This is a genomic window from Streptomyces sp. NPDC002776, assembly GCF_053592195.1.
In genome coordinates, this window is the sequence record NZ_JBSFVG010000006.1 from 333,244 (window position 1) to 389,868 (window position 56,625).

51 protein-coding genes and 1 tRNA gene (2 of these 52 cut by a window edge) are annotated in these 56,625 nt (G+C 71.7%); 34 read left to right on the forward strand and 18 right to left on the reverse strand.

Annotation, left to right across the window (positions count from 1 at the left end; translation table 11 throughout):
* Positions 1-2,511, forward strand: the 3' portion of a protein-coding gene (locus ACWD11_RS15725; protein WP_389418268.1) for a penicillin acylase family protein. It extends 261 nt beyond the left edge of the window; only the last 2,511 of its 2,772 coding nucleotides appear in the window; its start codon lies beyond the left edge, outside the window; the stop codon is at positions 2,509-2,511.
* A gap of 30 nt (positions 2,512-2,541) precedes the next feature.
* On the opposite strand, the gene ACWD11_RS15730 is transcribed toward ACWD11_RS15725, so the two are convergent.
* Complete coding sequence (locus ACWD11_RS15730; protein WP_389418269.1) at positions 2,542-3,162, reverse strand: 5-formyltetrahydrofolate cyclo-ligase; 621 nt, start codon at positions 3,160-3,162, stop codon at positions 2,542-2,544.
* Between the two features lie 93 nt (positions 3,163-3,255).
* On the opposite strand from ACWD11_RS15730, the gene galU reads away from it, so the two are divergent.
* The 7 genes from galU (at position 3,256) to ACWD11_RS15765 (ending at position 8,811) form a co-directional block, all read left to right on the forward strand.
* Positions 3,256-4,158 carry a UTP--glucose-1-phosphate uridylyltransferase GalU gene (gene galU, locus ACWD11_RS15735; protein WP_389418270.1) on the forward strand — a complete coding sequence of 301 codons (903 nt, stop codon included), beginning with the start codon at positions 3,256-3,258 and terminating at the stop codon, positions 4,156-4,158.
* Positions 4,159-4,163: 5 nt separating this feature from the next.
* Complete coding sequence (glp, locus tag ACWD11_RS15740; protein WP_451283473.1) at positions 4,164-5,486, forward strand: molybdotransferase-like divisome protein Glp; 1,323 nt, start codon at positions 4,164-4,166, stop codon at positions 5,484-5,486.
* Between the two features lie 117 nt (positions 5,487-5,603).
* Positions 5,604-6,083, forward strand: a complete 480-nt coding sequence (gene moaC, locus ACWD11_RS15745; RefSeq protein ID WP_389418272.1) for a cyclic pyranopterin monophosphate synthase MoaC — start codon at positions 5,604-5,606, stop codon at positions 6,081-6,083.
* Entirely contained in the window at positions 6,080-6,595 is a 516-nt protein-coding gene (locus ACWD11_RS15750; protein WP_389418273.1) for a MogA/MoaB family molybdenum cofactor biosynthesis protein, read from the forward strand. The genes moaC and ACWD11_RS15750 overlap by 4 nt, the downstream gene beginning before the upstream one ends.
* 20 nt (positions 6,596-6,615) lie before the next feature.
* On the forward strand, positions 6,616-7,236 hold the full coding sequence (locus tag ACWD11_RS15755; RefSeq protein WP_451283475.1) for a GNAT family N-acetyltransferase: 621 nt from the start codon (positions 6,616-6,618) through the stop codon (positions 7,234-7,236).
* A 173-nt stretch (positions 7,237-7,409) separates the two neighbouring features.
* Positions 7,410-8,678 (forward strand): divisome protein SepX/GlpR, encoded by a 1,269-nt coding sequence (sepX, locus tag ACWD11_RS15760; protein WP_451283477.1) that lies wholly within the window; start codon positions 7,410-7,412, stop codon positions 8,676-8,678.
* Between the two features lie 59 nt (positions 8,679-8,737).
* Positions 8,738-8,811 (forward strand) — tRNA-Ala (locus ACWD11_RS15765).
* Between the two features lie 139 nt (positions 8,812-8,950).
* Here ACWD11_RS15765 and ACWD11_RS15770 read toward each other — a convergent pair.
* Complete coding sequence (locus ACWD11_RS15770) at positions 8,951-9,433, reverse strand: GNAT family N-acetyltransferase (RefSeq protein ID WP_389418276.1); 483 nt, start codon at positions 9,431-9,433, stop codon at positions 8,951-8,953.
* Between the two features lie 47 nt (positions 9,434-9,480).
* Between ACWD11_RS15770 and ACWD11_RS15775 the strand changes: the two genes are divergently transcribed.
* The gene (locus ACWD11_RS15775; protein ID WP_451283480.1) at positions 9,481-10,314 is read left to right on the forward strand and encodes an exodeoxyribonuclease III; all 834 of its coding nucleotides are present in this window, start codon (positions 9,481-9,483) and stop codon (positions 10,312-10,314) included.
* A 6-nt stretch (positions 10,315-10,320) separates the two neighbouring features.
* On the opposite strand, the gene ACWD11_RS15780 is transcribed toward ACWD11_RS15775, so the two are convergent.
* The gene (locus ACWD11_RS15780) at positions 10,321-10,941 is read right to left on the reverse strand and encodes a MerR family transcriptional regulator (RefSeq protein WP_389418433.1); all 621 of its coding nucleotides are present in this window, start codon (positions 10,939-10,941) and stop codon (positions 10,321-10,323) included.
* 175 nt (positions 10,942-11,116) lie between these two features.
* On the opposite strand from ACWD11_RS15780, the gene ACWD11_RS15785 reads away from it, so the two are divergent.
* The 4 genes from ACWD11_RS15785 (at position 11,117) to ACWD11_RS15800 (ending at position 14,718) form a co-directional block, all read left to right on the forward strand.
* On the forward strand, positions 11,117-12,667 hold the full coding sequence (locus tag ACWD11_RS15785) for a flavin-containing monooxygenase (RefSeq protein ID WP_451283482.1): 1,551 nt from the start codon (positions 11,117-11,119) through the stop codon (positions 12,665-12,667).
* Entirely contained in the window at positions 12,664-13,581 is a 918-nt protein-coding gene (locus ACWD11_RS15790) for an alpha/beta fold hydrolase (RefSeq protein ID WP_451283484.1), read from the forward strand. Before ACWD11_RS15785 ends, ACWD11_RS15790 begins: the two co-directional genes overlap by 4 nt.
* On the forward strand, positions 13,578-14,462 hold the full coding sequence (locus tag ACWD11_RS15795; protein WP_451283486.1) for an SDR family oxidoreductase: 885 nt from the start codon (positions 13,578-13,580) through the stop codon (positions 14,460-14,462). Before ACWD11_RS15790 ends, ACWD11_RS15795 begins: the two co-directional genes overlap by 4 nt.
* A 76-nt stretch (positions 14,463-14,538) precedes the next feature.
* Positions 14,539-14,718 carry a hypothetical protein gene (locus ACWD11_RS15800; RefSeq protein WP_250077555.1) on the forward strand — a complete coding sequence of 60 codons (180 nt, stop codon included), beginning with the start codon at positions 14,539-14,541 and terminating at the stop codon, positions 14,716-14,718.
* Between the two features lie 63 nt (positions 14,719-14,781).
* Here ACWD11_RS15800 and ACWD11_RS15805 read toward each other — a convergent pair whose 3' ends face one another.
* Positions 14,782-18,024, reverse strand: a complete 3,243-nt coding sequence (locus ACWD11_RS15805; protein WP_451283488.1) for a S41 family peptidase — start codon at positions 18,022-18,024, stop codon at positions 14,782-14,784.
* A gap of 164 nt (positions 18,025-18,188) precedes the next feature.
* Between ACWD11_RS15805 and ACWD11_RS15810 the strand changes: the two genes are divergently transcribed.
* The 4 genes from ACWD11_RS15810 (at position 18,189) to ACWD11_RS15825 (ending at position 22,581) form a co-directional block, all read left to right on the forward strand.
* A complete protein-coding gene (locus tag ACWD11_RS15810; protein ID WP_451283490.1) occupies positions 18,189-18,791 on the forward strand; it encodes a TetR/AcrR family transcriptional regulator in 603 nt (200 codons plus the stop codon).
* Positions 18,792-18,893: 102 nt separating this feature from the next.
* Positions 18,894-21,110, forward strand: a complete 2,217-nt coding sequence (locus tag ACWD11_RS15815) for an MMPL family transporter (RefSeq protein ID WP_451283492.1) — start codon at positions 18,894-18,896, stop codon at positions 21,108-21,110.
* A 98-nt stretch (positions 21,111-21,208) separates the two neighbouring features.
* Positions 21,209-21,739, forward strand: a complete 531-nt coding sequence (locus ACWD11_RS15820; protein WP_389418285.1) for a YbaK/EbsC family protein — start codon at positions 21,209-21,211, stop codon at positions 21,737-21,739.
* On the forward strand, positions 21,736-22,581 hold the full coding sequence (locus tag ACWD11_RS15825) for an EamA family transporter (RefSeq protein WP_451283494.1): 846 nt from the start codon (positions 21,736-21,738) through the stop codon (positions 22,579-22,581). Before ACWD11_RS15820 ends, ACWD11_RS15825 begins: the two co-directional genes overlap by 4 nt.
* On the opposite strand, the gene ACWD11_RS15830 is transcribed toward ACWD11_RS15825, so the two are convergent.
* Positions 22,578-22,994, reverse strand: a complete 417-nt coding sequence (locus ACWD11_RS15830) for a RidA family protein (protein ID WP_451283496.1) — start codon at positions 22,992-22,994, stop codon at positions 22,578-22,580. The genes ACWD11_RS15825 and ACWD11_RS15830 overlap by 4 nt on opposite strands.
* Positions 22,995-23,100: 106 nt before the next feature.
* Between ACWD11_RS15830 and ACWD11_RS15835 the strand changes: the two genes are divergently transcribed.
* Positions 23,101-23,376 carry a DUF1876 domain-containing protein gene (locus ACWD11_RS15835; RefSeq protein ID WP_389418288.1) on the forward strand — a complete coding sequence of 92 codons (276 nt, stop codon included), beginning with the start codon at positions 23,101-23,103 and terminating at the stop codon, positions 23,374-23,376.
* A 17-nt stretch (positions 23,377-23,393) separates the two neighbouring features.
* Here ACWD11_RS15835 and ACWD11_RS15840 read toward each other — a convergent pair whose 3' ends face one another.
* Genes ACWD11_RS15840 through ACWD11_RS15855 form a run of 4 tightly spaced genes read right to left on the reverse strand, consistent with a single transcriptional unit; the run spans position 23,394 to position 27,233 of the window.
* Positions 23,394-24,572 carry a serine hydrolase domain-containing protein gene (locus ACWD11_RS15840; RefSeq protein WP_451283498.1) on the reverse strand — a complete coding sequence of 393 codons (1,179 nt, stop codon included), beginning with the start codon at positions 24,570-24,572 and terminating at the stop codon, positions 23,394-23,396.
* 60 nt (positions 24,573-24,632) lie between these two features.
* On the reverse strand, positions 24,633-25,421 hold the full coding sequence (locus ACWD11_RS15845) for an energy-coupling factor ABC transporter ATP-binding protein (RefSeq protein WP_389418290.1): 789 nt from the start codon (positions 25,419-25,421) through the stop codon (positions 24,633-24,635).
* Positions 25,409-26,170 (reverse strand): cobalt ECF transporter T component CbiQ, encoded by a 762-nt coding sequence (cbiQ, locus tag ACWD11_RS15850; RefSeq protein WP_389418291.1) that lies wholly within the window; start codon positions 26,168-26,170, stop codon positions 25,409-25,411. The genes ACWD11_RS15845 and cbiQ overlap by 13 nt, the downstream gene beginning before the upstream one ends.
* Before the next feature lies 1 nt (position 26,171).
* Positions 26,172-27,233: an energy-coupling factor ABC transporter permease gene (locus tag ACWD11_RS15855; RefSeq protein ID WP_389418292.1), complete on the reverse strand. Its 1,062-nt coding sequence runs from the start codon at positions 27,231-27,233 to the stop codon at positions 26,172-26,174.
* Between the two features lie 182 nt (positions 27,234-27,415).
* On the opposite strand from ACWD11_RS15855, the gene ACWD11_RS15860 reads away from it, so the two are divergent.
* Complete coding sequence (locus ACWD11_RS15860) at positions 27,416-27,775, forward strand: SsgA family sporulation/cell division regulator (protein WP_389418293.1); 360 nt, start codon at positions 27,416-27,418, stop codon at positions 27,773-27,775.
* A 1-nt stretch (position 27,776) separates the two neighbouring features.
* On the opposite strand, the gene ACWD11_RS15865 is transcribed toward ACWD11_RS15860, so the two are convergent.
* The 3 genes from ACWD11_RS15865 to ACWD11_RS15875 all read right to left on the reverse strand — a co-directional run bounded on the left by ACWD11_RS15865 (position 27,777) and on the right by ACWD11_RS15875 (position 32,984).
* Positions 27,777-29,441, reverse strand: coding sequence for a penicillin-binding transpeptidase domain-containing protein (locus ACWD11_RS15865; protein ID WP_389418294.1), 1,665 nt, complete (start codon positions 29,439-29,441; stop codon positions 27,777-27,779).
* Positions 29,442-29,527: 86 nt separating this feature from the next.
* A complete protein-coding gene (locus tag ACWD11_RS15870) occupies positions 29,528-31,147 on the reverse strand; it encodes a penicillin-binding transpeptidase domain-containing protein (protein ID WP_389418295.1) in 1,620 nt (539 codons plus the stop codon).
* Positions 31,148-31,232: 85 nt separating this feature from the next.
* Positions 31,233-32,984, reverse strand: a complete 1,752-nt coding sequence (locus ACWD11_RS15875) for a dolichyl-phosphate-mannose--protein mannosyltransferase (RefSeq protein WP_451283501.1) — start codon at positions 32,982-32,984, stop codon at positions 31,233-31,235.
* A 62-nt stretch (positions 32,985-33,046) separates the two neighbouring features.
* Between ACWD11_RS15875 and rsmI the strand changes: the two genes are divergently transcribed.
* The 9 genes from rsmI (at position 33,047) to ACWD11_RS15920 (ending at position 45,128) form a co-directional block, all read left to right on the forward strand.
* Positions 33,047-33,889 (forward strand): 16S rRNA (cytidine(1402)-2'-O)-methyltransferase, encoded by an 843-nt coding sequence (rsmI, locus tag ACWD11_RS15880; protein WP_451283503.1) that lies wholly within the window; start codon positions 33,047-33,049, stop codon positions 33,887-33,889.
* 443 nt (positions 33,890-34,332) lie between these two features.
* Positions 34,333-35,211, forward strand: coding sequence for a TatD family hydrolase (locus ACWD11_RS15885; protein WP_451283505.1), 879 nt, complete (start codon positions 34,333-34,335; stop codon positions 35,209-35,211).
* A gap of 114 nt (positions 35,212-35,325) precedes the next feature.
* The gene (locus tag ACWD11_RS15890; RefSeq protein ID WP_389418300.1) at positions 35,326-36,636 is read left to right on the forward strand and encodes a ubiquitin-like domain-containing protein; all 1,311 of its coding nucleotides are present in this window, start codon (positions 35,326-35,328) and stop codon (positions 36,634-36,636) included.
* 33 nt (positions 36,637-36,669) lie between these two features.
* The gene (rsmA, locus tag ACWD11_RS15895; RefSeq protein ID WP_389418301.1) at positions 36,670-37,545 is read left to right on the forward strand and encodes a 16S rRNA (adenine(1518)-N(6)/adenine(1519)-N(6))-dimethyltransferase RsmA; all 876 of its coding nucleotides are present in this window, start codon (positions 36,670-36,672) and stop codon (positions 37,543-37,545) included.
* The gene (locus ACWD11_RS15900) at positions 37,542-38,444 is read left to right on the forward strand and encodes a 4-(cytidine 5'-diphospho)-2-C-methyl-D-erythritol kinase (protein ID WP_389418302.1); all 903 of its coding nucleotides are present in this window, start codon (positions 37,542-37,544) and stop codon (positions 38,442-38,444) included. Before rsmA ends, ACWD11_RS15900 begins: the two co-directional genes overlap by 4 nt.
* A gap of 82 nt (positions 38,445-38,526) precedes the next feature.
* Positions 38,527-40,329: an ABC-F family ATP-binding cassette domain-containing protein gene (locus tag ACWD11_RS15905; RefSeq protein WP_389418303.1), complete on the forward strand. Its 1,803-nt coding sequence runs from the start codon at positions 38,527-38,529 to the stop codon at positions 40,327-40,329.
* Positions 40,330-40,533: 204 nt separating this feature from the next.
* A complete protein-coding gene (locus ACWD11_RS15910) occupies positions 40,534-42,324 on the forward strand; it encodes an outer membrane protein assembly factor BamB family protein (protein WP_389418304.1) in 1,791 nt (596 codons plus the stop codon).
* 52 nt (positions 42,325-42,376) lie between these two features.
* Positions 42,377-44,212: an outer membrane protein assembly factor BamB family protein gene (locus tag ACWD11_RS15915; RefSeq protein ID WP_451283509.1), complete on the forward strand. Its 1,836-nt coding sequence runs from the start codon at positions 42,377-42,379 to the stop codon at positions 44,210-44,212.
* 220 nt (positions 44,213-44,432) lie between these two features.
* Positions 44,433-45,128 (forward strand): helix-turn-helix transcriptional regulator, encoded by a 696-nt coding sequence (locus ACWD11_RS15920; RefSeq protein WP_250077532.1) that lies wholly within the window; start codon positions 44,433-44,435, stop codon positions 45,126-45,128.
* 34 nt (positions 45,129-45,162) lie between these two features.
* On the opposite strand, the gene ACWD11_RS15925 is transcribed toward ACWD11_RS15920, so the two are convergent.
* On the reverse strand, positions 45,163-45,480 hold the full coding sequence (locus ACWD11_RS15925; RefSeq protein WP_451283511.1) for a hypothetical protein: 318 nt from the start codon (positions 45,478-45,480) through the stop codon (positions 45,163-45,165).
* Positions 45,481-45,500: 20 nt separating this feature from the next.
* Complete coding sequence (locus ACWD11_RS15930) at positions 45,501-47,180, reverse strand: sodium:solute symporter family protein (RefSeq protein ID WP_389418307.1); 1,680 nt, start codon at positions 47,178-47,180, stop codon at positions 45,501-45,503.
* Positions 47,181-47,357: 177 nt separating this feature from the next.
* Here ACWD11_RS15930 and galT point away from each other — a divergent pair, with 177 nt between their 5' ends.
* The 3 genes from galT to galK are packed head-to-tail and all read left to right on the forward strand — an operon-like array spanning position 47,358 to position 50,538.
* Positions 47,358-48,419 carry a galactose-1-phosphate uridylyltransferase gene (galT, locus tag ACWD11_RS15935; RefSeq protein ID WP_389418308.1) on the forward strand — a complete coding sequence of 354 codons (1,062 nt, stop codon included), beginning with the start codon at positions 47,358-47,360 and terminating at the stop codon, positions 48,417-48,419.
* Positions 48,416-49,378, forward strand: a complete 963-nt coding sequence (galE, locus tag ACWD11_RS15940; protein ID WP_389418309.1) for a UDP-glucose 4-epimerase GalE — start codon at positions 48,416-48,418, stop codon at positions 49,376-49,378. Before galT ends, galE begins: the two co-directional genes overlap by 4 nt.
* Positions 49,378-50,538 (forward strand): galactokinase, encoded by a 1,161-nt coding sequence (galK, locus tag ACWD11_RS15945; protein ID WP_451283513.1) that lies wholly within the window; start codon positions 49,378-49,380, stop codon positions 50,536-50,538. Before galE ends, galK begins: the two co-directional genes overlap by 1 nt.
* Here the strand turns inward: galK and ACWD11_RS15950 are convergent.
* On the reverse strand, positions 50,522-50,977 hold the full coding sequence (locus ACWD11_RS15950; RefSeq protein ID WP_389418311.1) for a GNAT family N-acetyltransferase: 456 nt from the start codon (positions 50,975-50,977) through the stop codon (positions 50,522-50,524). The genes galK and ACWD11_RS15950 overlap by 17 nt on opposite strands.
* Positions 50,978-51,207: 230 nt before the next feature.
* Between ACWD11_RS15950 and ACWD11_RS15955 the strand changes: the two genes are divergently transcribed.
* Complete coding sequence (locus ACWD11_RS15955; protein ID WP_389418312.1) at positions 51,208-51,975, forward strand: LuxR C-terminal-related transcriptional regulator; 768 nt, start codon at positions 51,208-51,210, stop codon at positions 51,973-51,975.
* 298 nt (positions 51,976-52,273) lie between these two features.
* Here the strand turns inward: ACWD11_RS15955 and tamR are convergent, their stop codons facing one another.
* The gene (gene tamR, locus ACWD11_RS15960) at positions 52,274-52,771 is read right to left on the reverse strand and encodes a MarR family transcriptional regulator TamR (RefSeq protein WP_030941878.1); all 498 of its coding nucleotides are present in this window, start codon (positions 52,769-52,771) and stop codon (positions 52,274-52,276) included.
* A gap of 93 nt (positions 52,772-52,864) precedes the next feature.
* Here tamR and ACWD11_RS15965 point away from each other — a divergent pair, with 93 nt between their 5' ends.
* Positions 52,865-53,659, forward strand: coding sequence for a trans-aconitate 2-methyltransferase (locus ACWD11_RS15965; protein ID WP_451283515.1), 795 nt, complete (start codon positions 52,865-52,867; stop codon positions 53,657-53,659).
* A gap of 63 nt (positions 53,660-53,722) precedes the next feature.
* Here ACWD11_RS15965 and ACWD11_RS15970 read toward each other — a convergent pair whose 3' ends face one another.
* Complete coding sequence (locus ACWD11_RS15970) at positions 53,723-54,400, reverse strand: TetR family transcriptional regulator (RefSeq protein ID WP_389418314.1); 678 nt, start codon at positions 54,398-54,400, stop codon at positions 53,723-53,725.
* Entirely contained in the window at positions 54,397-55,407 is a 1,011-nt protein-coding gene (locus ACWD11_RS15975) for an acyl-CoA desaturase (protein ID WP_451283518.1), read from the reverse strand. The genes ACWD11_RS15970 and ACWD11_RS15975 overlap by 4 nt, the downstream gene beginning before the upstream one ends.
* A 310-nt stretch (positions 55,408-55,717) precedes the next feature.
* On the opposite strand from ACWD11_RS15975, the gene ppc reads away from it, so the two are divergent.
* Positions 55,718-56,625: the 5' end (the start) of a phosphoenolpyruvate carboxylase gene (ppc, locus tag ACWD11_RS15980; protein WP_451283520.1), read on the forward strand. Its footprint extends 1,834 nt past the window's final position; only the first 908 of its 2,742 coding nucleotides appear in the window; the start codon lies at positions 55,718-55,720; its stop codon lies beyond the right edge, outside the window.

Here is a 56,625-nt window from a genome sequence, read left to right on the forward strand (position 1 = left end):
GAGGACCTGTTCATGGCGCAGGGCTACGTCCAGGCGCAGGACCGGTTCTACGAGATGGACGTGCGCCGTCACATGACGTCCGGGCGCCTGTCGGAGATGTTCGGCAAGAGCCAGGTCGACAACGACGAGTTCCTGCGCACCCTGGGCTGGGACCGGATCGCCAAGGAGGAGTACGACAGCAAGCTGTCGGACGCCACCAAGAAGTACCTCCAGGCCTACGCCAAGGGAGTCAACGCCTACCTGGCGGGCAAGGAGGGCAAGGAACTCTCCCTGGAGTACGCCGCCCTCGGTTTCGCCAACGACTACAAGCCCGCGCAGTGGACCCCGGTCGACTCGATCTCGTGGCTGAAGGCGATGGCCTGGGACCTGCGCGGGAACATGGAGGACGAGATCGACCGCGCCCTGATGACCAGTCGTCTGGGCCCGCAGCAGATCAAGGACCTCTACCCGCAGTACCCGTACGACCGGAACAAGGCGATCGTCCAGGAAGGCCAGTACGACGAGCTGACCGGGACGTACGGGCAGGGGAGCGGCACGTCCGACGGCACCGCAGGGGCTGGAACGCCCGCCGGGGACGCGTCCGCGGCCGGAACCTCGACGGACGGCACCGCGGGCCTGCAGAGCCAGCTCTCGGGCCTCTACGGCGTCCTGGAGGACCTCCCCACGGCCGTCGGCGTGAACGGCAACGGCATCGGCTCCAACTCCTGGGTCGTCTCCGGCAAGCACACCATCACCGGCAAGCCGCTGCTGGCCAACGACCCGCACCTGTCGGCGTCGTTGCCGTCCGTCTGGTACCAGATGGGCCTGCACTGCCGCAGCGTCTCCAGCAAGTGCCAGTACGACGTCACCGGGTACACCTTCGCGGGCCTGCCCGGTGTGATCATCGGCCACAACCAGAACATCTCCTGGGGCATGACCAACTCCGGTGTCGACGTCACCGACCTGTACCTGGAGAAGCTGACCGGCGAGGGCTACCAGTACGACGGCAAGGTCAAGCCGTTCACCACCCGCGAGGAGACCATCAAGGTCGCCGGCGGCAGCGCCAAGACGATCGTCGTCCGCGAGACCAACAACGGTCCGCTGCTCTCCGACCGCAGCGACGAACTGGTCAAGGTCGGCAAGAAGGCCGCCGTCGACACCTCGGCGCCCGACCGCGGCGACGGCTACGGCATCTCCCTGCGCTGGACCGCCCTGGACGCGGGCACCTCCATGGACGCCGTCTTCGCGATGAACCGGGCGGCGAACTGGAGCGACTTCCGCGCCGCGGCCGCCCTGTTCGAGGTGCCCTCGCAGAACCTGGTCTACGCCGACACCGAGGGCAACATCGGCTACACCCTGCCCGGAAAGATCCCCACGCGCGCGGAGAACGTCGACGGCTCGATCCCGCAGCCCGGCTGGGACTCCAAGTACCGCTGGACCGGCTACATCCCGCAGGGCGAGCTGCCCTTCGAGTTCAATCCCGCGCGCGGGTACATCGTCACCGCCAACCAGGCCGTGATCGACCAGGACAAGTACCCCCACACGCTCACCACCGACTGGGGATACGGCACGCGCAGCCAGCGCATCATCGACCTGATCAAGTCGAAGACCGACGACGGCGGCAAGATCTCCACCGACGACATGCGGCAGATGCAGCTGGACAACAGCAGCGAGATCGCCAAGCTGCTGGTGCCCAAGCTGCTGAAGATCGACATCGACGACAAGGACGTCCGCGAGGCCCAGAAGCTCCTGGAGGGCTGGGACTACACCCAGGACGCCGACTCGGCCGCCGCCGCCTACTTCAACTCGGTCTGGCGCAACATCCTCAAGCTCGCCTTCAGCCACAAGCTGCCCAAGGAAGTACGGGTCAAGGGCCAGTGCCTGTGGGTCGACCCGGTGAACACCACCGGTCCGGCGGACGAGACGGAGAAGGTCCGCGAGTGCGGCCAGCGCGACGCCGAGCAGGCCCAGCCGGACGGCGGCGACCGCTGGTTCGAGGTCGTCCGCACCCTGATGGACGACGAGAAGAGCGACTGGTGGACGACGCCGAAGTCGGGCACCCGCCCCAAGGCCGACAACCGTGACGAGCTGTTCGAGCGCGCCATGATCGACGCCCGCTGGGAGCTGACCGCCAAGCTCGGCAAGGACATCGACACCTGGAGCTGGGGCCGGCTGCACCGCCTGTTCCTGAAGAACCAGACCCTCGGCACCGACGGCCCCGGCTTCCTCCAGTACGTCCTCAACCGCGGCCCCTGGAAGCTCAGCGGCGGCGAGGCGGCGGTCAACGCCACCGGCTGGAACGCCGCGGGCGGCTACGACGTGGTCTGGGTGCCGTCGATGCGGATGGTGGTCAACCTCGGCGACCTCGACAAGTCGAAGTGGATCAACCTCACCGGCGCCTCCGGACACGCCTACAGCGCCCACTACACCGACCAGACGGACAAGTGGGTCGACGGCGAGCTGCTGGACTGGTCCTTCTCCGACGGCGCGGTCGACAAGAGCACGAGCGACACCCTGGTCCTGAAGCCATGAGCGGCGGCCGGTGAACGGACGGAAGGGCGCTCAGGGCGCCGGGAAGCGGCGTACGCGCGTCGGCGTCACGACCGCGTGCACCGGCCGGTCGTGCGGCTCCGCCGGGACGTGCTCGACGACCTCCGTGTCGTACAGCAGCACCACCAGCGCCGGGTGCGCGTCCGCGCGCTCCAGGCGGGCGAGCACCCGGTCGTAGGAGCCGCCGCCGCGGCCCAGGCGCATGCCGCGCGCGTCGACCGCGAGCCCGGGCAGCAGCACCACGTCCGCGGTGGAAACGGCGTCGGGTCCGAGACGTTCCCCGGACGGCTCGAACAGGGCCATCCGGCCGCCGTGCCGGACCCGCGCGAGGGAGCCGTCGCCGCTGTACGCGCCCCAGTCGAGGTCGTTGTCGGGCAGGAGCGCGGGGAGCAGGACGCGCACGCCCCGCGCGCGCAGCGCGTCCAGCAGCGCCGGCGTGCCCGGCTCGCTCCCGACGGAGACGTACGCCGCCACCGTGCGCGCCTGCGCCAACTCGGGCAGCTCCAGCGCGCGGCCCGCCAGCGCGACCGCCGACTCCCGCAGGTCATCGGCCGTCAACCTGTTTCTCACCGCGAGGAACTCTCGCCGCAACGTTCGCTTGTCAGGCTCAGCCGGACGTCCGATCTGACGCAATGGTCGTACCCGTACCCTTTCAATACGCTCATATGAGAGCTAATTAACCGGAGCCACAGATTCACTACAAAGGCACCGGATAAGGTTGCGCGCATGACTCAGTCGCACCCTCGGATCAGCAAGGCTGTCATCCCCGCAGCAGGTCTCGGCACCCGGTTCCTGCCGGCCACCAAGGCCACTCCCAAGGAGATGCTGCCGGTCGTCGACAAGCCGGCGATCCAGTATGTGGTCGAAGAGGCCGCCTCGGCGGGCCTCGACGACGTCCTCATGATCACGGGCCGCAACAAGCGTGCCCTGGAGGACCACTTCGACCGCAACTACGAGCTGGAGTCCGCCCTTCAGAAGAAGGGCGACGCCGGCCGGCTCGCCAAGGTGCAGGAGTCCAGCGACCTCGCGACCATGCACTACGTGCGCCAGGGCGACCCCCGGGGTCTCGGCCACGCCGTGCTGTGCGCGGCCCCGCACGTGGGCGACGAGCCCTTCGCCGTCCTCCTCGGCGACGACCTCATCGACCCGCGCGACCCGCTGCTCAAGCGGATGGTCGACGTCCAGGAGCAGCACGGCGGCAGCGTCATCGCGCTCATGGAGGTCGCTCCCGAGCAGATCCATCTCTACGGCTGTGCGGCCGTCGAGCCCACCGAGGACGGCGACGTCGTCAAGGTGACCGGCATGGTGGAGAAGCCCGATGCCGCGGACGCCCCGTCGAACTACGCGATCATCGGCCGGTACGTCCTCGACCCGCACATCTTCGGCATACTGCGCAAGACCGAGCCCGGTCGCGGCGGCGAGATCCAGCTCACCGACGCCCTCCAGCAGCTCGCCGAGGACGAGAAGGTCGGCGGCCCGGTGCACGGCGTCGTCTTCAAGGGGCGCCGCTATGACACCGGTGACCGTGGCGATTACCTGCGTGCCATTGTCAGACTCGCATGCGAACGTGAAGACCTGGGCCCGGACTTCCGGACCTGGCTTCGCCGTTACGTAGCCGAGGAGATGTAGCCACTTTGAGCAGCGCCGCGCCCCGCACCACCGGCCGGGACCACCTGTGGTCGGTGGACGAACACCTGGAGGACATCCTCGCGACCGTCCGCCCCCTCGAACCCATCGAGCTGCAACTCCTCGACGCCCAGGGCTGTGTCCTGGTCGAGGACGTCACGGTGCCGGTCTCCCTGCCGCCGTTCGACAACAGCTCCATGGACGGGTACGCGGTGCGCGTCGCCGATGTCGCGGGCACGAGCGAGGAGTTCCCGGCGGTCCTGGAGGTCGTCGGGGACGTCGCCGCGGGGCAGGCGGAGCTGCTTCAGGTGGGCCCCGGCCAGGCCGCCCGCATCATGACCGGCGCCCCGCTGCCGCCCGGCGCGGAGACGGTCGTCCCCGTCGAGTGGACCGACGGCGGCCTCGGCGAGGGCCCGGTGGCCGGGATGCGCGCGCGCAGTCTCGCCCCCGAGGGCGCCTCCGGACACGTGCACGTGTACCGGCCCGCCGCGGCACGCGCGCATGTGCGCGCCAAGGGCAGCGACGTGAAGGCCGGTGACCGCGCCCTGGAGGCCGGCACCGTCCTCGGCCCGCCGCAGATCGCGCTGCTCGCCGCGATCGGCCGCGGCACGGTCCGGGTACGCCCGCGCCCGCGCGTGGTGGTGATGTCGACCGGCAGCGAACTCGTCCAGCCCGACGAGCAGTTGCGCGACGGCCAGATCTACGACTCCAACAGCTTCGCCCTCACCGCGGCCGCCCGGGACGCCGGTGCCATCGCCTACCGCGTGGGCGCCGTCGCCGACGACGCCGAGACGCTCCGCGACACCATCGAGGACCAGCTGGTGCGCGCCGACCTCATGGTCACCACCGGCGGGGTGAGCGTCGGGGCGTACGACGTCGTCAAGGAGGCGCTGCAGTCCGTCGCCGACGAGGACGAGGCGGGCAGCGGCATCGACTTCCGCAAGCTCGCCATGCAGCCCGGCAAGCCCCAGGGCTTCGGCTCCATCGGCCCCGACCACACCCCGCTGCTGGCCCTCCCCGGCAACCCCGTCTCGTCGTACGTCTCCTTCGAGCTGTTCGTCCGTCCCGCGATCCGCACCCTCATGGGCCTGGAGGACGTCCACCGGCCGCGCGCGACGGCGACCCTGACGGCGGACAAGGCGCTGACCTCGCCGAAGGGGCGCCGGCAGTTCCTGCGCGGCAGCTACGCCGACGGTGCCGTGACCCCGGTCGGCGGCGCCGGATCGCACCTGGTCGCCGCCCTCGCGCACGCCGACGCGCTGATCGTCGTCCCCGAGGACACCGAGTCCGTGGAGCCCGGCGCCGAGGTCGAGGTCGTGCTGCTCGGCTGAGCGCACGCGCGCGTGCCGGTCCTGCTCCGGTGCGCGCGCCGACTTGGCGGTACCGTGTCGCGCACAGCAGGCCCAGCGCCGCACCGCCACGGGCCCGGACCGGGAGCGCCACACAGCATGAGTACGCAGGACCGACTGACCCACATCGACGAGGCGGGCGCGGCCCGCATGGTCGACGTATCGGAGAAGGACGTGACGGCGCGCACCGCCCGCGCGAGCGGGCGCGTCCTGGTCTCGCCCCGCGTGGTCGAGCTGCTGCGCGGCGAGGGCGTGCCCAAGGGCGACGCGCTGGCCACCGCGCGGATCGCGGGCATCATGGGCGCCAAGCGCACCCCGGACCTGATCCCGCTGTGCCACCCGTTGTCGGTGTCAGGTGTGACACTGGACCTGTCGGTCGCGGACGACGCCGTGGAGATCCGGGCCACCGTGAAGACCACCGACCGCACGGGCGTCGAGATGGAGGCCCTCACCGCGGTCTCCGTCGCCGCGCTCACCGTGATCGACATGGTCAAGGCGGTCGACAAGGGAGCGGTCATCACCGACGTACGGGTGGAGGAGAAGACGGGCGGCAAGTCGGGCGACTGGAGCCGGGCATGACCGCCGGGACCCGCCGCGCCCTCGTCGTGACCGCCTCCAACCGCGCCTCCGCGGGCGTCTACGCGGACAAGGGCGGCCCCCTGATCGCCGAAGGGCTGAAGCGCTTCGGGTTCGCCGTCGACGGCCCGCAGGTCGTGCCCGACGGGGATCCCGTGGAGGCCGCGCTGCGTGCCGCCGTGGACGCCGGGTACGACGTCGTCGTCACCACCGGCGGCACCGGCATCTCACCGACCGACCGCACGCCCGAGGCGACCCGCGCGGTGATCGACCACGAGGTGCCGGGCATCGCGGAGGCGATCCGGGCGTTCGGACGCGAGAAGGTGCCGACCGCGGCGCTCTCCCGGGGACTGGCCGGGGTCGCCGGTCGCACGCTGATCGTCAACCTGCCGGGCTCCACCGGCGGGGTGAAGGACGGACTCGCCGTCCTGGAGCCCTTGCTGGTGCACGCCGTCGACCAGCTCCGCGGCGGCGATCACCCCAGACCCGGCGCCGGCAGCGGGGGTGCGAGCTGAACAGCCCTTCCTGGCCCGTCGTGCTGGCGGACGGCGATGTCGTCCTCCGGCCGATAAAGCTGCGCGACCAGCGGGCCTGGCGCGAGGTCAACCGGCGCAACCGGGACTGGCTGCGCCCCTGGGAGGCGACCATTCCGCCGCCCGCCCCCAGCGGGCCGATCACGCACCGGCCGACCTACCGCCAGATGGTCCGGCACTTGCGCTCCGAGGCGAACGCGGGCCGCATGCTGCCCTTCGTCATCGAGTACCAGGGCCGTCTGGTGGGGCAGTTGACGGTCGCCGGGATCACCTGGGGCTCCATGTGCTCGGGGCACGTCGGCTACTGGGTGGACGAGAGCGTCGCCGGCCGCGGGGTGATGCCCACGGCCGTGGCGCTCGTGGTGGACCACTGTTTCCGGACCGTCGGACTGCACCGCGTCGAGGTCTGCATTCGCCCGGAGAACGGACCGAGCCGCCGGGTGGTGGAGAAACTCGGATTCCGTGCGGAGGGGCTCCGGCCCCGTTATCTCCACATCGACGGCGCCTGGCGCGACCATCTCGTGTTCGCCCTCACGGCGGAAGAGGTGCCGGACGGGCTGCTGAGCCGCTGGCGCCGGACACACCGCACACGCAGGGGAATCCCGCACAACCCCGGTAATTGAATAAGTGTTCGAAATTGATCGCAGTGTGACCGTCTCGGCACCCTGAATTACCCGTCCTGTGCGATCTGCTGATCGCATCGGTCACAAAAAAATTTCGAAATATCAGCCAGATCGTGCGACACACCGGCTCAATTGGCAGATGGCCTCACACAAACCCCTCTACCGTGTGAGGCGTGAGCAGCAGCGGCCTCATCTACGCAGTCATTGTCGGGGCCTGGGCCGCCTACTTGGTGCCGATGTGGCTCCGTAGGCAGGACGAGCTGAACGAGGCCCGTCCGACGGAACGCTTCAGCACAGCCATCCGGTTGCTGTCCGGACGGGCCGGGATGGAGCGCCGGTACGCCAAGGACCTGCGTGCGCGCTCCGCCGACGAGGGGGAGCCCAGCGCCGTCGACCCGGACGGTGTCACCGCATCGGTGGACGTCCGGGCCTTCGCCATGCCTCCGACGCGCCCCCAGGCGCAGGCGGTGGTGCCCACGCGCGCGGAGGAGCGGGCGCAGGAGCGCGCGGAGCAGCGGGCCCAGGAGCGGGCGGAGGAGAGGGAACGGCCCGAACCGGCGCGCGCGCAGCCCGCCGCCCCGGCGCCCGAACCCGCCCCGGCCCAGCAGCCCCAGCAGCCTCAGAAGGCGGTCCCCGCCGCACGGCGCACACCGCCCACGGCCGCCGCCGAGGCAGCCGCGGCGCGCGCCCGGCGCACCAAGGTGCTCGCCCGCCGACGGCGTACCACCGTGATGCTCTTCCTCGCCTTCACCTGCGGCACGATCGTCGCCGCCGTCGGAGGGCTCGCCTTCCTGTGGGCGCCCGGCGTGCCGGCCGTGCTGCTCAGCGGATACATCGCGTATCTGCGCAGCCAGGAGCGCCGCCGCTTCGCCTACCAGATGGACCGCCGTCGTGCCGAGGTCGCCGCGCAGCGGCTGAAGGAGCGCGCGCGCCAGCCGCGCCGGCGCACCCCCGCCGACCCCGGCGCGCACCCGGAGGAGCCCGGCGAGGGACCCGCCGCGGGGACCGACCCGGGGCTGTCGGCGCTGGCCGCGGACCGGCGGGCGCTGGTCGAGCAGACCGATCACGCCGAGTGGGTCGACCAGCAGCGCGAGCGTCAGCGGCGGCCGGGGCAGGGCGACAGCTGGGACCCGGTGCCGGTGCCGCTGCCGACGTATGTGACCGCGCCGGTCGCGCCGCGGGCCACCGCCGATGTGGATCTCGGGGCGCCGGACGCGTGGAGCTCGGCGCGTTCCAGCGCGGTCGCGCCGGAGCACGAGACGGAGTCCCGCGCGGACGCGGCCGGGCAGCCGGAGGCGGCGGCCGACGAGGAGCCGGCGGACGGCGGCGGGCGCAGTGACGCCCGCCGGGCCGCGTCCGCGCGGCGGGCCCGTGAGCGGGGACGCACCCCCCTGTTCGACCAGTACGACGACGGCGGGCGGCCGCGCGCGGCCAACGAGTAGGCGCCGGGAACGGATTTCCAGGCGGGCGGATCGGGATGCTAGAGTTTCACTCGTTGCAAGGGCCTGTGGCGCAGTCCGGTAGCGCACCTCGTTCGCATCGAGGGGGCCAGGGGTTCAAATCCCCTCAGGTCCACCGCAACAACTGCACTTGAGAAATCAGGGCAGTTGATGAGATCCCGTCCGATCGGTTGATCGGGCGGGATCTTTTTGTGCCCCGAACTTGCTCCGAACTTGCCCCGAACTCCCCGCCGCCCGGGGGCGGCGGGCCCGCATCAGGGCGTGAGCGGCTTGGCGAAGCACAGGCTCAGATCGTGGAAGCGGTAGTAGCCGAACTTCGCGCACGGCTCATAGCCGCTGGAGCGGTACAGGGCGACGGCCTCCGGCTGCTTCGTGCCCGTCTCCAGCACCATGCGCAGCCGGCCGGCCGCGCGGGCGTCCTCCTCCAGAGCGGCGAGGATGCGCCGGGCGAGGCCACGGCCGCGCATGGCGTCGATCACATACATCCGCTTCAGCTCGGCGTCCCCGTCGAGGTTGCCCTCGCCGTTGGCGTCCTGGACGCGCCAGCCGCCCGAGGCGACCGGGGAGTCGTACGCGTCGTAGGCGATCAGGTACACGCCGTTCGGCCGTTCGAAGTCGGCCGGGTCCATGGGAGTGGCGTCCCCGCCGTCTCCGTAGCGGACGTCGTACTCGGCCTGGACCGCGTCGTTGAGCTTCCTGGCGTCGGGGTGGTCGAAGGGGACGCGACGTATGTGCATGCGGGCAACCGTACATTCATGGGCAGTCGGAATCTGGACTCCGTCCAGTGTGCCGGTATCGTGCCCGGGTGCTCACTGTGACCTCCGTAAATGTGAACGGGCTGCGTGCCGCCGCGAAGAAGGGCTTCGTGGAGTGGCTGGCCGGTACCGCCGCCGATGTGCTGTGCCTCCAGGAGGTGCGCGCGGAGCCCCAGCAGCTGCCCGAGGCCGTGCGCGCGCCCGAGGGCTGGCACGTCGTGCACGCGCCCGCCGCCGCCAAGGGACGCGCGGGGGTCTCCCTCTACGCGCGGCGCGCGCCCGACCGGGTCCAGGTCGGCTTCGGGTCGAGCGAGTTCGACGCGAGCGGACGGTACGTCGAGGCCGATCTGCCCGGTGTGACCGTCGCCTCCCTGTACCTGCCCTCCGGGGAGGTCGGCACCGAGCGCCAGGACGAGAAGGTCCGCTTCATGGGCGAGTTCCTGGCCTACCTCAAGGAGCTGCGCGAGCGTGCCGCCGCCGACGGGCGCGAGGTCTTGGTCTGCGGCGACTGGAACATCGCCCACCAGCAGGCGGACCTGCGGAACTGGCGCGGCAACACCAAGAACTCCGGGTTCCTGCCCGAGGAGCGCGACTGGCTCGGGCGGGTGCTCGACCCGGCCGAGGGCGGGTACGTCGACGTCGTGCGCGCCCTGCACCCGGACACCGAGGGGCCGTACTCCTGGTGGTCGTACCGGGGACGGGCCTTCGACAACGACACGGGCTGGCGCATCGACTACCAGATGGCCACCCCGGGGCTCGCGGACCGGGCGGTCAAGGTGTTCGTGGAACGTGCCGCCAGTCATGCGGAGCGCTGGTCCGACCATGCGCCGGTGACGGTGGTCTACGACCGCCGGCAGCCCTAGGACTGCCTACGACCGCTTGCGCAGCCTCCTGTCCAGGGCGAGGGACAGCTCCGCCTCCACCACGCTCTTGGCGAGGGGGCGCAGGCGGGGCAGGTCCTCCTCGGTGCCGTGGCGCAGGATCAGGTCGGCGAACAGGTCGGCCAGGACGTCGGCGTGCACGCGCAGTTCCTTGCCCGCGGCCAGGACCTCGGCCAGCGGGATGCCCTCGCGGACCAGGGCCGCCGACACCTCCAGCAGCCGGCCGCTGATGTGGACGATGTCCTGGCCGTCGGTGGCGAGATAGCCCAGCTCCAGGGCGGCGGCGAAGTTCTCCGGGGTGACCTCGCCGGCGAAGCGGTCGGCGAGTTCCTCAGGGGTGAGGCGGACCGGGATCTCCTCGGTGGGGGTGTCCATGCCGAGCAGGTCGGCGACGTCCCGGCCGTGGTCGAAGGCCTCGGCGAGGTCCGCGATGCCGCTGAGGGTGTGGCCGCGTTCCAGCAGGGCCGAGATCGTGCGCAGCCGGGCCAGGTGGCGGTCGTCGTACCAGGCGATACGGCCCTCGCGGCGGGGTGGCGGGATGAGCCCTCGTTCGCGGTAGAAACGCAGGGTGCGCACGGTGATGCCGGCCAGCCGGGCCAGCTCCTCCATGCGGTACTCGTGTCGGCCCTCGGGTCGTCCAGCGTCTTCTGCCACGCGGGAAGCCTATGGCGTACCGGGGGTAACTTTCCTTCGTCCACCCCCTACCCATGAGTACGGAGCTGCTCTACCCTCCCATTGCGCCAGTGTTTACTGGCAGAGTCGCACGGCTGTGGAGGGCTTCGGGATGACCGAACACGAGCATGTACGGGTGGCGGTGGTCGGATCCGGGTTCGGAGGGCTCGGGGCCGCGGTGCGGCTGCGGCGCGAGGGCGTCACCGACTTCGTCGTCCTGGAGCGGGCGTCGAGCGTCGGCGGCACCTGGCGGGACAACAGCTATCCCGGCTGTGCCTGTGACGTCCCCTCCCACCTGTACTCCTTCTCCTTCGCGCCCAACCCGGACTGGCCGCGCACCTTCTCCGGGCAGGAGCACATCCGCGCATACCTGGAGCACGTCACGGACGTGTTCCGGCTGCGCCCGCACATCCGCTTCGACTCGGAGGTGAAGCGGATGGCGTGGAACGCCGAGCGGCTGTGCTGGGACATCGAGACCACCAGCGGGAACCTCTCCGCCGACGTCGTCGTCTCCGCGACCGGGCCGCTGTCCGACCCGAAGGTGCCGGACATCCCGGGGCTGGACTCCTTCCCGGGCAAGGTCTTCCACTCCGCCCGCTGGGACCACGACTACGACCTGCGCGGCAAGCGCGTCGCCATGGTCGGCACCGGCGCCTCCGCCATCCAGATCGTGCCGGCCATCCAGCCGGAGGTCTCCCGGCTCACCCTCTTCCAGCGCACCCCGCCGTGGGTGATGCCGCGCATGGACCGCGCGATCAGCGGGGCGGAGCGCTGGCTGCACAAGCGGCTGCCCTTCACCACCCAGGCCCGGCGCGGACTGCTGTGGGGCATCCGGGAGTTGCAGGTCCAGGCGTTCACCAAGCGCCCGAACGAGCTGGGCCTGGTGGAGAAGCTGGCCAGGCAGAACATGACCCGCGCCATCAAGGACCCGGCCCTGCGCGCCAAGCTCACCCCCGACTACCGCATCGGCTGCAAGCGGATCCTGCTCAGCAGCGAGTACTACCCGGCGATCGCCCGGCCGAACGTCGACGTCGTCGCCAGCGGGCTCGCCGAGATCCGCGGCTCGACGGTCGTCGCCGCCGACGGCACCGAGACCGAGGTCGACGCGATCGTCTTCGGCACCGGCTTCCATGTCACCGACATGCCCATCGCGGACCGGGTCGTGGGCGCCGACGGGCAGACGCTGGCCGAGACGTGGAAGGGCGGCATGGAGGCCCTGCGGGGTGCGTCCGCAGCCGGCTTCCCGAACTGGATGACGATCATCGGGCCCAACACGGGCCTCGGCAACTCGTCGATGATCCTGATGATCGAGAGCCAGCTCAACTACCTGGCCGACTTCCTGCGCCAGTTGGACGTGCTCGGCGGACGGGTCGCGCTCGACGCCCGCGCGGAGGCCGTGCACGCCTGGAACCGGCGGGTGCAGGAGCGGATGAAGCGCACGGTGTGGAACACCGGCGGCTGCACCAGCTGGTACCTGGACGAGAACGGGCGCAACACCACCATCTGGCCGGGCACCACGAGCGAGTTCCGGCGGGCGACCCGGCGGGTGGATCTCGCGGAGTACACCGTCGTGCGCGCCGGGGAGCACGAGGGTGCGCCGAGTGCCGCGGCCGTGGCCGAGGGGTCCGCCGGGGCCGGCGAGCGCTCGGAGGTGGACGCGTGAGCCGCCTGACGCACGTGAGCTCCGGCCCCTACGCGCCGCCCACCCCCACCCGCGAACTCACCGCGACCTCCGCCGACGGCGCGCGCCTGCACGTCGAGGTGCACGGCCCCGACGGCGCGCCCCCGGTCGTCCTCGCCCACGGCTGGACCTGCTCCACCGCCTTCTGGGCGGCCCAGATCCGCGAACTGGCCACCGACCACCGGGTCATCGCCTACGACCAGCGCGGCCACGGACGCAGCCCGGCGAGCCGGGCCTGCGGGACCGAGGCACTCGCCGACGACCTGGAAGCCGTACTGAAGGAGACCCTCGCGCCGGCCGAGAAGGCCGTGATCGTGGGGCATTCCATGGGTGGGATGACGGTGCTGGCCGCGGCCGGGCGGCCGGCCTTCCGGGAGCACGCGGCCGCCGTCCTGCTGTGCAGCACCGGATCGTCGCGGCTGGTGGCCGAGGCCACGGTCCTGCCGATGCGGGCCGGGCGGCTGCGGACGTGGCTGACCAAGCGGGTGCTCGGGTCGCGGGCGCCGCTCGGGCCGGTCACACCGCTCGCGCGGCGGATCCTCAAGTACGCCACCATGGGGCCCGGTTCGGCGCCGCACATGGTCGAGGCGTGCGCGCGGATCGTGCACGCCTGTCCGCGGGCGGTGCGGCACTCCTGGTCGCAGGTGCTGGACCTGCTCGATCTCGACCACGGCATACGGGAGATGACGGTACCGGCCGCCGTCGTCGTCGGGACCGCCGACCGGCTCACCCCGCCGGTGCACGCGCGGTCGCTGGCCGCCGCGCTGCCCGCCTGCGTCGGGCTCACCGAGCTGCCCGGCATCGGGCACATGACGCCGGTGGAGGCGCCCGAGCTGATCAGCGCCCGGATTCGTGAACTCGTCGTCACTTACGCACAGATCAAGGAGGGCGCATGAGCAGGGTGAGCCTCGAAGGACAGGTCGCCGTCGTCACCGGAGCGGCGCGGGGCGTGGGCGAACTGCTCGCCCGCAAGCTCTCCGCGCGCGGCGCGAAGGTGGCGCTGGTCGGGCTGGAGCCGGACGCGCTCAAGCAGGTCTCCGAGCGGCTGCACAGCGAGAGCGACCACTGGCACGCCGACGTCACCGACCACGAGGCGATGGCGCGGGTGGCGCGGGAGGTCAAAGAGCGGTTCGGGAAGGTCGACATCGTGGTGGCCAACGCCGGTGTCGCCTCCGGGGGGCCCTTCGTGGACTCCGATCCGGTGGCGTGGCGGCGGGTCATCGAGGTGAACCTCATCGGGTCGGCGGTGACCGCGCGGGCGTTCCTGCCGGTGCTCATGGAGAGCCGCGGCTATCTGCTCCAGATCGCCTCCCTCGCCGCCATCACCCCGGCGCCGATGATGACCGCGTACTGCGCGTCCAAGTCGGGCGTGGAGGCGTACGCGCACAGCCTGCGCGCCGAGGTCGGCTACAAGGGCGTGCGGGTGGGCGTGGGGTACCTGTCCTGGACCGACACGGACATGGTGCGCGGCGCCGACCAGGACGACGTCATGCGGGAGTTGCGGCAGCGGCTGCCGTGGCCGTCGAACAAGACGTATCCGCTGGGGCCCGCGGTCGACCGGATCGTCGCCGGGATCGAGCGCCGGTCCAGTCATGTGTACGGGCAGTGGTGGCTGCGCGGGATGCAGGGCGTGCGGGGGTATCTGCCGGCGGTCATCGGGACGGTCGGGCAGCGCGAGATGCGGCGGTTCGCGGACCGGCTGGACGGGATGCGGATCGGGCTCGTCGGGGCGGGCGGCGCGGCCGACGAACAGGAGAGGGCTACGCACCGTAACTGATCGACATGCGAAGCGTCACCGGGCATGTGAATCTGGTCGAGCTTGATCCCCTCACCCATCACGGGAGTGAAAACTCATGGGCATGAAGGACCAGTTCCAGGAGAAGTCCGAGCAGTTCTCGCAGCAGGCCAAGGACAAGATGCAGCAGGCCCGCGAGCAGGCCTCGCAGCGCGGCAAGCAGCGGGACCGCGACGAGGAGCCGGAGCGCCGCCAGCCGGAGGAGCGCGACCGCTTCGACCAGGACTTCGACGCCTGACGCTGCGCGCGAGCGGAAAGGGTGCCCCCCGATCGGAGGGCACCCTTTCTCATGCGCGGGGGTTCATGCGCGGGGCGGCAGTTGCGGCCTCGACCTGTCCGGTACCTGGGAGTAGTCCGGCGGGTCGGCCGGGGGGTTGGTCTCCAGGAGGTCCAGCGCGAGCCGCACCGCGTCGTCCAGCTGGGTGTTGCGGCCCTCCGCCCAGTCCAGGGGCGTGCGCAGGATCTCCAGGTCGGGGGTGACGCCCTTGTTCTCGATCGACCAGCCGTACGCGTCGAACCAGGCCGCGTTCATCGGCACCGTGATCACCGTGCCGTCGCCCAGCTGGTGGCGGCCGGTCATGCCGACCACGCCGCCCCAGGTGCGCTGGCCCACCACCGGGCCGAGCTTGAGGAGTTTGAAGGCGGCCGTGATCATGTCGCCGTCGGAGGAGGTCGCCTCGTCCGCCAGGGCCACCACCGGCCCGCGCGGCGCGTTCGAGGCGTACGACACCGGCTCGGCGTCGCGCGTGAGGTCCCAGCCGAGGATCGTGCGGGTCAGCTTCTCCACCACCAGTTCGCTGATGTGGCCGCCCGCGTTGCCGCGTACGTCGACGATCAGGGCGGGGCGGGACACCTCCATGCGCAGATCGCGGTTGAACTGGGCCCAGCCGGAGCCGCCCATGTCGGGGATGTGCAGATAGCCGCAGCGCCCGTCGCTCAACTCCCGTACGACCTGGCGGCGTTTGGCCACCCAGTCCTGGTAGCGCAGCGGGCGTTCGTCGATCAGCGGGACCACGGCGACCCGGCGGGAGCGTCCCTCGCCCTCGGCCGGGGTGAACGTCAGCTCCACCGTCGTACCGCCCGCCCCCGCGAGCAGCGGATACGGGCCCGTCACCGGGTCGACCGGGCGGCCGTCGACGTGGGTCAGCACGGCGCCCTCGCGGATCCCCGTCCCGGCGAGCGGGGAGCGGGCCTTGGAGTCGGAGGAGTCGCCGGGGAGGATGCGCCGGAGCGTCCAGCCGTCGTCGCGGCGCACGAAGTTGGCGCCGAGCAGGCCCTGGCGGCGCTGGTAGTGGGGCGGGCCCTCGTTGCGGCGGGCCGCGGCGACATAGGCGTGGGAGGTGCCCAGCTCGCCCAGCACCTCGCGGAGCAGATCGGCGAACTCGTCCGGGGACGCCACCTGTTCGACCAGCGGCCGGTACTGCGTTAGCACCGCGTCCCAGTCGATGCCGCACATGCCGGGGTCCCAGAAGTAGGCGCGGATCAGCCGGCCCGCCTCCTCGTACGCCTGCCGCCACTCGGCGGCGGGGTCGGCCTCGTGCAGGATGCGGCGGGCGTCGATCCACACCGTGGAGTCGCTGTCGCCGCTCTCGGTGGCGGGGACCGCGCGCAGCTCGCCCTCGTCGACCACGACGAGCCGGCTGCCGTCCCCGCTGACCGCGAACCAGTCGAGGTGCTCGACGAGTTCGGACTTCTTCGCCTTGCTGATGTGGAAGTGCTCCAGGGTCGGCCGCCCGCTGGTGTCGTCGGGGTTGGCGAACGTCTCGCCGAGCGCCCCCGAGATCGGCCAGCGCAGCCAGACCAGGCCGCCGCCCGCGACCGGGTGCAGCGCCGAGTACTTGGAGGCGGCGACCGGGAACGGCGTCACCCGGCTCTCCAGGCCCTCGGTCTCCACGGTCACCGCGCAGCTCTCGCCGCCCTCCTCCTCCAACGGGTCCAGGCCCCCGGCGGCCGGACGGCCCTCCGGGTTCAGCGCGAACGGGGAGGGGGTCGCCGAGGAGAGCGGCACCAGATACGGGCGGCAGCCGAGCGGGAAGGACAGGTCGCCGGTGTGGACGTCGTACACCGGGTCGAAGCCGCGCCAGGACAGGAACGCCAGATAGCGGCCGTCGCTGGTGAAGACCGGGTTCTCGTCCTCGAAGCGGCCGTTGGTGACGTCGATGACGAACCGGTCCTTGATCCGGGCCATCTTGATCTGGCGCAGGGAGCGGCCGATGCCGGGATGCGACCAGGTCAGCCAGCAGCCGTCGGGGGAGAACGCGAGGTCGCGGACCGGGCCGTTGGCCGACCGGATCAGCTCGGTCACCGCGCCGCCGGAGTCCTCGGTGGCGTCGAGGAGGAGGAGCCGTCCGTCGTGCGCGGCGATGGCCAGGCGCTCGCCCTCGGGGTCGCAGACCAGCTCCAGCACCCGGCCCAGCTCGCCCGAGGCCAGCCGGCGTGGCGCGCGGTCCCCGGTCGCCCGGGGAAGGTACGCGATCTCGACGGCGTCCTCGCCCTCGGCGTCGGTGACGTAGGCGACCTGGCCGACCGAGCCGAGCATCTCCGGGAGCCGGACCCGTACGCCGGGCGTGTCGGTGATCGTGCGGGCCGGGCCGTCGCGGTGGGTCATCCAGTACAGGCTGCCGCGGACGACGACGGCGCTCGCGCGGCCCGTCTCGTCGACCGAGATGCCGTCGACGTGCTGGGCGGCCGGCACCTGGTAGCGGCGCCGCCCGGCGCGCGGGCCGCTCAGCCGGACGTCGAGCCTGCGCGGCTTGTCCGCGTCGGACAGGCCGTCCACGATCCACAGGTCGCCCGCGCACTGGTAGACCACCCGGGTCCCGTCGCTCGCGGCGTGCCGGGCGTAGAAGGCGTCGTGGTCGGTGTGCCGGCGCAGGTCGGAGCCGTCGTGGGCGCAGGAGTAGAGGTTGCCGACGCCTTCGTGGTCGGAGAGGAAGGCGATCCGGTCGCCGACGAACATGGGGCAGTCCAGATGGCCGTCGAGGCCGGCCAGCAGCCGTTCGCCGTGCAGCCACAGGCGGCCCGTGGCGCCGCCCCGGTAGCGCTTCCAGGCGGCGGGTTCGTGCGGCGGGGTGCCGGTGAGCAGGAGGGTCCTGCGCTCGCCGTCCAGGTCGGCGACCTGGAGGTCGGAGACCGGGCCCCAGGGCAGTTTGCGGCCGGGGGAGCCGTCGGGGGAGACCTTGTAGGCCCAGGTGAAGTACGAGAAGGGCTCGCCGTGGGAGGCGACCGCGAGGATGTCGCTGGTCCCGTCCCGGTCCGGCGGGGTCCAGCCGGTGACCTGGGTGTCCGGGCTGCCCCAGTAGCTCAGTCGGCGGGCCGGTCCGCCCTCGGTCGGGACCAGGTGGATCTCGGGGACGAGACTGCGCCAGCTGGTGTACGCGATCTGCTCGCCGTCCGGCGAGAAGCGCGGGTGGCCCGCCTTGGTGCGGTCCACGGTGAGCCGCCAGGCGCGTCCGGGTCCGTCCAGGGGGGCCAGCCAGAGATCGTCCTCGGCCACGAAGCACAGCAGGTCACCGTTGAGATGAGGGAGGCGAAGATAGCTCACCTCCTCATGCTTTGCCCCGGGATGGGCAGGAGCAACTCGTGCGCAAGCGGACGGCGTGACCCAGAACACGTACGAAACCGTTTCGTTTCGATGGACGGCTGCGCTACCTTCGGACCGTACGAAACGAAACCGTGTCGTTCGCGAGTGGGAGAAGGTGATGAGCCATGACTCAGACCGCCACGGCACGCCGCAGTCGCATCACCCCCGAGCGGGCGGCCGAGCTCTACGGAGCCGTGCTCGACCTGCTCCGCGAGGTCGGCTACGACGCGCTGACCATGGACGCGGTCGCCGCGCGCACCAAGTCCAGCAAGGCCACGCTCTACCGCCAGTGGGGCGGCAAGGCCGAACTGGTCGCGAAGGCCGTACGGCACAGCAAGCCGGGCGGCTCCCTGGACGGGATCGACACCGGCTCGCTCAAGGGCGATCTGCACGCCCTCACCAGGCGGTCGGACGACTGCCAGATGGAGCGGGACTCCGCGCTCATGCGGGGTCTGGCCATGGCGGTGCACTCCAACCCGGACCTCCTGCGGGCGTTCCGGGAGCACCTCGTCGAACCGGAGCTGGCGGACTTGCGGCGCGTGATCCAGCGCGCCGTCGACCGCGGCGAGATCCGTCCGGACAACCCCGCGATCGAGTTCGTGATGCACATGATGATCGGCGGGTTCGCCGCCCGCACGATGATCGACGAACAGCCGCCGACCCAGGCCTTCCTCATCTCGTACATCGACGCCGTGGTCCTCCCCGCCCTCGGCGCACCCACCAGCTGACACCTCCCCAGCAAGCCCTCTCACCTGACGTCACCGCTCACGTCGCCGGGCTGATCCACCCTGCCCTGAACACCCCCACGACATGACCGGGAGTACGCCTCCGTGGCCACGTTTCTCTATCGACTCGGCCGGTTCGCCTTCCGCCGGCGCCACTTCGTCGCCCTGATCTGGGTGGCCCTGCTGACGCTCGCCGGCGTCGGCGCCGCCTCCGCGCCCGCAGCGGGCAGCGGATCCTTCTCCATACCCGGCACCGAGGCCCAGAAGGCCTTCGACCTGCTGGACGAACGGTTCCCCGGGATGAGCGCCGACGGCGCGACCGCCCGGGTCGTCTTCCAGGCGCCCGACGGCCAGAAGCTCTCGGCCGCCGACCACAAGTCGGCCGTCGAGGAGGCGGTGAAGGACCTCGGCACCGGCCCCGAGGTCGTCTCGGTCACCGACCCCTTCGCGACCAAGTCGGTCTCGAAGGACGGCAGCGTCGGCTACGCCCAGGTCCGCTACGAGGTCTCCGGCATGGAGCTGGAGGAGTCCACCAAGGAGGCCCTGGAGCACGCCGCCGAGGACGCGCGGGACTCCGGGCTGACCGTCGAGATCGGCGGTGACGCGCTCCAGGCCACGCCCGAGACCGGCTCCACCGAGATCATCGGCATCGCGGTCGCCGCCGTCGTCCTCGTCATCACCCTGGGCTCGCTGGTCGCCGCCGGACTGCCGCTGCTGACCGCCCTCATCGGCGTGGGCATCGGCGTCTCGACGATCACCGCGCTGGCCAGTGCGCTGGAGCTGGGCTCCACCACCTCCACGCTGGCCATGATGATCGGCCTCGCCGTCGGCATCGACTACGCGCTCTTCATCGTCTCCCGCTACCGCGCCGAACTGGCCGAGGGCCGGGACCGCGAGGAAGCCGTCGGCCGCGCCGTCGGAACGGCCGGCTCCGCGGTGGTCTTCGCCGGTCTCACCGTCGTGATCGCCCTGGTGGGTCTGGCGGTCGTCAACATCCCGATGCTGACGAAGATGGGCGTCGCCGCGGCCGGCACGGTCGTGATCGCGGTCCTGATCGCGCTCACCATGATCCCGGCCCTGCTCGGCTACGCGGGCCGCAAGGTGCAGCCGGCGGGCGCGCGGAGCAAGCGGTTCGGCCGCCGCAAGGCCGCCGCCGAGGACCGTCCGGCCACGCCCAACATGGGCACCCGCTGGGCGAGCTTCGTGGTCCGCCGCCCGGTCGCCGTCCTGCTGTTCGGCATCATCGGGCTCGGCGCCGCCGCGGTCCCGGTCGGCTCGCTGGAGCTCGGTCTGCCCGACGACGGTTCACAGCCCACCTCCACCACCCAGCGCCGCGCCTACGACCTGCTGTCCGAGGGCTTCGGGCCCGGCTTCAACGGCCCGCTGATGGTCGTCGGCGACGCCAAGGGCAGCGACGACCCGAAGGCCGCCGCCGCCGAGGTGGCCGACGAGATCAAGGGCCTGGACGGCGTGGTGACGGTCGCGCCGGCGACGTTCAACAAGGCCGGGGACACCTTCACCATCACCGTCGTCCCCGACTCCAAGCCCTCCTCCACCCAGACCGAGGACCTGGTCCACGCGATCCGGGACACCGGCGCCGGCGTCCAGGCCGACACGGGGACCGAGGTGCTGGTCAGCGGCACCACGGCGATGAACATCGACTTCTCGCAGAAGATGAACGACGCGCTGGTGCCGTATCTCGCGCTCGTGGTGGGCCTCGCCTTCCTCCTGCTGATCGCGGTGTTCCGCTCGATCCTGGTCCCGCTGAAGGCGGCCCTCGGCTTCCTGCTCAGCGTGCTCGCCGCGCTCGGTGCCGTCGTCGCGGTCTTCCAGTGGGGCTGGCTGTCCGGCCTCATGGGCGTGGAGGAGACCGGCCCGATCATGTCGATGATGCCGATCTTCATGGTCGGCGTGGTCTTCGGACTCGCGATGGACTACGAGGTGTTCCTCGTGACCCGGATGCGCGAGGCGTACGTCCACGGCGAGAGCCCCAGCCAGGCCGTGGTCACCGGGTTCAAGCACGGGGCGCGGGTGGTCACCGCCGCCGCGGTGATCATGATGGCCGTCTTCGCCGGCTTCATCGGCTCCTCCGAGTCGATGGTCAAGATGATCGGCTTCGGCCTCGCCATCGCGGTCTTCTTCGACGCGTTCGTGGTCCGGATGGCGATCGTCCCGGCGGTGCTGGCACTGCTCGGCAAGCGCGCCTGGTGGCTGCCGAAGTGGCTGGACCGCGCGCTGCCGAACGTGGACGTCGAGGGCGAGGGCCTGAAGGCCGCGGCCGAGGCGCACGCCGACAAGGACAAGGAGCTGGTACGCGCCTGACGTACCGCTCCTGAGCGAGACCAGCCGGTGAGGGCCGCCGTGGGGACGGCGGCGCCCTCACCGGCTTCCTCGTTCCCGCCGCCCCCGAATCCGGTCGCATGTCTCGTACACGGACCGCTAGCGTGCCCCGCATGACGACTGCCGACTCAGGAGCACACCCCCGGTTCGCCGCCGCCCTGGAGGAACTGGGGCTCGGTGCCGTGCAGGAACGGATCCGGCGCTTTCCGGAGGCCACCCGGACCGCCGCGGAGGCGGCCGCCGCGATCGGGTGCGAGCTCAGCCAGATCTGCAAGTCCCTGATCTTCGCCGCCGACGGGGTGCCGGTGCTGGTCCTGATGGACGGGGCCTCCCGGGTCGACGTGGAGCTGGTGCGCCGGGAACTCGGCGCCGGGAAGGTCACCCGGCCGAAGGCGGACGTCGTCCGGGAGACCACCGGGTACGCCATCGGCGGGGTGCCGCCCTTCGGGCACCGCACGCGTACGCGGGTGCTCGCCGACCGCTCGCTGCTCGACCACGACCTCGTCTGGGCCGCCGCCGGCACGCCGTACACCGTCTTCCCCATGGAACCCAAGACCCTGATCGCCCACGCCGGCGGCACCCTGGTGGACGTGCGCGAGCGCGACGCGTGACGCCGCTGGTCGCGGCCGCCGTCCTGCTCGCCGCGGTCACCCACGCCGGCTGGAACGCCCTCGCCCACCACATCCCCGACAAGCTCGCCGGGTTCGCCCTGATCTCCGGGGGCGGCGTGGTGATCGGGCTCGCGCTGATGCCGTTCACGGCGGTTCCGGCGGCCGGGGCCTGGCCGTATCTGCTCGCCTCCGCGGCGATCCACATCGGCTACTACGCCCTGCTGATGAGGTCCTTCCGGCTCGGCGACTTCGGGCAGGCCTACCCGATCGCCCGCGGCACCGCGCCGCTGGTCGTCACGGTGCTCGCCGCGCTCTTCGCCCACGAGGTACCGGACGGCTGGGCGGCCGCCGGTGTCGTCGTCTCCTGCGCGGGGCTGACCGGGGTCGCCCTGTGGGGGCTGCGCGGACGCCGGCCGGACTGGGCGGCGATCGGCGCGGCCCTCGCGACCGGCCTGACCATCGCGGCGTACACGGTCGTCGACGGCCTGGGCGTGCGGGCCTCGGGCTCCTCCCTCGGCTACATCGCCTGGCTGATGACCGTGCAGGGCGTGGTGATCCCGGCATACGCGCTCCACCGCTGGCGGGGCGGGACAGCCGCGGTCCTGCGGCCGTTCGCCGCGCTCGGCCTGCTCGGCGCCGCCCTGTCCGTGGCGGCCTACGCCCTCGTCCTGTGGGCCCAGACCCGGGCGGACCTGGCACCGATCGCCGCGCTGCGGGAGTCCTCGATCATCGTCGGAGCGGCGATCGGCGCCGTGTTCTTCAAGGAGAGATTCGGAACCCCGCGCATCGTGGCGGCGGGCCTGGTTGTGGTGGGGATCGGACTGATGCTGCGGGCGGGTTAGGCCCGCCCGGCGGGCCGCACGGCCACCGCGTCGATCTCGAAGAGCATGCCGGGCAGGGCGAGGGCGGCGACGCCGGTCAGGGTCTGGGCGGGCAGCCGGTCGCCGAAACGGGCGCCGATCGCCTTGCCGAGCACCTGCAGCTTCCCCGGGTCGTGGTCGACGACGTAGGTGCCGAGGCGTACGACGTGCTCGTAGCCGAGGCCGACGCCCGCCAGTGCCGAGCGCAGCCGGTCCAGGGCGAGTTCGACCTGGGTGGCGAAGTCACCGGGGACGGGGGCGCCGGAGGAGTCGGAGGCGTACTGGCCGGCGATGTGGACGGTCTCGCCGGGGGCGGAGACGGCGTGGCTGTAGCCGAAGGGGGTGGGGTCGTGGAGCGTGGCCGGGTTGGTGATCGTGCGCTCGTCGGACGTCATGATCCACTCAACGTCCCGGAACCGCCCGCCCATTCCGGGTGCGTGCGGTGGTGCGGAAGGTGGCTGGAGGAGCACCCTGGAAGCAACGGTTCCGGAGGTGATCGTCATGATGCGGACCACAGTGGGATGGCACGTCGAGATGGAGTTCAGCGAGGACGACCAGCACACGCGCGCGGCGGCGATGGTGCGTCTGCCCGACGGGTCCGAGGTACGGGCCCAGGGCCACGCGAGCCGCCACCACACCGACGCGAATCAGCCACGGGTCGGTGAGGAGATCGCCGGGGCGCGGGCGCTGAACGAACTCGCCATGCAGCTGCTGACGAAGGCGCACGGGGAGATCGACGCGGCGTCGGGGCGGGCCTCGCACCCGATCCACGTATGAGGTGCGAGGGCTGAGGGTCACGCGCCCCGCGTGAGCGACTCCCGTACCGCTCGCACCAGTGCCTGCGCGCGGGGGTCAGCCGTCACCGTCTTGCGGAAGCCGTTGGTGACATAGCCGAAGGCGATGCCCGAGGCGGGGTCGGCGAAGCCGAGCGAGCCGCCGCGGCCGGGGTGGCCGAAGGAGTCGGGGGACAGGAGCGGGGACGCGCTGCCGTGCAGCATGAACCCGAGGCCGAAGCGGGTGTTGACGACCAGCACCCGGTCCGGGCCGGCCGACTCCTCCGCGCGGGCGAGCCGGGCGGTGGCCTCGTCGAAGAGCCGGACGCCGTCGACCTCGCCGATCAGCGCCGCGTAGACGCGGGCGAGGCCGTCGGCGGTCGCTATGCCGTTGGTGGCGGGCAGCGCGGTCGCCCGGTACGCCGGGTCGTTCTGGTTCGGGAAGGGGGTGATCGCGGCGAAGGCCCGGCGGGTGAGCGAGCCGGGGTCGGCGTACGCCTCGGTCACCGACCGCTTGGGCCGGGCGCGCAGCACCGCACCGGAGGAGGGCTCGGGGCCGTCGACCCGGCCGACCCGTCCTGCCCGCCCCGCGGCTTCCTCCGCGGCGGGCAGCCCCAGCCAGAAGTCGGCGCCCAGCGGCCCGGCGAGGTGCGCCGCGATCCACTCCCCGGCGCCCTGCCCGGTCACCCGGCGCACCAGCTCGTCGAGCAGCCAGCCGTAGGTCAGCGCGTGATAGCCGTGGGCGCTGCCCGGCTCCCACGCCGGGGCCTGCGCGGCGACCGCCTCGGGCCCCTTCGCCGGGTCCAGCGCCTCCGCCGGGCTGAGCGGACGGTCCAGCACCGGCAGCCCGGCCCGGTGGCCCAGCACGTGCCGGACCAGCACCCGCTCCTTGCCCCGCGCCTTGAACTCCGGCCAGTACTCACCCACCGGCGCGTCCAGGTCCAGCAGCCCCCGCTGCCGCAGCAGCAGCGGTACGGCGGCGGCGACGCCCTTGGTCGCCGAGCGCACGACCTGCGCGGTGCCGCGCTGCCAGGGGGCGGTGCCGTCGATGTCCTTGGTGCCGGCCCACAGGTCGGCCACCTTGCGGCCGTCCCGGTACACGGCCACCGCGGCGCCCCGCTCCCCGAGCGCCGCGAAGTTCCGTGCGAACGCCTCCCGGACCGGCTCGAAGCCCTCGGCCACTGTGCCGTTCACGTCCACGCCCGTACTCCTCGTCCCGCCGCCCGGTGCCTGCTTCTCCCCTTCACCCAAGCAGGATCGTCACGCCGATGTTCCCGCGGGTCCCGTCGGAGCAGGGGCGGCCGGGACGGCACGCGGGTCGAAGCCGAAGGGCAGCTCCAGCCGGTGCGCCCGCATCAGGTCCTCGTCCGCGAGCAGTTCCCCGGTCCGGCCGTCCGCGGCGATCACCCCGTCGCTGAGGACCAGCGCGCGCGGGCACAGCTCCAGCGCGTAGGGCAGATCGTGGGTGACCATCAGCACGGTCACGTCCAAGGAGCGCAGGATGTCGGCCAGTTCGCGGCGGGAGGCGGGGTCGAGGTTGGAGGACGGCTCGTCCAGGACCAGGATCTCCGGTTCCATCGCCAGCACCGTCGCCACCGCCACCCGGCGGCGCTGCCCGAAGGACAGATGGTGCGGCGGCCGGTCCTTGAACGCGGCCATGCCGACCTGCTCCAGCGCCCGGTCCACGCGCTCCTCCAGCGCGGCCCCCTTCAGCCCGGCCGCGGCGGGACCGAAGGCCACGTCCTCCCGGACCGTCGGCATGAAGAGCTGGTCGTCGGGGTCCTGGAAGACGATGCCGACCTTGCGCCGGATCTCCGCCATGTGCTCCCGCCCGACCGGCAGCCCCGCGACCTTCACCGTGCCGGTGCCGCCGGTCAGGATGCCGTTGAGGTGCAGCACCAGGGTGGTCTTGCCGGCGCCGTTCGGGCCGAGCAGCGCGACCCGTTCGCCGCGTGCGACGCGGAAGTCGACGCCGAACAGGGCCTGGTGGCCGTCGGGGTAGGCGAAGGCGAGGCCGGAGACCTCCAGAGAAGCTGTCACAGCGTCCATCCCAGCAGACATACGACGAGGGCGGCGAGGGGGAGGGTGAGCGCGTACGTCCACTGCGCCCGGGACGCGGTCACCTCGTCGATGACCGGCATGGCACCGGCGTACCCGCGGCTGATCATGGCCAGGTGCACGCGCTCGCCGCGTTCGTAGGAGCGGATGAACAGGGCGCCCGCCGTCTTCGCGAGCACCCCCCAGTGCCGCACGCCGCGCGCCTCGAACCCGCGCGATTCGCGTGCGATGCGCATGCGCCGCATCTCGTCGGTGATGACATCGCCGTAGCGGATCATGAAGGACGCGATCTGGACCAGCAGGGGCGGGAGCTTCAGGCGCTGCAGGCCGAGCAGCAGCTCGCGCAGCTCGGTGGTGGACGCCAGGAGCACCGACGCGGCGACGCCGAGGGTACCCTTCGCCAGCACGTTCCACGCGCCCCACAGGCCGCTGACGCTCAGCGACACGCCGAGCACCTCGACCCGCTCGCCCTCCGCCACGAACGGCATCAGCACCGCGAACGCGACGAAGGGCACCTCGATCAGCAGCCGCTTGAGCAGGAAACCGGCGGGCACGCGCGCGACGCAGGCGACGCCGGCGAGCAGTACGGCGTACAGGCCGAACGCCCACATCGCCTCCCGCGGGGTGGACACCACGACCACCACGAACGCGATCGTCGCGGCGAGCTTGGTGTGCGGCGGCAGGCCGTGCACGGGGGAGTGCCCGTGCCGGTAAAGCTTGTGGGCGTGCCCGGCGCCCATGTCAGACGCTCGTGCTCACGGGCGAGGCGTCCTCGTGCGCGCGCCGCCTGCGCACCGTCCAGAACACCGCGGTGCCCGCGACGACCGTGACCCCGACGCCGATGACGCCCGCCAGCCCCCCGGACAGGCGGGCGTCATCCACGTCCTTCACGCCGTAGTCCGCCAGCGGCGAATCGGCGTAGGCGTGCTCCTCGGCCTTCTCGTCGATGCCGTTGTCGGCGGCGACCTTCTCCAGACCGTCCGGATCGGCGGAGGCGTAGAAGCTGACGACGCCGGCGAGGACGAGGGAGGTGGCCAGGCCCGAGATCCACAGCGTCCGGCGGGAGGCGCGCGCCGCGACGGGCGCCGCGTCCGCCCCGTCGGCCGCCGGGACGTCGACCAGCTCGCCGTCGACCCGCAGCCGCAGCCGCTGACGCAGGTCACGCGCGCCGTACACGAGGTCGGGGCGTACGGCGATCACCGCGCCCACGGTCAGTGCCGTGATCGCCGCCTCGCCGATGCCGATCAGGAGGTGCACGCCGACCATGGCGCCCGCGACCTTGCCGATGGAGACGTCCGTGGTGCCGCCGATCGCGTACATCAGCGTGAAGGCGAGTGCCGCCGCCGGGACCGAGACCAGGGCGGCGACGAAGGAGGCGACGGTCACCGAGCGGCGGGTGCGCGGCAGCAGCTTCACCAGGGCGCGGAAGACGCCGTACGCCACGACCGTGGTGACCACCGCCATGTTGGTGATGTTCACGCCGAGCGCGGTCAGGCCGCCGTCCGCGAAGAGGATGCCCTGCATCAGCAGCACCACGGACACGCACAGTACGCCCGTGCAGGGGCCGACGAGGATCGCGGCGAGCGCGCCGCCGAGCAGATGGCCGCTGGTGCCCGCGGCGACGGGGAAGTTCAGCATCTGCACCGCGAAGATGAACGCGGCCACCAGGCCGGCCAGCGGCGCGGCGCGCTCTCCCCCCTGCTCGCGCCGCGCGCCGCGCAGGCTCACGGCGACCGCGGCGGCGGCGACCGCTGCGGTCGCGACCGACGTGGGGGCGTCTATGAATCCATCAGGCACATGCACCGTTCGATGATAGTGGCTTGTTGCGAACGTCTTGCAAGAGCGTGTGGAGGTGAACAACCCGCGCGGGGTCTCCGGGCGCAGGGTCTCCGGCCCCCACGGGCGCCCGGCGGAAAATATGCGACATTGGAGAGGAAGCGGATCCACAGCTTTCGCACAGGTCGCTCAGCGTAAGGGGCCGTCCGATGTCCGTAGTCGAGCAGTACGCACGAGCCCACATCGTCACGGACACCGACGTCCGCGTGCAGGAGGACCGGGACGCGGTACCGGTCGTCCTGCGCTACGACCCCGACCGTGACCCCCGCGCGGTGCGGTTCGGACTGCCCGGGGCGCACGAATGGACGTGTGACCGGGCGCTGCTGGAACAGGGGCTGCGCGCCCCGGCCGGCAGCGGCGAGGTGCGGGTGTGGCCGTGCGGCCGGGTGCAGGCGGTGGTGGAGTTCCACTCCGCGCAGGGCGTCTCGGTGGTGCAGTTCGAGACCAAGACCCTGCTGCGCTTCCTGCGCCGCACCTACATCGCGGCCGCCGAGCCCGTACGCGGCTGAGTCAGCCGCCCAGCTTCAGCAGCGCGGCCACGATCGGCCCCGCCGTCTCCCCGCCGTGCCCGGCCGCCTGGACGACGCCCGCGGCGGCGAGGTCGCCCCGGTAGGCGGTGAACCAGCCGTTCGGCTTCTTCTGGCCGTCGACCTCCGCCGAGCCGGTCTTGGCGCCGACGTCACCGCTCACCCCGGCCATCGCCTCGGCCGCCGTGCCATAGGCCGCCGTATAGGCCATCAGGTCGCGCAGCTGGGACAGCGTGCCGGCGGACATCGTGCGCGAGGCCGTGGCGAGCTCGCGGCCGTCCACCTCGGGGGAGACCAGGTAGGGCTGGCGGAAGACGCCCGACTTCACCGTCGCGGACACCGACGCCATGTTCAGCGGGTTCATCCGCACCCCGCCCTGGCCGATCAGCTCGGCCGCCATCTGCGCCTGCGACTGCACCGGGACGGCACCGTCGAAGGTCGAGACGCCCACGGACCAGTTGTTCAGGCCGAGGCCGAACACCTGCTGGGCCTGCTTGGTGAGGCTGTCGTCGTCCAGCTCGGGCGCCTGGCTGATGAAGGCCGTGTTGCAGGAGCGCGCGAAGCTCGCCTTGAAGGTGCCGCCCTTGATCAGGAACTTGTCGTCGTTCTGGAACTTCCAGCCGCCGTACGTGAAGTACTTCGGGCACGGATGCGCCTTGTCCGCCGAGGCCAGGCCCTTCTCGATGAGCAGCGAGGAGGTGATGACCTTCATGGTGGAGCCCGGCGCCAGGGAGCCCTGGAAGGCGGTGTTGAAGCCCTTGGAGGCGTTCGCGGCGGCCAGGATCTCGCCGGTGGAGGGGCGCAGCACGACCACCGAGGAGCGCGCCCTCTCGGCGACCTGCTTCTCGGCGGCGGCCTGGAGGGCCGGGTCCAGCGTCGTCTTCACGGTGCCCGGCGTGCCCTTGCTGAGCTCCAGCAGGGTCTTCTCCGCCGCCTCGGACTTCTTGGCGCGGACCACGCGCAGCTCGATGCCCGCCTTGCCGCCCGCCGTCTTGCCGTACTTCTCGCGCAGCGAGTCCAGGACGGGGCCCAGCGAGGGGTACTTCGCGGTCGTCAGTTCGCCGCCCTCCCGGTCGAGCGCCTTGACCGGCGGGGTGCCGGACTCGCCGGTGACCAGGGTGTCGCCGTCCTTGAGGCCGGGATGGACGACGGACGGCCGCCACGCGACGACCGGTTCGCCGTCGGTCTGCCGCCGTACGACGGTCAGCGCGCTGTCGTAGGCCAGCGGCTTGCTGAGCTTGCCGTGGGTCACCGTGCCCTTGACGGAGAAGGGGACCTCGGCGCCGGTGGGGGTGCCCGCGGTGAGCGTGACGTCCCGGACCCGGGCGTCCTCGGTGAAGCCGGTGAGCAGCTTGCGGGCCGCCGCCGCGTCGTCCGTGGCCGCGGCCGCCCCGGCGACGCTGCCCTGCTGCCAGGCGGTGAGGAAGGCGCGGGAGGCGGTGGTGACCTCCTTGGCGGACAGCGGGCCCGTCTTCACCCTCTTCTCGCCCGCGGAGGTGCTGCGCCCGCGGTCCTCGGCCGCCGAGGAGCCGCCGTACAGCGCATAGCCGGCCACGGCCGCGCCGACGGCGACCACGGCGATGGCCCCGCCGGCCAGCACCGCGGGACTCGTCTTCCGTCGCTCGGCGACGCGCCTTCTCTTGCCCACTGTCTTCCGATCCTCCGCGAGATCCCGAGGTCCCCGTCAGCCCAACGACGGGACCACCCTAGAGTCCCGGAACCCGGCGGGTGACGTCAGCCACCCGCCGCCAGCACCGCCTTCACGATCGGGCCCGCCGCCTCGCCGCCGCGTCCGCCGGACACGCTCATCGCCGCCGCGGCGATGTCATTGCGGAAGCCGGTGAACCAGCTGTTGGCGGTCTGTCCGTCCACCTCGGCGGAACCGGTCTTGGCGCCGATGTCGCCACCGAGCCCGGCCATCACGTCCCGGGCGGTGCCCTGGGTCGCGGTGAGCCGCATCATCTGCTTGAGCTGGGCGGCGGTGTCCGGCCGCAGGCCCTGGGCGGTGGCCAGGGGCCGGTCGTCCAGGTCGGGGGAGACGAGGTACGGCTGCCGGAAGGTTCCGGTGATCGCGGTGGCTGTGACCGACGCCATGTTCAGCGGGCTCATCTGGACCTGGCCCTGGCCGATGGCGTTGGCCGCGCGGTCCGGTCCGGTGGAGGCGGGCACGCTGCCGTCGAAGGAGGAGATGCCGGTCTTCCAGTTGTCCTTGCCGAGCCCGAACCGCTCCTGCGCCTCCGCGGTCAGCGAGGCGTCGGTCAGCGGCTCCTCGTCGACGAGCTTGATGAAGCCGGTGTTGCAGGAGCGCATGAACGTGTCGGCGAGCGTGGCGCTCTCGTTGGCGGCGAGGCCGGGCAGGTTCTTGAAGGTCTGGCTCTGCCAGGTGGCGGTGTCCGGGCAGGGGGCGGGGCCGTTCATCGAGGCGACACCGTTGTCGATCAGCATCGCCGCGGTGACGATCTTCATCGTGGAGCCGGGCGCGACCCGGCCCTCGAAGGCGGCGTTGAAGGCGTCCGCACGGTGGTTCGCCACCGCCAGCACCTCGCCCGTGCTCGGCTTGACGGCCACCACCGACGACTCGGCGTAGCTCTTCACCGCCCGCTCGGCCGCCGCCTGCACGCCCGCGCTCAGCGTGGTGCGCAGCGTGCCCGCCTTGCCCTCGGCGAGCGTGAGCAGCGGGGTGTCGGCGACGTCCTCGGCGGCGTGCCGGATCACCAGCTCGACGCCGGGCGTGCCGCCGGCCTTGTCGCCGTAGCGGTCGCGCAGGGTGTCCAGGACGGGGCCGAGCGAGGGGTACTTCGCCTTCGTCAGCACCTGTCCGTCGCGGTCCACGGCCTCGATGGGCGGGCTCTTCGATTCACCGGTGACGAGGGTGTCGTCCTTCTTCAGCTCCGGGTGGACCACGGCCGGATCCCAGTCGACCAGCGCCTTGCCGGAGGTCTTTCCCCGCACGACCTTCAGCTCGCTCCGGTAGGTGAGCGGCTTGCTCTTCCCGTCGTACGACACCTTCGCGTCGACGGTGAAGGGCACGACCCCGCCGTTCGCCGCACCCGGCGTGATCTTCACGCCGGTGATGTGCGCGGCCTGCGCGTACGCGGTCAGCAGCGGCCGGGCCGCCTGGTCGAAGTTGGTGTACGACGCCGCCTCGGCCGCCTGCCCCTTCTCCCAGGCCGCGAAGAACTTCCCGGCCGTCTCCTCGACCTCGTCCCCGCTCGGCGGCCCGGTCCGCGCGACCGCGGGCCCGCTACCGTCGCCGTCCAGCGCCGACACCACGTTGTAGGCGCCGTATCCGGCGCCCCCCACCATCACCGCGAACACTCCCCCGATGACGGCGGCCTTCACCCCCTTGCCCATTGGGCTGTCCCTCCCCGTTTCCCCAGTGGTCTTCGCACTGTAAAGGCAGGGTGTGACAGCGGGGGCGGGTGTTCCCGGATTGTTGCTATACCCAGGTATCCAGCCACATGCGGGAACGCCAGTCGTCGATGGGGATGGCGGTGCCGGTGAAGATCGGCCAGAAATAGATGAAGTTCCAGGCGATCAGCAGCACCAGCACGCCCGCGCCGGTCGCCCCCGCCACCCGGCGGGTCTCGCTCGACTTCGGCGGTCCGACGATCGCGCCGAGCAGCATCGCGACGGCCAGGCACAGGAAGGGCAGGAACACCACGGCGTAGAAGAAGAAGATCGTCCGCTCCTGGTACATGAACCAGGGCAGATAACCGGCCGCGATGCCACAGGCGATGGCGCCAGCCCGCCAGTCGCGGCGGAAGAACCAGCGCCACAGCACGTACAGCACCGCGAACGCGGCCACCCACCACAGCAGCGGCGTGCCGATCGCCAGCACCTCGCGCGCGCATTTCTCGCCCGCGTCGACCGGGCAGCCGTCCTTGCCGGGCGCGGGGGACTCGTAGAAGTACGAGACCGGGCGGCCGGTGACGAGCCAGCTCCACGGGTTGGACTCGTACGTGTGCGGCGAGGACAGGCCGACATGGAAGTCGTACACCTGGGACTCGTAGTGCCACAGGCTGCGCCACCAGTCCGGGAAGAGCCACGACCAGTCGCTGTTCTTGCCGTCGGTGGCGGCCCAGTTGCGGTAGTAGCCGCCGGAGCCGTCGGCGGGGGAGAGGATCCAGCCGGTCCAGGACACGATGTACGTGAGGACCGCGACCGGCACGGTGGCCAGGAACGCGAAGCCCAGGTCATGCTTGAGCACCGCCGCATGCGGGCGGCGGGCGCCCGCCACCTTGCGGGAACCGACGTCCCACAGGACCGTCAGCAGGCCGAACGCGGCCAGGATGTACAGGCCGTTCCACTTGGTGCCGATGGCCAGGCCCAGCATCAGGCCGGCCGTCCAGCGCCAGGGGCGCCATCCCAGGCGCAGGGTCTCGGCGAGGTGCGCGTCCGGGCGGACCCGGCCGTCGGCGTCCGCGGGCAGGGCGGCGGCGAGTTTCTCGCGCGCCTTGTCGCGGTCGATGACCAGACAGCCGAACGCGGCCAGCACGAAGAACATCAGCACGCCGTCGAGCAGCGCGGTGCGGCTCATCACGAAGTGCAGTCCGTCCACCGCCATCAGGGCGCCCGCGAGGCAGCCCAGGAAGGTGGAGCGGAAGATCCGGCGGCCGATGCGGCACAGCATCAGCACGGACAGCGTGCCGAGCAGCGCGGTCATGAACCGCCAGCCGAACGGGTCGAACCCGAACATCAGCTCGCCGAGCCCGATGACGTACTTGCCGACCGGCGGGTGCACGACGTACGCCGCGTCCGACGGGAGCTGGACCTTGTCGCCCATGGACAGGACCAGGTCGTTGGCGTTCTTGTCCCAGTTGACCTCGAAGCCGCGGTGGACGAGCGTCCAGGCGTCCTTGGCGTAGTACGTCTCGTCGAATATCACCGCCTTCGGGCTGCCCAGGTTCCAGAACCGCAGCACGCCGGCGAACAGCGTGATCAGCAGCGGACCGCCCCAGCCCGACCAGCGCACCAGCCGGTCGGCGAGCGTCGGCGGCAGCCCGAGCACCGCCCACAGCCGCGGACTGGGCTGCACGTACGGCGGCACCAGGCGGTCGCGGACGTCGGCTCTGGCCCCCGCCGAGTATCCGAATCGGCGCAGCCGCTGCTGCCACGAGGGCCGCTGGTCGTGCGGCGCCTGGCCCTGCCGGGTGTCCGTGGAGTCCATGGACGACGCTGTACTGGTCACCGCGCCATCGTAGGGAACCCTTCTGTGGGAGTCCCGCGCATGGCGCCTGCGAGGATGGAAACGTGACAGGAACCCTTGTTTTGGCAGGCACCCCGATCGGCGACATCACCGACGCCCCGCCCCGGCTCGCCGCGGAACTCGCCGGCGCCGACGTCGTCGCGGCCGAGGACACCCGGCGGCTGCGCCGGCTGACCCAGGCGCTCGGCGTCACGCCCAAGGGGCGGGTCCTGTCCTACTTCGAGGGCAACGAGTCCGCCCGGACCCCCGAACTCGTCGACGAACTGCTGGGCGGCGCGCGGGTGCTGCTCGTCACCGACGCGGGGATGCCGTCGGTGTCCGACCCCGGGTACCGGCTGGTCGCCGCGGCGGTCGAGCGGGACATCAAGGTCACCGCCGTGCCCGGGCCGTCCGCCGTGCTCACCGCGCTCGCGCTGTCCGGGCTGCCCGTGGACCGGTTCTGCTTCGAGGGGTTCCTGCCGCGCAAGGCGGGCGAGCGGTTCTCGCGGCTGCGGGAGGTCGCCGAGGAGCGGCGCACGCTCGTCTACTTCGAGGCCCCGCACCGCCTCGACGACACCCTCGCCGCGATGGCGTCCGTCTTCGGCGAGGAGCGGCGGGCCGCGGTGTGCCGGGAGCTGACCAAGACCTACGAGGAGGTCAAGCGCGGCCCGCTGGCGGAGCTGGCCGCATGGGCGGCCGAGGGCGTGCGTGGCGAGATCACCGTGGTCGTGGAGGGCGCGCCGGAGAAGGGACCCGAGGAGATCGGCCCCGAGGAACTGGTGCGCCGGGTGCGGGTGCGCGAGGAGGCGGGCGAACGGCGCAAGGAGGCCATCGCGGCGGTGGCGGCGGAGGCGGGCCTGCCCAAGCGGGTCGTCTTCGACGCGGTGGTGGCGGCCAAGAGCCGCTGACGGGGGCGGGGGGCTGGGCTTGCTGGCGGGGTGAGGGCGGTCTGGGTTCGCTGGCGGGGTGGTGACGGTCTGGAGTCGCTGGCGGGGTGATGACGGGCCTGCAGCCGCTGGCGGGGTGGTGGCGGGCCTGGAGCCGCTGGCGGGGTGGGGGCGGTCTGGAACCGCTGACGTGGTGGGGGGGGTCTGGGCTTGCTGGTGGGGGTGGCGGGCCGTGGGATGGGCGGTGGGCGCGGACTCGATTTCGGCCGGTTCGACGCGGAAGCCGCGGATCTTGGCCTGGTCGTCGGCCGGCCGAGGTCAAGAGCCGCTGGCGAGGTGGTGGCGGTCTGGAGTCGCTGACGGGGTGATGACGGGCCTAGCCGCTGATGCGGTGGTGGCGGCCGAGAGCCGCTGACGTGGTGGTGGCCGAGAGTCGCCGGTGCCCCCTTTCGTAGGATCGGGGCATGCCTTCCTCCAGCGACAAGAACGCGGCGCCGCCGCTCCCGGAACCGCTCCGGGTGCCGGTCGCCGACTCCCACACCCACCTCGACATGCAGTCCGGCACCGTGGAGGAAGGGCTCGCCAAGGCCGCGTCGGTCGGGGTGACGACGGTCGTGCAGGTCGGCTGCGACGTACGCGGCTCGCAGTGGGCCGCGGACACGGCGGCCGCGTTCCCGGAGGTGCACGCGGCGGTCGCCCTGCACCCCAACGAGGCGCCGCGCATCGTCCACGGCGACCCCGACGGCTGGTCCCGGCAGGGGGCCCGCGAACCGGGCGGCGACGCCGGGCTCGACGCGGCGCTCGCCGAGATCGACCGGCTGGCCGCGCTGGAGCACGTGAAGGCCGTCGGCGAGACGGGCCTCGACCACTTCCGCACCGGTGACGAGGGCAAGGAGGCGCAGGAGCGCTCCTTCCGCGCCCACATCGAGATGGCCAAGCGGCACGGCAAGGCGCTGGTCATCCACGACCGCGACGCGCACGCGGACGTCCTGCGGGTGCTGAAGGAGGAGGGCGCGCCGGAGCGGACCGTCTTCCACTGCTACTCCGGTGACGCCGAGATGGCGGAGATCTGCGCCGCGGCCGGATACTTCATGTCCTTCGCCGGCAACGTCACCTTCAAAAACGCCCAGAACCTGCGGGACGCGGTGGCCGTGGCCCCGCTGGAGCTGCTGCTGGTGGAGACCGACGCCCCCTTCCTGACGCCGGCGCCCTACCGCGGACGGCCCAACGCCCCCTATCTCATTCCGGTCACGGTGCGCGCGATGGCCGCGGTGCGCGGGATCGACGAGGACGCGCTGGCGACGGCCCTCGGCGCCAACACCGCCCGCGCCTTCGGCTACTGACACCCCTACCGGCTCGCGACGGTGTGTAGTCGCGTCGCTTTGGAGAGTGACACTCGCTCCGCTAGGTTCTGGGGGCCCGATCGGGACCCCTCTGGCCCACTGGAGCGTGGCGACGTGAGCAGCAGGTCGCAGTACGAGACGTACCCGCCGCAGGCGTACGGCGGATTCGACGCGCCCCCCGGTGATCTGCACAGCGCGGAGACGCTGGCGTACGGGGTGGCCGGACCGTACGAGCCGTGGGTGCCCGAAGAGGAGGCGCTCGCGCCGGTGGTGCGAGCCGCTCCGGTACGGCGGGGCACGCGTCGGCGCAAGGGCCGCTACCAGGGGAGTGCGGACGGCTCCGTGCGCCGGCTGCTGCCGCAGGCGCTGGTGGTCGCGTTCCTGGCGGGCGGCACCACCGCCTTCGTCGCCAAGGACAAGGCGATCGAGCTGAACGTCGACGGCCGCCCGCGCACCCTGCACACCTTCGCCGACGACGTCACCGAACTGCTCGCCCAGGAGGGGGTGGAGGTCGGGGCGCACGACGTGGTCGCCCCCGCCCCCGGGACGGAACTCAGCAGCGGCGACGAGGTCGCGGTGCGCTACGGGCGCCCCGTGCGGCTCACGGTCGACGGACAGCGGCGCGAGGTGTGGACGACGGCACGCACCGTCGAGGAGGCGCTCGGGCAGTGGGGGGTGCGGGCGGAGGGGGCCTATCTGTCCGCCGCGCGCTCCACGCGGATCGGCCGGGCGGGGCTCGCGCTCGACGTGCGCACCGAGCGCTCCGTGACGATCATGGCGGACGGCCGGGCCCGTACCGTACGCACCAACGCGGCGACCGTCCGGGAGGTCGTCGAGGAGGCCGGGATCACCCTGCGCGGACGGGACGCCACCTCCGTGCCGCCCGGGAGCTTCCCGCGCGACGGGCAGACGGTGACCGTGCTGCGGATCACCGGCACGAAAGAGGTCCGCGAGGAGGAGATCCCCTTCGACGTCAGGCGCAGCGAGGACCCCTCGCTGTTCCGGGGCACCGAGGTCGTCGAGCGCGCCGGGCAGCCCGGGCTGCGCCGGGTCACGTACTCCCTGGTCACCGTCAACGGCGTCCGGCAGAAGCCGCGGCGCCTCGGCAGCGAGGTGGTGCGCGAGCCCCGGACCCAGGTGGTGAAGGTGGGGACGAAGCCCATGCCGACGTCCGTGCGGGGGGCGGACCACCTGAACTGGCAGGGCCTTGCGGCGTGCGAGTCGGGCGGGCGCCCCCAGGCGGTGGATCCGTCGGGGACGTACGGGGGCCTGTACCAGTTCGACACGCAGACCTGGCGGAGCCTCGGCGGCAGCGGACGGCCCCAGGACGCACCGGCCGCGGAGCAGACCCTGCGCGCGAAGAAGCTGTACGTCCAGCGCGGGGCGAGCCCCTGGCCGCACTGCGGGGCGCGGCTGCAGGGGTGAGGGCGCCCGCTTCCCGGCCCGTACCCTTGTCCCGTGAGCAGCAGCCCCACCCCCGACGCCCTTCTGGGCCCCGCCGACATCCGTGAACTCGCGGACGTGCTCGGCGTGCGGCCCACCAAGCAGCGTGGTCAGAACTTCGTGATCGACGCGAACACCGTGCGCCGCATCGTCCGCACCGCGGACGTGCGGCCCGACGACGTGGTCGTGGAGGTCGGGCCCGGGCTCGGTTCGCTCACGCTCGCGCTGCTTGAGGTGGCCGACCGGGTCACCGCCGTGGAGATCGACGACGTCCTCGCGGGCGCGCTGCCCGCCACCGTCGCCGCCCGGATGCCCGACCGCGCCGACCGGTTCGCGCTGGTCCACTCCGACGCGATGCACGTCACCGGGCTGCCGGGCCCCGCCCCGACCGCGCTGGTGGCGAACCTGCCGTACAACGTCGCCGTACCCGTGCTGCTGCACATGCTCGACACCTTCCCGAGCATCGAGCGCACCCTCGTGATGGTGCAGGCGGAGGTCGCCGACCGGCTCGCCGCGGCGCCCGGCTCGAAGGTGTACGGCGTGCCCTCCGTGAAGGCGAACTGGTACGCCGAGGTCAAGCGGGCCGGAGCGATCGGCCGCAAGGTCTTCTGGCCGGCCCCGAACGTGGACAGCGGGCTGGTGTCGCTCGTCCGCCGCGGTGAGCCCGTGAAGACCACCGCCTCCAAGAAGGAGGTGTTCGCCGTCGTCGACGCCGCCTTCGCGCAGCGGCGCAAGACGCTCAGGGCCGCGCTCGCGGGCTGGGCCGGGTCCGCGCCGGCCGCCGAGGCGGCGCTCGTCGCGGCGGGCGTCTCCCCGCAGGCGCGCGGAGAGGCCCTGACGGTCGAGGAGTTCGCGCGGATCGCCGAGCACAAGGAGTCCGGTCCCCAGTGAGCGTCACCGTCCGCGTCCCCGCCAAGGTCAACGTCCAGCTCGCGGTGGGGGCCGCCCGCCCCGACGGCTTCCACGACCTCGCCAACGTCTTCCTCGCGGTCGGCCTGTACGACGAGGTCACCGTCACCGCGTCGGCGGGCGGCCCGCGCGTCACCTGCACGGGGCCCGACGCCGTCCAGGTCCCCCTGGACGGTACGAACCTCGCCGTGCGGGCCGCCGAGGCGCTCGCCGCGCGCTACGGCATCAGCCCCGACGTGCGGCTGCACATCGCCAAGGACATCCCCGTCGCCGGCGGCATGGCGGGTGGCAGCGCGGACGGCGCGGGCGCCCTGCTCGCCTGCGACGCGCTGTGGGGCACGGGCGCCTCCCGGGACGAACTCCTCGACATCTGCGCCGAGTTGGGCAGCGATGTGCCGTTCAGCCTGGTCGGCGGGGCCGCACTCGGCACCGGACGGGGCGAGAAGCTGCGCGCGCTGGAGACCGGCGGCACCTTCCACTGGGTGTTCGCCATGGCCTCGCGCGGGCTGTCGACGCCGGCCGTCTTCCGTGAGTTCGACCGGCTCGCCGAGGGGCGGGACATCCCCGCGCCGGTCGCCTCCGAGGACCTCCTCGGCGCGCTCGCCGAGGGCGACCCCGACGCGCTCGCCGCGGCCGTCTCCAACGACCTCCAGCCCGCCGCGCTCTCCCTCTTCCCCGAGCTGGCCGGCACCCTCGCCGCGGGCCGCACGGCCGGGGCGCTGGCCGCGCTGGTCTCCGGCTCGGGCCCCACGACGGCCTTCCTCGCGCGGGATCCGGAGGCGGCGCTGAAGGTGGCCGAGTCGCTGCGCTCGTCCGGTACCTGCCGGGCGGTACGGGTGGCCACGGGCCCGGCGCCGGGCGCCACCGTGGTCTCCGCGTAGGGGCGTCGCCGGACACCGGGTCCGCGGGCCCGGCGCGACGACTACCCTGGAGGGTCGATCGATCCCCCTGGGCAGGAGAGTAATGGCCGTCAATCTGGTCAATGTCGAGAACGTCAGCAAGGTGTACGGCACCCGTGCCCTGCTCGACGGCGTCTCCCTCGGCGTGTCCGAAGGGGACCGGATCGGGGTGGTCGGCCGCAACGGCGACGGCAAGACGACCCTGATCCGGATGCTGGCCAAGCTGGAGGAGGCCGACACCGGCCGCGTCACGCACTCCGGCGGGCTGCGCCTCGGCGTGCTCACCCAGCACGACTCCCTCGACCCGGCCGCCACCGTGCGGCACGAGGTCATCCGGGACCTGGCGGACCACGAGTGGGCGGGCAACGCCAAGATCAGGGACGTGCTCACCGGCCTCTTCGGCGGCCTCGACCTGCCCGGGTTCCCGCAGGGCCTGGACACCGTGATCGGGCCGCTCTCCGGTGGCGAGCGCCGCCGTATCGCGCTCGCCAAGCTGCTCATCGACGAACAGGACCTGATCGTCCTCGACGAGCCGACCAACCACCTCGACGTCGAGGGCATCTCCTGGCTCGCCCAGCACCTGCGCGAGCGCCGGTCCGCGCTGGTGTGCGTGACCCACGACCGCTGGTTCCTGGACCAGGTGTGCACGCGCATGTGGGACGTGCAGAAGGGCGACGTCTTCGAGTACGAGGGCGGCTACTCCGACTACGTCTTCGCGCGGGCCGAGCGGGAGCGCATCGCCGCCACCGAGGAGACCAAGCGGCAGAACCTGGTCCGCAAGGAGCTGGCCTGGCTGCGACGCGGCGCCCCCGCGCGCACGTCCAAGCCGCGCTTCCGGGTGGAGGCCGCCAACGAGCTCATCAAGGACGTGCCGCCGCCCCGGGACACCAGTGAGCTGATGAAGTTCGCCTCCTCGCGGCTCGGCAAGACCGTCTTCGACCTGGAGGACGTGACCGTCCAGGCCGGTCCCAAGGTGCTGCTCAAGCACCTCACCTGGCAGCTCGGCCCGGGTGACCGGATCGGTCTCGTCGGCGTCAACGGCGCCGGGAAGACCTCGCTGCTGCGCGCGATGGCGGAGGCGGCCCGCACCGAGGGGGAGGCGCAGCCCGCGGGCGGCCGGATCTCCGTGGGCCGGACCGTCAAGCTCGCCTACCTCTCCCAGGAGGTCGCCGAACTCGCCCCGACCCTGCGGGTGCTGGAGGCCGTGCAGCAGGTGCGGGAGCGGGTCGACCTCGGCAAGGGGCGCGAGATGACGGCCGGGCAGCTGTGCGAGACGTTCGGCTTCAACAAGGAGAAGCAGTGGACGCCGGTCGGCGACCTGTCCGGCGGTGAGCGGCGCCGGCTGCAGCTGCTGCGGCTGCTGATGGACGAGCCGAACGTCCTCTTCCTCGACGAGCCCACCAACGACCTCGACATCGAGACCCTGACCCAGCTGGAGGACGTCCTCGACGGCTGGCCCGGCTCGATGATCGTCATCTCCCACGACCGGTTCTTCGTCGAGCGCACCACCGACCGGGTCTTCGCCCTGCTCGGTGACGCCACCCTGCGGATGCTGCCGCGCGGCATCGACGAGTACATCGAGCGGCGCCGGCGGATGGAGGAGGCGGCCGCCGCCGCGGCGCCCGTCGTCGAGAAGGCCGCCCCCGACCGGAGCGCCGCCGACCAGCGCGCCGCCAAGAAGGAGTTGCAGAAGATCGAGCGCCAGCTCGACAAGGTCACCGAGAAGGAGACCAAGCTGCACGCCCAAATGGCCGAGAACTCCACCAACTTCGCGAAAGTGGCGGAACTCGACGCCGAGCTGCGGGACTTGGCCGGACAGCGCGAGGAGCTGGAGCTGCGCTGGCTGGAGCTGGCGGAGGACGCGTAAGCGGCGTGAAGGGCGCGTGAAGGCGCGTAACGGCGGTATCACGAGCCGGTCGTCCCTTGGGAACAGGCGTTCACCGGCCCGGTGGGTTGTCGGTGCCGAGTGATAGAAAGAGGCGGTCTGAGAACCGTCTGAATACAACGGGTGTGGCGGAAACGCAGCGCCACAGAGCGCGGCGCCACATCGGTCACAAGGGGGAAACCGCTGATGAGCCAGCCGCCCAACCAGCCGCCGCACGGCGGTTTCGGCGCGCCGCAGGACCCGCCGCCGCAGGGCGGCTTCGGCGCGCCGGGGACCCCGCCGCCACCCCAGGGCCCGCCTCAGACGCCCCCGCCCCCGCAGGGCCCGCCGCCCGCCGGGCCCCAGCCCGGTTACGGCTACCCGCAGGCACCCCAGCAGCCCGGCCCGTACGCCCAGCCGGGCCCGTACGCCCAGCAGCCGGGCCCCTACGGGCAGCCGGGTCCCTACGGCCAGCCGCAGCAGCCGGGCGCCTACGGCCAGCAGCCCGGGTACGGCTACCCGCAGCAGCCCCAGTACCCCGGCGCGCCCACCCCGCCCGGCGGCTCCCGCAACCCCTTCAAGGGCAAGCCCGCGCTCGTCATCGGTGCCGCGGTGGTGGCGCTGCTCGTCGTCGGCGGCACCGTGTTCGCGGTGGCCGGCGGTGACGACGACGGCGGCAAGAAGAAGAAGCCGGTCGCGCAGCGGAGCGACGACCCCAAGGCCTCCGACGACCCGGTCAACCCCGGGGACGGCAGCGGCGACGGCGGCGAGGACCCGGAGAACCTCAACGAGGGCCGCAAGGCCGGTGAGGCGAAGGTGCTCTGGTACAAGGAGGCGCCGGACGCGCCCGGTTCCGGTGCCGACGCCCCCGGCCTGTGGATCACCGACAAGACGGCGGTGAAGGCCGCGTACAAGCAGGTCTTCGCCTACAGCGTCGGCGACGGCGTCCCGGCCTGGGACCCGATCACCTTCCCGCAGAAGATCTGCGCGGTCACCCCGGAGAAGACGGCCGACGACAAGGTCGTCATCGCGTACATGAGCGGCGCCAGCGACCGCGCCGAGTGCAACCAGCTCCAGGAACTCGACCTGAACACCGGCGAGAAGGGCTGGCAGGGCGAGGTCGCCGACGGCGAACTCTTCGACAGCACCCTCCAGATCGAGATGTCCATCACCGGCAACACGCTGATGGTGGGCCGCTCGCAGTCCGGCACGGCGTACGACGTCACCACCGGCAAGAAGCTCTGGGACAAGAAGAAGTACGGCGACGCCTGCTTCCCGGCCGCCTTCGCGGGCGGCGAGAAGCTGATCGCCGTCTCGTCCTGCGGCGCGGGCGGCGACAACGAGCACGACGAGGTCCAGGAGCTCGACCCGAAGACCGGCAAGGCCAAGTGGACCTGGAAGCCCGACAAGGGCTGGAGGGCCGAGCGGATCTACTCCCTGAACCCGGTCGTCGTCTACAGCACCAACGAGAAGAAGAACGCGTGGAACATCTCCACGCTGGGCTCCGGCGGCTCCATCAAGTCCCAGGTCGACGTCGACGACAGCTTCTCCCCCGAGTGCGGCTGGGCCGTCCTCCAGCGTGACCTGCGCGGCTGCCAGGGCGTGGCCGCCGACGCCTCGACGCTGTACCTGCCCACCGAGGCCACCACCGGCGCCAACGAGATCGTCGCGATCAGCCTCGCCAGCGGCAAGGAGAAGTGGCGCGTGAAGTCACCGGCGGAGGAGTCGATGCTGCCGCTGAAGGTCGAGGGCGGCAAGCTCATCGCCTACGTCAAGCCGTCCTGGGAGTCGGGCGGCCAGGTCGTGTCGATCCCGGTCACGGGCAGCAGCCACAAGCCGGTGAAGCTGCTGCAGAACCCGGCGGGCACGGCCGACATCGAGGACAGCTTCTACTCCGGGACCTACGACTGGATCGACGGCCGCTTCTATCTGTCGACCACGCGCCTGTCCGGCAGCGACGAGACGGAGGAGAAGCTGATGCTCGCCTTCGGCAAGTGAGCCGCTCCCGCGTCCCGTTCCCAGTCGTCCCCCTTCCCGAGGTAGCCACACCATGACCCAGCCCCCGCCTCCGCCGCCCAACCAGCCCCCGTCGGGCGGCGGTTTCGGCCCGCCCGAGGACCAGCCGCCGCAGCAGCCCGGCTTCGGCGCGCCGCAGCAGCCCCAACAGCCCGCCCAGCAGCCCGGCTTCGGCGCCCCCCAGGCACCGCAGCAGCCGCCGCCGACGCCCCCGCAGGGCTACGGCTATCCCCAGCAGCCCGCGGGCTACGGCTACCCCGGCCAGCCCGCCACCCCGGCGTACGGCCAGCAGCCGGCGTACGGCCAGCCGCCGACCCCGCCCTACGGCCAGCAGCCCGGCTACGGCTATCCCGGTCAGCCGACCATGCCGATGCATCCGCAGCCGGGACAGCCGGGCGGCGGACGGAAGATCAACGCGCAGATGGCCATCATCGTGGCCGCAGTCGTGGCGATCGCCCTGATCATCGGCGGCGGCGTCTGGTACGCCTCGTCCTCCGGCGAGGACGGCGGCAAGGACGACACCGCGAGCTCCAGCGGCGGCACCGGCGGTGGCGGTGACAAGGGCGGCGACACCGGCGGCACGGGCGGCACCGCGGCCGGCAAGGCGACGGAGAAGGTGCCCGCCGACCCCAACTCCAAGGTGCTCTTCCAGGTCCCGGCCCCCGAGGTGAAGGACGACCGGACCATCCCCACGGTCGGCTCCTGGCTCACCGACACGGTGTACGCCAAGAGCGGCGTCGCCGAGGTCGTCGGCTACGACCCCGACAAGGGCACGAAGCTGTGGACGATCGAGCTCCCCGGCCCCGTCTGCCAGGGCAGCAACCACGCCACCGAGGACAACAAGACGGCGATCACCTACCAGCCGAAGATGCCCACCAAGGCCGACCCGTCCCACGGCTGCAGCCAGGTCTCGGCGATCGACCTCGACGCGGGCAAGAAGCTGTGGACCAAGACGGTCGAGAGCGGCACCCAGCCGATCAGCTTCGACAACGTCACGGTCAGCGCGAGCACCGTCGCCGCCGGCAGCACCAGCGGCGGCGCCGCCTTCGACATCGCCACCGGCGACCAGCTCTGGGCACCCAAGGCGACCGACACCTGCTACGACGCCGGTTACGCGGGCGGCCCCAAGCTGGTGGCGGTGCGCAAGTGCGGTCAGTACGGCGACCGTGAGCTGAGCATCCAGAACATCGACCCGAAGTCCGGGAAGGTGATCTCGGAGTACAAGATGGACACGGGCATCGAGTACGCCAGCGTCGTCTCCACCGAGCCGCTGGTGGTGGCCGCCGACGTGGGCGACGCGGCCGGGGACGGCAGCGGTATCTCGGACTTCTTCTCCATCGACAACAAGACCGGCAAGCTGCGCACCCGCATCTCCGCGCCGGGCGAGCAGTACAACGCCAGCTGCGACGGCATCACCAAGGTCGAGGAGTGCCGTCAGCTCGCCGTGGGCAACGACCGGCTCTACCTGCCGACCGAGAAGCGCGACGGCACCGCCGAGTACAGCGACACCAACGAGATCGTCTCCTTCGACCTGGCCACCGGCAAGCCGACCGGCCAGCGGGCCGACGCCGGGGACAACTACGAGCTCGTGCCGCTGCGCATGGACGGCCCGAACCTGATCGCGTACAAGCGCGGCCCGTACGACAAGGGCGGCCAGGTCGTGTCCCTCGACGGCGGCTCCTTCAAGGAGACGAAGCTGATGGAGAACCCGGCCACGGAATCGGTGATGGACGTGGAGCGCAGCATGCTGCCCGACTACGCCGAGATCCTGTACGGCCAGGGCCGGCTGTTCATGTCGGACGTCTTCGCCAGCGAGCTCGGCAGCACCGGCGAGGAGGAGTACCTGGTGATCGGCTTCGGCGCGAAGTAGCCGATCGAACGCCTGTGGCACGGCCCCGTCCCTGTTCAGGGGCGGGGCCGTGCACGTACCGCTCATCACCCGCGAATGCGAGGAATTTCGGCGATCCGGGGCACATCTCTCCAGTAGGGGGAGCGCAACGTCGAACAAGCGTGTAGCTTCCGGGGGCATCCCCGGGGGTGCGCCCGGGGACGTGTGGGTGGGGACGTGTGGGGATCTGGGGGGTTGCTCGATGGGAGTTCGGCTCATGGTGGTCGACGACCACCGATTGCTCGCCGAGGCGCTGGCCTCGGCCCTGAAGCTGCGGGGGCACCGGGTGCTGGCCGCGGCGGCACCGGCCGCGGGGGCGGCGGAGCTGGTGATCACCAGGGCGCCGGAGGTGTGCCTGCTGGGTACGGCGACACCGGCCGAGCCGGGGATGTTCGACCCGGTGGTGAAGATCAAGCGGGAACGCCCGCAGGTGGCGGTGCTGGTCCTGGGCCCGGTGCCCAGTCCGCGGGGGATCGCGGCGGCGTTCGCGGCGGGAGCGTCGGGTTATGTACGGCACGACGAGCGCATCGAGGGAGTGGAACGGGCGATCATGAAGGCGAGGGCGGGGGAGGCCGCGGTGGCCCCGCAACTGCTCCAAGGTGCCTTCAGCGAGCTGCTCAACCCGGCGGCCCAGCCGGACGACGAGGGCCAGCGCCTGCTCCAGATGCTCACCCCGAGGGAGGTGGAGGTCCTGGTCCGCGTAGCCGACGGCGAGGACACCCGCCTGATCGCGGCGGGCATGGGCATCGCTCCGTCAACGGCCCGCACCCATGTGCAGCGGGTCCTGATGAAGCTGGGCGTCGGCTCCCGCCTGGAAGCAGCGGCCCTGGCGGCCCGCACGGGCCTGCTGGACCGGGCGGGACCGCTGCCGCCCTCGTCACCGTCACCGGAGGCCTGAGACGGGGATGCCCGCGTGGGCACCCCCGTGCCGATTACTTCCGCTCGTCCTCGGGCGCCTCCGCCGGCGTCGGCGGCGGCGTGGGCCGCAGCTTCAGCCAGGTCAGGAAGAAGATGCCGAGGAGCAGCATGCCCAGGCCGGTCCAGAGGTTGATGTTGATGCCCTCGGCCTTGTCCAGGGTGGCGTCCGAGGGGTTGATGCCGGCGATCGTGACGATCACGCCGTAGACGACGAAGACGCCGCCGATGATGCGGCGCAGGTCGAAGATGCGGGCCGCGGTGGCGGACTGGGCCTCCAGCTCGGAGACCTCCCGCTGGACGTCCTTCTCGGAGTATCCGTGGTGGTCAGACATGGTCTCTCAATCCTCCCGCGTCAGAACGAGAACGGGATGTAGCAGGCGGCCGCGAGCACGATCGCGCCCCAGCCCAGCAGGGCCGGCTTGCGGTACCAGGCGTCGTCGCCCTCGGCCGGTGCCTCGGACATGCCGGGCGAGCGGGTGCCGTAGACCAGGCCCGCGAGTTCCTCCGCCGGCTTCGGGGCGGTGAACATCGAGACGGCGACCATGACGACCCCGCCGGCCACGAAGCCGACGATCGCCGAGACGAAGTTGGCGCCCTGGTCGGTGGGGATGTCGACGATGCCCTGCTTGTAGATCCAGAAGTAGTTCACCATCGCGGCGAGCGTGCCCGCGAGCAGGCCCCAGAAGCCGGACTTCGCGGACGCCCGCTTCCAGAACATGCCGACGATGAAGACGACGAACATCGGCACGTTGAAGAAGGAGAACAGGGTCTGGAGGTAGCTCATGATGTTCGAGAAGGACGAGGCCAGGAACGCCGTGCCCACCGACGCGCAGACGCCGATCACCGTGATCAGGCGGCCGAAGCCGACGTAGTAGCCGTCCTCGCGGCCCTTGACCACGTACCGCGCCCAGATGTCGTTGGTGAATACCGTGTTGAAGGACGAGACGTTGGCCGCCATGCCCGCCATGAAGGCCGCCAGCAGGCCGGTCACCGCGATGCCCAGCACGCCGTTGGGCAGCAGCTGTTCCATCAGGTACGGGATGGCGTCGTTGTACTGGTAGCCCGACTCCGCCGTGCCGAAGCCCGGGACCAGGGCCGCCGCCGCGAGCCCGGGGATCATCACCAGGAAGACGATGAAGATCTTCGGGAACGCGGCGATCAGCGGGGTGCGCTGGGCCGCGCTGAGGTTCTTCGCCGACAGCGCGCGCTGGACCTCCGCGAAGTTCGTCGTCCAGTAGCCGAAGGACAGCACGAAGCCGAGACCCAGCACGATCGTCAGCCAGTTGGCGCCCAGCGGGTTGTCGCTGCCGATGCCGGTGCCGCCCCAGGCGGTGGTGAAGTCCGCGCCCTGGGACTTGGTGAGCGTGTCGGTCAGGCCGTCCCAGCCGCCCGCCTTCTTCAGGCTCAGCACGACGAGCGGGATGAGCGCCGCGAGGATCACGAAGAACTGCAGCACCTCGTTGTAGATCGCCGACGACAGACCGCCCAGCGTGATGTACGCCAGCACGAAGGCACCGGCGACCACGATCGCCACCCACTGCGGCCAGCCCAGCAGCGCCTCGACCACGATGGCGAGGGCGTACAGGTTCACGCCGGAGATCAGGATGGCGGCGAAAGCGAACAGAGCCGAACTCAGCAGATGCGCCCACTTGTCGAAGCGCAGCAGCAGCATCTCGGGGACCGAACGCACTCTGCTGGTGTAGTAGAAGGGCATCATCACCAGGCCCAGGAACACCATCGCGGGGATGGCGCCGATCCAGTACCAGTGCACGGTGTAGGCGCCGTACTGCGCGCTGTTGGCGGCCATGCCGAGGATCTCGGTGGCGGCGAGGTTGGCGGAGATGAACGCCAGACCGGTGATCCAGGCGGGCAGGGAGCGCCCCGAGAGGAAGAAGTCGAGGCTCGTCTTCACCGAGCGGCGGGCCGCGAAGCCGATGCCCAGGACGACGACGAAGTAGATGCCGAGGATCGTGTAGTCGAGCCAGTTGGTGGGGAGCCGTAGCTCGGCGGCCAGATATGTGGGGGTTTCCATGCGTACTCGCTTCGTTGCGCGAACTGATCCGTAGCGGAACCTACGCCTCCGCGTTCAGTAATTGAACACTTCGGATGGTCGTCTTTGTTGGATTGTGATGTTGACGGTTGAGGGGAGTCGTGTTTCGATGTGTTGAGTTCTGTTTGATGAGTGTGTGGCTCGAATAGGGAGTCCGGCGTGAAGAAGACCTCGACCCGACTGGCCGACGGTCGCGAGCTGATCTACTACGACCTGCGCGACGACGGCGTGCGGGACGCGGTGGACCGGCGGCCGTTGGAGCGCACCGTCACCACCTCCGAGGTCCGGCGCGATCCGCTGCTCGGCGACGCGGTCGCCATCGCCTCGCACCGGCAGGGCCGCACCTACCACCCGCCGGCCGACGAGTGCCCGCTGTGCCCCTCGCAGGGCGACCGGCTCAGCGAGATCCCGGACTCCTCCTACGACGTCGTGGTGTTCGAGAACCGTTTCCCCTCGCTGGCCGGTGACTCCGGCCGCTGCGAGGTGGTCTGCTTCACCTCCGACCACAACGCCTCCTTCGCCGAACTCACCGAGGAGCAGGCGCGTCTCGTGCTGGACGCCTGGACCGACCGCACCTCGGAGCTGTCCCATCTGCCCTCCGTCGAGCAGGTGTTCTGCTTCGAGAACCGTGGCGCCGAGATCGGGGTGACCCTCGGGCATCCGCACGGGCAGATCTACGCCTACCCCTTCACCACCCCACGCACCGCGCTGATGCTGCGCCAGGTCGCCCAGCACAAGGAGGCCACCGGCGGCCAGAACCTCTTCGACGCCGTCCTGGAGCGTGAACTCGCCGACGAGCGCGTAGTCCTCGCGAGTGAACACTGGGTCGCCTTCGTGCCCTACACCGCGCACTGGCCGTACGAGGTCCACCTGTACCCGCGCCGCCGGGTGCCGGATCTGCTGGGGCTCGACGAGGACGCGCGCTCAGAATTCCCCCAGGTTTATCTGGAACTCTTGAAGCGCTTCGACCGGATCTTCGGTGAGGCGGAGCCTGTGACGCCCTACATCGCCGCCTGGCACCAGGCGCCGTTCGGCGCGCTGGAGGAGTTCGACGGTGTCGTCCGCGACGACTTCGCGCTGCACCTCGAGCTTTTCACCATCCGCCGCACCTCCGGCAAGCTGAAGTTTCTCGCGGGTTCCGAGTCCGGCATGAGCGTGTTCATCAACGACGTGCCGCCGGAGCGCGCGGCCGAGCGACTGCGAGAGGTAGCGAGTTCATGAAGTACCTGGTCACCGGTGGCGCGGGTTACGTCGGCAGTGTGGTCGCCCAGCATCTGCTGGAGGCGGGCCACGAGGTCACCGTGCTCGACGACCTCTCCACCGGTTTCCGCGAGGGCGTGCCCGCGGGCGCCGTCTTCGTCGAGGGCGACATCCGCGACGCCGGCAAGTGGCTGGACCCCTCCTACGAGGCCGTGCTGCACTTCGCGGCCTCCTCCCAGGTCGGCGAGTCGGTCGTACGGCCGGAGAAGTACTGGGAGAACAACGTCGGCGGCAGCATGGCCCTGCTCGGTGCCATGCGCGAGGCGGGCGTGCGCAAGCTGGTCTTCTCCTCCACGGCGGCCACCTACGGCGAGCCGGCGCAGGTCCCGATCACCGAGACCGCGGCGACCGAGCCGACCAACCCGTACGGCGCCTCGAAGCTCGCCGTCGACCACATGATCACCAGTGAGGCGGTCGCCCACGGCCTGGCCGCGGTGTCGCTGCGCTACTTCAACGTGGCGGGCGCCTACGGCGAGTTCGGCGAGCGCCACGACCCCGAGTCGCACCTGATCCCGCTGGTCCTCCAGGTGGCACAGGGCCGCCGGGACGCCATCTCGGTCTTCGGCGACGACTATCCGACGCCGGACGGCACCTGCGTGCGGGACTACATCCACGTCGCGGACCTGGCCGACGCCCACCTGCTCGCCGTCCGGGCCGCCCGGCCCGGCGAGCACCTGATCTGCAACCTCGGCAACGGCAACGGCTTCTCGGTGCGCGAGGTCATCGAGACGGTCCGCAAGGTGACGGGGCACCCGATCCCCGAGATCGTGGCCCCGCGCCGGGGCGGCGACCCGGCGGTCCTGGTGGCGTCCGCCGCCACCGCCCGGGAGAAGCTGGGCTGGAACCCGTCGCGCGCCGACCTCGCGGGGATCGTCGCGGACGCCTGGGAGTTCGCGCAGAAGATCACAAGGGAGCAGTAGTGGGGCAGCAGGTGCGGGACCGTTTCGTCGAGCTCTACGGAACCGGCCCGGAAGGAGTCTGGTCGGCGCCCGGCCGCGTCAACCTCATCGGTGAGCACACCGACTACAACGACGGCTTCGTGATGCCCTTCGCGCTGCCGCACACGGCCGTCGCGGCCGTCTCCCGGCGCACGGACGGCGTCCTGCGCCTGCACTCGGCGGACATCGACGGCGGAGTGGTGGAGCTGCGCCTGGCCGACCTCGCGCCGGAGAGCGACCGGAACTGGACGGCGTACCCGGCCGGGGTCGTCTGGGCCCTGCGCGAGGCCGGGCACCCGGTCACCGGCGCGGACGTCCACCTCGCCTCGACGGTCCCGGCGGGCGCGGGCCTGTCCTCCTCGGCGGCCCTGGAGGTCGTGATCGCCCTGGCGCTCAACGACCTGTACGACCTCGGGCTCCCGCGGTGGCAGCTGGCCCGGCTGTGCCAGCGCGCCGAGAACGTCTACGTCGGCGCCCCCACCGGGATCATGGACCAGACGGCCTCGGCCTGCTGCGAGGAGGGACACGCGCTGTTCCTCGACACCCGGGACCTCGCCCAGAAGCAGATCCCCTTCGACCTGGCGGCCGAGGGCATGCGCCTGCTCGTGGTCGACACCCGCGTCAAGCACGCCCACAACGAGGGCGAGTACGGCAAGCGCCGCGCGGGCTGCGAGAAGGGTGCGGCACTGCTCGGCGTCGACGCGCTCAGGGACGTGCCGTACGACGGGCTGGACGCGGCGCTGGAACGCCTCGGCGACGAGGAGGAGATCGTCCGCCTGGTCCGGCACATCGTGACGGAGAACCAGCGGGTGGAGCGCGTCGTGTCGCTGCTGGAGTCCGGCGACACCCGTGCGATCGGGCCGGTGCTGGTGGCGGGCCACGCCTCGCTGCGCGACGACTTCCGGATCTCCTGCCCCGAGCTGGACCTGGTCGTCGACACCGCCCTCGCGGCCGGCGCCCTGGGCGCCCGGATGACCGGCGGCGGCTTCGGCGGCTCGGCGATCGTGCTGGCCGAGGCGGCGGACGTGGACACCATCACCAAGGCGGTCCAGGAGGCGTTCGCGGCAGCCGCCTTCACGGCCCCGCGCGTCTTCGAGGCGGTGCCCGCGGCGGGCGCCCGCCGCCTCAGCCCAGCCGCTTGACCAGCGTGAACTCCGTGATCCCCGGCGGATAGTCGGGGATCACGCACACCACCTCGTACCCCAGCCGCCGGTAGAACTCCGGCGCCTGGAAGTCCCAGGTCTCCAGGCGTACGGCGGCACAGCCCCGCTCCTCGCGCGCCAGCCGCTCCGCCTCGGCGAGCAGCCGCGAACCGAGCCCCGCCCCGCGATGCCGTGCGTCGACCCAGAGGTACGTCACATGGAGCCAGGTCGCCCAGGTGTGCCCGACGAGGCCGCCGGCCAGGCCGCCCTCGCTGTCCAGCATCCAGATGTGGAGCGGCAGTTCACGCTCACCGGGGGTTCCGCGCAGCGCGTTGATGACCGGGGAGGCCGCGGTGTTGGTCTCCCGCAGCCGGGCGCGAAGAAGATCGCGCCGCTCTTTGTCGACTTCTGTCACCATTCGGAACATGCGGCTCACCATAAACGTGTGAACGGGCCAGTTCTGCAAATTGCCTTCCGCTCCCGGCCCCCGCCCGTACTCTGATGAACAGCGCCGGTGGGGGCCGGTGCTGATCAGGGGGCGAGACAGTCGGGTACGACGCCCGCGATGGGGGTAACAGTTTCTGCACGGCGGCGGCCGTGCGGCTCTGCGACCACCCCTGGGTGTCGTACCCGCGCCGGTCTTCGTACTCCGGACCAGTGGGGGTATCAGTGGTTCGCATCCGAGTCCTGGTCGTCGACGACCACCGTATCTTCGCCGAGTCGCTCGCCGCCGCCCTGGCCGCCGAGCCCGACGTCGACGTCTCCGCCGCGGGCAGCGGTCCGGCCGCGCTGCGCAGCCTGGAGCGCGCCGCCGCCGAGGGGCGCCGGTACGACGTCCTGCTCGTCGACGCCGATCTGGGGGGCGTGGCACCGGGCATACGGCCCGCCGTGCCGGTCCAGGAGGTGGGGGAGGACGGTCTGGTCGACGGCATCTCCCTGGTCGCCGGGGTGCGGACCGCGCAGCCCGGTGTGCGGATCGTGGTGCTCGCCGAGAAGGACGACCCGCGGCGGGCGGCGCTGGCGCTCCAGGCCGGGGCGTCGGGGTGGGTGGCCAAGGACTGCTCGCTGTCCCGGCTGCTGACCGTCATCCGCGGGGTGCTGCGCGAGGAGACGCATCTTCCGCCGGCCCTGCTCACCGGCGTGCTGCGCGAGTTGACGGCCGCGCGCAAGCACCGCACCGAGAGCGAGCGGCTGGTGGAGTCGCTGACCCCGCGCGAGCGGGAGGTCCTGCGGTGCATGGTGGCGGGCCTGGGGCGCAAGGCGGTCGCCGAGCGCCTGTACCTGTCCCCGCACACCGTCCGCACCCACATGCAGAACGTCCTGGGCAAACTGGGCGTCCACAGCACTCTGGCCGCGGTCGCGCTCGCCCGCCGCGCGGGGGTGGGCCCGGTGGACCTGACGGCGGATGTGGTGGCACGGGGCGGTCAACTGGCGTGACGGGCCGGAGCGCGGGGCTGTGACGATGTGCGCCTCCGCCGCCCCGACGCGCCCGGCCATGGCAGCGGCACACCGCGTCGCGGAGCCTCTGACCGGGGATGTGGTGGGCGCGGGTTGTGGTGGGTGGGGTGTGGCCGCGCGGGCGCGGGCAGCTATGGCGGCCGCGCTGTATCGCGGCTGTTGCCGAGGAGCGTCCGGCCGGGGATGTGGTGGGTTCGGGGCGCGGCTGGCGGAGTGCGGTTCGGCCGCGCACTGCCACGGCGGCCCCACATTGTGCGCGGCTCTTCCAGCGGAGCGTCTAGCCCGGGATGTTGTCGAACGGGGCCGTCAACTGGCGCAGCAGCCCCGCCAGTTCACCTCGCTGGGCTCGGGAGAGCTCCGCCAGGATCGCGCGCTCCTGGTCCAGCAGGCCGGCCAGGGCCTGGTCCGCCCGGTCGCGGCCCTCGTCGGTGAGCCGGACCAGTACGCCCCGGCGGTCGCTGGGGTCGGGGAGCCGCTCCACCAGGCCCTTCTTCGCCAGCCGGTCGATGCGGTTGGTCATCGTGCCGGAGGTCACCAGGGTCTGCGTCAGCAACTGGCCGGGGGAGAGCTGATACGGCGTGCCCGCGCGCCTGAGCGCGGTGAGCACATCGAACTCCCACGGCTCCAGGCTGTGCTCGGCGAAGGCCAGCCGGCGCGCCCGGTCCAGGTGCCGGGCCAGCCTGCTGACACGGCTGAGCACTTCCAGCGGTTCCACGTCGAGGTCCGGGCGCTCCCGACGCCACGCCGCGACCAGCCGATCGACCTCGTCCTCCATGACGATCAGTGTAGTGGTTGTGTCGACGTGAAGTCTCTTGACGTCAAGATACCTCCGGTGCAGGCTGGAGTACGACAGACAGGAGGCCCCGCCATGTCCGCTGCCGCCGCCCCTACCTGGGACCCCGCGCAGTACCTGCGTCACGCCGGCCACCGCGCCCGCCCCTTCGCCGATCTGCTCGCCCAGGTCACCGACCTGCCCGGCGACGCCCCCCGCATCGCCGACCTCGGGTGCGGACCGGGCAACGTCACCGCCGTCCTCACCGAGCGCTGGCCCACCGCCCGCGTCACCGGCTACGACAACTCCCCGGAGATGCTCGCCCACGCCCGGGCCCACGCAGGCCCCCGCCTCGACTTCGCCCACGCCGACATCCGGACCTGGACGCCCACGGAGCCGTACGACCTCATCGTCAGCAATGCCGCTCTGCAGTGGATCCCCGGCCACGCGGACCGCTTCGGCGACTGGATCGACGCACTCGCGCCCGGTGGCACCTTCGCCTTCCAGGTCCCCGGGAACTTCGACTCCCCGAGCCACCGTCTGATGCGTGAGCTGGCCGACCGGCACGGCCTGGACGGCACCCTGCGCCACGGTGACGCGGTGCTCACGCCCGCGGCCTACCTGGAGCGGCTGACCGCCCTCGGCTGCACGGTCGACGCCTGGGAGACGACGTACATTCCTCTCCTGTCCGGCGAGGACCCGGTCCTGGACTGGGTGAAGGGCACCGGTCTCAGGCCCGTGCTGACGGCTCTCGCCGATGATCCCGAGGCCACGGAGGCGCTCCTCGCCGAGTACCGGGCGGCCCTGCGCGCGGCCTATCCGGCGGGGCCGCACGGCACGCTGTTCCCGTTCCGCCGGATCTTCGCCGTGGCCCGCAAGGAGGTCCGATGATCACCGCCCTCTGTGTCACCGAGATCGAGACCTAGGGCGCCCCGCTCCGGGCGCACGGCGCCGCTAGGCCTTGCGGCGGCCTATCAGGTGGGGCTTGGCCTCCAGGCCGTCCAGGCCGTGCCAGGCCAGGTTCACCAGATGGGCCGCCACCTCCGCCTTCTTCGGGCGGCGCACATCCAGCCACCACTGGCCGGTCAGGGCGACCATGCCGACCAGGGCCTGGGCGTAGAGGGGGGCCAGTTTGGGGTCGAAGCCCCGGCTCTTGAACTCCCGGCCGAGGATGTCCTCCACCTGGGTGGCGATGTCCGAGATCAGGGAGGCGAAGGAGCCCGTGGACTGGGGGATGGGGGAGTCGCGGACCAGGATGCGGAAGCCGTCCGTGTACTCCTCGATGTAGTCCAGGAGGGCGAACGCCGCCTGTTCGCACAGTTCCCTGGGGTGGCCCGCCGTCAGGGAACTGGTGACCATGTCCAGCAGGCGGCGCATCTCACGGTCCACCACCACCGCGTACAGGCCCTCCTTGCCGCCGAAGTGCTCGTACACCACCGGCTTGGAGACCCCGGCCTTCGCCGCGATCTCCTCCACCGACGTGGCCTCGAAGCCCTTCTCGGCGAAGAGGGTGCGACCGATCTCCAGCAGTTGCTGGCGACGCTCCGCACCGGTCATCCGGGTACGGCGCGCGCGCCGCGGCTTCTCGTTGCTCGGGGTATTGCTGGAGTCGGTCGCCACAGCGTCAATCATGCCGCCTTGGCGGCATCCGCCCCCCGCCGGGAGCCGTCATCCGCGGCGTTCCGGCGGGAATCGATACGCGAGCGTGACGGCCAGCGGACGTCGTACGCCCAGCCCGCCTGCTCGAACCAGCGGATGAGCCGCGCGGAGGAGTCCACCTGCCCGCGCATCACTCCGTGCCGCGCCGAGGTCGGGTCGGCGTGGTGCAGGTTGTGCCAGGACTCGCCGCAGGACAGGACCGCCAGCCACCACACGTTGCCCGAGCGGTCCCGCGACTTGAAGGGCCGCTTGCCGACCGCGTGGCAGATGGAGTTGATCGACCAGGTCACGTGGTGCAGCAGCGCCACCCGGACCAGCGAGCCCCAGAAGAAGCCCGTGAACGCGCCCCACCAGGACATCGTCACCAGGCCGCCGATCAGGGCGGGCAGGGCCAGCGACAGGATCGTCCAGTAGAGGAAGTGCCGGGAGATCGTGCGGATCGCCCGGTCCTTGATCAGGTCGGGGGCGTACTTCTCCTGCGGGGTGCGCTCCTCGTCGAACATCCAGCCGATGTGCGCCCACCACAGGCCCTTCATCAGCGCCGGAAGGGTCTCCCCGTAGCGCCACGGGGAGTGCGGGTCGCCCTCCGCGTCGGAGAACTTGTGGTGCTTGCGGTGGTCGGCGACCCAGCGGACCAGCGGGCCCTCGACCGCCATCGAGCCGGCGATGGCGAGCGCGATGCGCAGCGGGCGCTTGGCCTTGAAGGAGCCGTGGGTGAAGTAGCGGTGGTAACCGATCGTCACACCGTGGCAGGCGAAGTAGTAGAAGAAGATCAGCAGACCGAGGTCGAGCCAGCTCACACCCCAGCCCCAGGCCAGCGGCACCGCGGCGGCCAGTGCCAGGAACGGGACGACGATGAAGAGGAGCAGCGCGAACTGTTCGAGCGACCCCTTCTTCTCGCCGCCCAGCGTGGCGGGGGGTACGGGGGTGTCGTCGTTCGCCTGCGGGGCGTCTTCGATCACATCGGAGCTCGTGGACATGGGCGTCCCCTGTGGGGTCGTGGGTGGTGAGGCTGATGCCGGGTGGTTCCGGGAACCGTTCCCTGGTTCCGTTACAACGGTCCTTACGGTTCCGTAACCTACGGCGTCGTAAGTATGGCAGCGCGTCGCCCGGCGGCAAGAGCCCGAGAGTCTGCGCGTCCGCACGGCCACCTATCCTTGGAGTCGGTCGGACAGCGCGGTCCGCTCTGAATTTTTCCCGGATCTCCGTCCCGGATGCGGCAGCCGCCGCGCGGGACATGCTGACGGGTTCCCTCCCGGACGAGCTTCAACACTGCAAGGAGCCGCATCTGTGAGCAGTGCCGACGACCTGACTACGAGCACCACGTCGACCAGCACCGAGCTGCGCGCCGACATCAGGCGGCTGGGCGATCTCCTGGGCGAGACTCTCGTCCGGCAGGAGGGTCCGGAACTTCTCGAGCTGGTCGAGAGGGTCCGCCGACTCACCCGCGAGGACGGCGAGGCCGCGGCGGAGCTGCTGCGCGGCACCGAACTGGACACCGCGGCCAAGCTGGTCCGCGCCTTCTCCACCTACTTCCACCTCGCCAACGTCACCGAGCAGGTGCACCGCGGCCGGGAGCTGCGCGCCAAGCGCGCCGCCGAGGGCGGTCTGCTGGCCCGCACGGCCGACCGGCTGAAGGACGCCGACCCCGAGCACCTGCGGGCGACGGTGAAGAACCTCAACGTCCGCCCGGTCTTCACCGCCCACCCCACCGAGGCCGCGCGCCGCTCGGTGCTGAACAAGCTCCGGCGCATCGCCGCCCTGCTGGAGACCCCGGTCATCGAGTCCGACCGCCGCCGCTACGACACCCGTCTGGCGGAGAACATCGACCTCATCTGGCAGACCGACGAGCTGCGCGTCGTCCGCCCCGAGCCGTCCGACGAGGCCCGCAACGCCATCTACTACCTCGACGAGCTGCACGCCGGCGCCGTCGGGGACGTCCTGGAGGACCTCACCGCCGAGCTGGAGCGGGTCGGGGTCAAGCTGCCCGACGAGACCCGGCCGCTCACCTTCGGCACCTGGATCGGCGGCGACCGCGACGGCAACCCCAACGTCACCCCCCAGGTCACCTGGGACGTGCTGATCCTCCAGCACGAGCACGGCATCAACGACGCCCTGGAGATGATCGACGAGCTGCGCGGCTTCCTGTCGAACTCCATCCGCTACTCGGGCGCCACCCAGGAGCTGCTGGAGTCGCT

Excerpts from the sequence above, each read along its gene's own strand:
- ACWD11_RS15780 (WP_389418433.1), bottom strand. The coding sequence starts at position 10,941 with ATGGAGGAGCTGGCCCGGCTGGCCGGCATCACCGTGCGCACCCTGCGT.
- ACWD11_RS15860 (WP_389418293.1), top strand. The coding sequence starts at position 27,416 with ATGTCCGTAGTCGAGCAGTACGCACGAGCCCACATCGTCACGGACACC.
- ACWD11_RS15885 (WP_451283505.1), top strand. The coding sequence starts at position 34,333 with ATGCCTTCCTCCAGCGACAAGAACGCGGCGCCGCCGCTCCCGGAACCG.
- ACWD11_RS15750 (WP_389418273.1), top strand. The coding sequence starts at position 6,080 with ATGACCGCCGGGACCCGCCGCGCCCTCGTCGTGACCGCCTCCAACCGC.
- ACWD11_RS15920 (WP_250077532.1), top strand. The coding sequence starts at position 44,433 with ATGGGAGTTCGGCTCATGGTGGTCGACGACCACCGATTGCTCGCCGAG.
- ACWD11_RS15905 (WP_389418303.1), top strand. The coding sequence starts at position 38,527 with ATGGCCGTCAATCTGGTCAATGTCGAGAACGTCAGCAAGGTGTACGGC.
- ACWD11_RS15800 (WP_250077555.1), top strand. The coding sequence starts at position 14,539 with ATGGGCATGAAGGACCAGTTCCAGGAGAAGTCCGAGCAGTTCTCGCAG.
- ACWD11_RS15975 (WP_451283518.1), bottom strand. The coding sequence starts at position 55,407 with ATGTCCACGAGCTCCGATGTGATCGAAGACGCCCCGCAGGCGAACGAC.
- ACWD11_RS15970 (WP_389418314.1), bottom strand. The coding sequence starts at position 54,400 with ATGATTGACGCTGTGGCGACCGACTCCAGCAATACCCCGAGCAACGAG.
- ACWD11_RS15965 (WP_451283515.1), top strand. The coding sequence starts at position 52,865 with ATGTCCGCTGCCGCCGCCCCTACCTGGGACCCCGCGCAGTACCTGCGT.
- ACWD11_RS15830 (WP_451283496.1), bottom strand. The coding sequence starts at position 22,994 with ATGACGTCCGACGAGCGCACGATCACCAACCCGGCCACGCTCCACGAC.
- ACWD11_RS15795 (WP_451283486.1), top strand. The coding sequence starts at position 13,578 with ATGAGCAGGGTGAGCCTCGAAGGACAGGTCGCCGTCGTCACCGGAGCG.
- moaC (WP_389418272.1), top strand. The coding sequence starts at position 5,604 with ATGAGTACGCAGGACCGACTGACCCACATCGACGAGGCGGGCGCGGCC.
- ACWD11_RS15930 (WP_389418307.1), bottom strand. The coding sequence starts at position 47,180 with ATGGAAACCCCCACATATCTGGCCGCCGAGCTACGGCTCCCCACCAAC.
- ACWD11_RS15785 (WP_451283482.1), top strand. The coding sequence starts at position 11,117 with ATGACCGAACACGAGCATGTACGGGTGGCGGTGGTCGGATCCGGGTTC.
- ACWD11_RS15910 (WP_389418304.1), top strand. The coding sequence starts at position 40,534 with ATGAGCCAGCCGCCCAACCAGCCGCCGCACGGCGGTTTCGGCGCGCCG.
- ACWD11_RS15845 (WP_389418290.1), bottom strand. The coding sequence starts at position 25,421 with ATGGACGCTGTGACAGCTTCTCTGGAGGTCTCCGGCCTCGCCTTCGCC.
- tamR (WP_030941878.1), bottom strand. The coding sequence starts at position 52,771 with ATGGAGGACGAGGTCGATCGGCTGGTCGCGGCGTGGCGTCGGGAGCGC.
- ACWD11_RS15915 (WP_451283509.1), top strand. The coding sequence starts at position 42,377 with ATGACCCAGCCCCCGCCTCCGCCGCCCAACCAGCCCCCGTCGGGCGGC.
- ACWD11_RS15835 (WP_389418288.1), top strand. The coding sequence starts at position 23,101 with ATGATGCGGACCACAGTGGGATGGCACGTCGAGATGGAGTTCAGCGAG.
- ACWD11_RS15770 (WP_389418276.1), bottom strand. The coding sequence starts at position 9,433 with ATGCACATACGTCGCGTCCCCTTCGACCACCCCGACGCCAGGAAGCTC.
- cbiQ (WP_389418291.1), bottom strand. The coding sequence starts at position 26,170 with ATGGGCGCCGGGCACGCCCACAAGCTTTACCGGCACGGGCACTCCCCC.
- ACWD11_RS15870 (WP_389418295.1), bottom strand. The coding sequence starts at position 31,147 with ATGGGCAAGGGGGTGAAGGCCGCCGTCATCGGGGGAGTGTTCGCGGTG.
- ACWD11_RS15820 (WP_389418285.1), top strand. The coding sequence starts at position 21,209 with ATGTCTCGTACACGGACCGCTAGCGTGCCCCGCATGACGACTGCCGAC.
- galE (WP_389418309.1), top strand. The coding sequence starts at position 48,416 with ATGAAGTACCTGGTCACCGGTGGCGCGGGTTACGTCGGCAGTGTGGTC.
- ACWD11_RS15950 (WP_389418311.1), bottom strand. The coding sequence starts at position 50,977 with ATGGTGAGCCGCATGTTCCGAATGGTGACAGAAGTCGACAAAGAGCGG.
- ACWD11_RS15810 (WP_451283490.1), top strand. The coding sequence starts at position 18,189 with ATGACTCAGACCGCCACGGCACGCCGCAGTCGCATCACCCCCGAGCGG.
- ACWD11_RS15925 (WP_451283511.1), bottom strand. The coding sequence starts at position 45,480 with ATGTCTGACCACCACGGATACTCCGAGAAGGACGTCCAGCGGGAGGTC.
- galU (WP_389418270.1), top strand. The coding sequence starts at position 3,256 with ATGACTCAGTCGCACCCTCGGATCAGCAAGGCTGTCATCCCCGCAGCA.